A 57,671-nucleotide genomic window follows, 5' to 3' on the forward strand; every position below is an offset into this window, starting at 1 on the left:
CTTAAGGCACTGCCATTGCGGACTCTCGGTGTTTAGGGTTTCAAGTTGTGCTCTTGCCGCCTCATATTGAGATTCGGTGACCCAAAGTTCAACATCTTGTAGATCCACTGGCAGCTCACCAACCCCACCTAACAGTGCTTCACCACGCAGTTCAACTTCAATACCACAAGCCTCAAGCATCCCCTTCCAGCTATGGGCTTGTAACAAATTGCCACCGGCGACTAATCTAGTACGTTCTTCCATGTGTTTTCTCCTACTGCAACAATTCAGACTGCGAACGGTTAGGCCTATCAAATAGCCGCCAACATCCTAGCGTCAATAGGGGTTGTTTGTCGAGGATAAATACGATCAAAAAATCAACATTTTGATGTAAAAAAAGCCACATCATGTGGCTTTTTAACTTAAACATCATGATTAATGACATTAAACTGTAGTAAGCAGGACGATAAATGACGTTATCGCCCATGCTTCTCTTTGTTTAAGGCATTAACGCATCTTGATCAGCGCCTTCTTTCTCAATCTCAACTGGCATCATGTGCTCGCGATTGATCCCCAATTTCACAGCGAGGAAACTCGCCACGTAAATCGATGAGAAAGTACCCACGAAAATCCCCATCAGCAAGGCCGTCGCGAAGCCATGGATCATGGTGCCCCCCTTAAGGAATAGTGCCACAACAACCACCAAGGTGGTACCAGTAGTAATAATGGTACGACTCATGGTTTGAGTGATTGAGGTATTGACAATATCTTCAGGGGTACCTTTACGCATCTTGAGGAAATTCTCACGAATACGGTCAAACACAACAATGGTATCGTTAAGTGAGTAGCCGACAACTGTGAGTAAACCCGCCAGCACCGTTAAGTCGAATTCCAGTTGCAATAACGAAAATACCCCTAAGGTAACAATCACATCGTGAGCCAGCGCGGCCACCGAGCCCATGGCTAAACGCCATTCGAAACGAAATGACACATAAATAAGGATACAGATCAGCGCCACTAATACCGCTAACCCACCTTGCTCAGCAAGTTCCTTACCCACTTGCGGACCGACAAACTCGACGCGCTTTTGGACCACACTAGGATCGATAGCACTGGCGGCTTCCATCACGTGCTCCACTTGCGTATCACTCTTGATATCCGCTTTCACAGGTAAACGTACCAACACATCGCGGCTCGAACCAAAGTTCTGCACCACGGCACCATCGGTCGCATCTGACGTCAACACACTGCGTAACTGGTTAAGATCAACCGGTTGAGAAAACTCCATCTCAACCACTGTACCACCAGTAAAATCTAACCCCCAGTTAATGCCTTTAAACGTTAACGAGGCCAATGAACCTACCACTAAGATCATTGACAAGATACTGATCGGCAACGCATGGCGTAAGAAGTTGATCGTGCCTTTTATTGATAAAATCTGGAACATAGTCAACTTCCCCTTAAATAGACAGTTTCTTCACGCGCTTACCACCCCATATCGCATTCACAATAGAGCGAGTGCCGACAATGGCGGTAAACATCGACGTGGCAATACCTATCATCAGTGTCACCGCAAAGCCTTTAACGGCACCGGTACCCACGGCAAATAGAATTAACGCTGTCATAAAGGTGGTTATGTTCGCATCGGCAATGGTTGAAAACGCATTACCATAACCTTCGTGTATCGCTTGTTGCACACTGCGGCCCGCGCGAAGTTCTTCACGAATACGCTCATAAATAAGCACGTTACCGTCAACAGCCATACCCACGGTTAACACCATACCGGCAATACCAGGCAGGGTTAACACCGCGCCAGGGATCATCGACATCACGCCAACCACCATCACGAGGTTAGCTGTTAACGCAAGGTTGGCTATCAAGCCAAAGCCACGGTAATAGACCAGCATAAAGATAAGCACAACCGCCATACCCCATACCATTGCCTGAACACCGTTTTCGATGTTTTCGGCACCAAGGCTTGGACCAATGGTACGTTCTTCAACAATCGATACAGGAGCAATCAAGGCTCCAGCACGCAGTAGCAAGGCTAAGTTTTGCGCTTCAGAGTGGTCTAGGCCGGTAATGACGAAGTTACGTCCCAAACGCGCTTGAATGGTCGCCACTGAGATCACTTCCTCAATCTTGTCCATCTTAACGCTGCCATCAGGGTTCTTCGCGCCGTTATCTTTATACTCTATGAACAAGGTCGCCATCGGTTTACCGATGTTGTCTTTGGTCACATTTGAGAAGATAGCGCCACCTTTGGCATCGAGGTTAATCGACACTTGTGGACGGCTGTATTCATCAAAACTCGGTTGAGCACCTTGAATATGATCACCGGTTAGCATGACCGCTTTTTGCAGCACCACTTGACCACCTTGGCGACGGTTATAGACTTGTGATCCCGCAGAGATACGCCCACTTGCGATGGCAGCCGCATCGGCTTTTTCGTCAACCATATGGAACTCAATTGACGCCGTTGCACCTAAAATATCTTTGGCGCGCGCGGTATCTTGCACCCCAGGTAATTCGACGATGATGCGTTCAGCCCCTTGGCGCTGAACCACAGGTTCTGCCACACCCAACTCGTTAACACGATTACGCAATGTAGTGATGTTTTGCTGCAGTGCTTCTTCCTTAATTTGCTTAAGGTAAGTTTCACTCATGTTTGCTAGTAACAAATAGTTGTCATTCGATGAGATATCGCTGAACACCATGTCATTACTGCGCGTCTTGAGAAAACGTTCAGCTTTAGCAAGGCTATCGGCATCACGGAATTTAATCTCAATACCTTTAGCGCTATTACGGATACCGGCATAACGAATTTTTTCGCTGCGAAGATCGGTTCTAAAATCAGCGATTTTAGCCTCGGTCATCTTACGAATAGCTTCGCTCATGTCCACTTCCATTAAGAAGTGCACACCACCACGCAAATCTAGGCCTAGTTTCATTGGGCTACCGCCCAGTGACTCTAACCACTTTGGCGTTGCCGGGGCTAAGTTGAGCGCGACAACATACTTATCACCGAGTGAGTCCGCAATGGCCTCTTTAGCGAGTAATTGTTGATCCGCATTCGCCACACGCACTAACAGTTGACCATTTTCAAGTTCAGAGCGCTTAACTTCAATGCCTTTTGTCGACAATAACTCATTGACCTGTATCTGAGTCGATACGCTAACTTCGGCACCACGTGTCGCGACCACTTGCACTGCATGGTCTTCACCAAATAAATTTGGTATTGCGTAGAAAGCACCTATGGCGATGATGAACATCACCATTAGGTTTTTCCACATTGGGTATTTATTTAACACACCATCGCCCTCTTGGCTTAAAGTGACTTATTTACAACTTAAAGTGACTTAATCGACCCTTTAGGCAAAACAGCCGCAATGTAATCCTTTTTAATTGTGATTTCGCTGGTTTCATTGATGGTGAGTAACACGTAATCATTTTCATCACTGATTTTAGCGATCTTGCCTAAAATCCCGCCGCTGGTTAACACTTCGTCACCTTTGCTCAATGAGCTCATTAGGTTCTTATGTTCTTTAACGCGCTTGGATTGCGGGCGGAAAATCATAAAGTAAAAAATCAAGCCGAAAATGACCAACATGAAAATCAATTCCATGGTGCCACCACCTGCTGGTGCGCCTGCTGCGTTTGCATATGCATTTGAAATGAACATAATTCTCTCTTCTTATTAGCTGTAAGTATTAATCGGATAACTTAGGAACTTCACGACCTTGACTGGTATAGAACTCCTCAACAAAGGCGTCTAATGTACCTGTCTCAATTGCGCCACGCAAACCTTCCATCAACATTTGGTAATAACGTAAGTTATGGATGGTATTTAAACGTGCTCCTAAGATTTCATTGCAACGATCTAAATGGTACAGATATGCCCGTGAGTAATTCTTACAGGTATAACAATCACATTTAGCATCAAGTGGTGAAGTGTCATCACGATGCCGCGCATTGCGGATCTTGATAACGCCTTCACTGGTAAACAGATGACCGTTACGAGCATTACGTGTTGGCATAACACAGTCAAACATATCTACGCCGCGACGTACGCCCTCAACTAAATCTTCTGGCTTACCGACCCCCATCAAGTAACGTGGCTTATCGGTTGGAATTTTAGGACACACATGCTCCAAAATACGGTGCATATCTTCCTTTGGCTCGCCAACCGCTAAACCACCGATGGCATAACCATCAAAACCAATATTAACTAGCCCATGTAGGCTTTCATCACGTAAATCTTCGTATACACCGCCTTGGATAATACCAAAGAGGGAATTGGGGTTTTCCAGTCTATCGAACTCATCGCGCGAACGCTGAGCCCAACGCAAAGACATCTGCATTGACTTACGCGCTTCATCTTCAGTTGCAGGATATGGCGTACATTCGTCAAAAATCATCACCACATCACTGCCAAGCGAGTCTTGAATTTGCATCGACTTTTCAGGATCGAGGAAAATCTTCTCACCATTGATTGGCGAACGGAAATGCACCCCCTCTTCGGTGATCTTACGAATATCACCCAAACTAAAGACTTGGAACCCGCCAGAGTCGGTCAGGATTGGACGTTGCCAGTTCATAAAATCATGTAAGTCACCATGCTTGCGCATGATCTCTTCGCCTGGTCGTAACCAAAGGTGGAAGGTATTTCCCAGCAGAATATCGGCGCCAGTAGCACGCACTTCTTCAGGTGTCATCCCTTTCACAGTACCGTAGGTACCAACAGGCATAAACGCAGGCGTTTCGACAGTACCACGTTCGAAGACTAAACGACCGCGACGTGCACGACCATCGGTTGTATCTAATTCAAATTTCATAATTTACCTCGCCAGAGAAACAGTCTGACACCAATATTGTGCCTATGGTTTTAGACACGAATGAACAATAGAGATAAGGGCAAACAATTGAGTATCAACCCTTAACCTGAAAAAACATAAAAAAATACCCACTTTAAATAGTGGGTAGGTATTTTAAAGCAAAATCACTTATGAGTTCGGTTTTTTAGTCACAAACATGGCATCGCCATAGCTAAAAAAGCGGTATTTTTGAGCGATCGCGTGCTGATAGGCGTTTTTGACCTCATCGAAACCGGCAAATGCGCTAATTAACATAATCAAGGTCGACTCTGGCAGATGAAAATTGGTGACAATGGCATCAACAATTTGAAACTTATAACCTGGATAAATAAAGATATCGGTATCACTACTAAAAGGTTGCAGTTCACCTTGGCTGGCTTTCGCTGCACTTTCCAGTGAACGTACTGACGTGGTGCCCACAGCTATCACGCGTTTACCCGCCGCTTTGGTGGCCGTGATTTGATCAACCACTTGCTGCGAAACCTCAGCCCACTCTGAGTGCATTTTATGTTCGAGGATATTATCCACCCGCACAGGTTGGAAGGTGCCAGCGCCGACATGTAAAGTCACAAAGGCGATATTGACGCCTTTATCTTTTAAAGCCGCAAGCAAGGCATCATCAAAATGCAATCCCGCGGTGGGCGCTGCTACCGCGCCTGGATTTTGATTGTAAACTGTTTGGTAGCGCTCTTTGTCGGCATCTTCGTCTGGGCGATCGATATAAGGCGGTAATGGCATGTGCCCTACTTCTTCGAGCACCTCTAAAATGGTCTTGTCACTGTTAAGCGCAAGTTCAAACAGCGTATCATGACGTTCAAGCATGGTCATTTCATAACCGCCGTCGAGGCACACTATGCTACCGGGCTTGGGCGATTTTGAGCTGCGAACATGGGCTAAGATGCGTTTATCGTCGAGCATACGCTCAACCAATATCTCTAATTTTCCGCCAGTTTGCTTTTGACCAAATAGGCGTGCGGGGATCACCCGGGTGTTGTTAAACACCATTAGATCGCCTGGATTCACCATCTGTAAAATATCGGTAAACTGTTTATCGGCAAGCTCGCCACTGCTGCCATCAAGAGTCAATAAACGTGAACTACTGCGATCGGGCATAGGATACCTAGCGATCAGTTCATCAGGAAGGTCAAAACAAAAATCGGCAACACGCATAGTTAGTCTCTGTTTAACATAAATCGGCCGCTAGTCTATTGGCAGAAACAGAGAAGATCAAGGCAAACCCACTAGTTAGTGCTTTCATCCTCTTTGACGCTAACTTGGTGAGGTTTGACGTCAAAAAAAGCTTTACGATAACTGTGTTGTTCTATCGGAATATCAACCTGCACACGTTTACGTTGCGATTGTTCCTTTTTACCTAATAGCTTCGAAAACCAGTTAAACATCATCCATGATCCTTAAAACCGATAATAGTTAATATGAAGGGAAACTCACTGGGTGCACATCCTTAAGTTGCCTATGATTGCATCGTACGCTCACTCTGCATAAAATAAAGGTTCCTTAGCACCAGCGGTCATGATAACGTGAAAAACCTGCTTTAACAAAGAAAATACATCATATCTAATGAACTTTTTGGCTCATCTTCATCTCGCAGACAACAGTAAAACTTCTCTGGGCGCCAACTTGGCAGGTGACTTTGCTAAAGGCAAGATCAGCGATCATCCAAAGCCATTACAACAAGGTATTTGGTTGCACAGACAGATTAATTCTCTCACCGACAGTCACGAGCTGACCAAAGAGCTTCGAGCCGCATTTCCGGCGCAACTGCAACGAGCTGCGCCGATATTAATCGATTTAGCCTTCGATCATATGCTGGCTAAATATTGGGATGAGTATCATAACCAATCCTTAAGTCAGTTTGCCGATCACGCTTATACAACACTAGAAGCCACGCCGCACCTGCCACAAAATCTGCTTGATATTATCCCCACTATGCGCCAGCAAAATTGGCTTGTGGCATACGAAGCTCAAGACGGGTTACATCAAGCGATAAACTCGGTTGCCAAGCGCGTATCAAAACCTGATATTTTTGACGGGGCGGTAGACACAGTGATCAAAATGGATATCGACATCGAAATTGCTTTTCGCACTTTTTATCCGCAGTTGATGGCCTATAGCCGTATTTGGACCAGACAGACCCCGAGCGATTACCTCTAACTCGCTTGATGTCATCGTCGTTACATCTGATGATAGCCCTAAGCTGATATTAACGCTTCGCCCAAACGCAGCAGCCAGTGGTGCACGCTAGCGCAAGAGGTTATTTTTAAATAAAAATTTTAAAGTACAACGTGGTAAAGTAAAAGGTATCAAAGTGAATCTTAAAATGAGTCTTAAAGTATAAGGTCAGGCGTTATCGACACCTATTCTTATAACCTAGCCTTATAACCTGGCCACTTAATCACCTCTGACATTGATACCTATTTGTAGCAGCAAAGCTCCCATCGATAGCCTTACAAAGTTTTACCTTGGACTTTACCTTGAGCTTTGCCTTGGAATTAGCCAAGCGGCGCCAGATGATTTAAGTATGCCGATACTAAGCCCAGCCCCCTAAGCCACACAAGATGGTGCCCCTAGGTTAACCCCTTGGGGTAACCTATTACCTAATAATCGCCGCGCGATATGATCAACAATCACATTCATTAATGCCGTAATAATAAGTAAATACAGCGCATTACTGTAGCGAATTTCGGCAAAGGCGCTATCGATATAAAACCCCAAAGTGGCGACGCCTAATACACCAAAAATGGCCGTTTCTCTTAATATCACTTCAAAGCGATAAAACAGCAACGACATCAAGTTAGGATAGATGCGCGGTAGGATCTCAAAAGCAAAATGATCGGCTCGCCGCTGGTAGGTAGCGCTCGGCTTAAGTATCTCCTCTTGCCTTACCACTAAATAGGCAATCAAGGCCCCATTATGCAGTGCCAATGCCGCGATGGCAGGCAACATAGAGGGACCAAGCAGCAACATAAAAATGAACGCCAATAAATACTCAGGCAACGAGCGCAGCACTAATAACAATGATCTCCCCAGCGCAGCGCTACAACGACTGCCTCTATAACTACTGGCGATATAAAATCCAACGAGTGCCAATAATTGCGTTGCGCCTAATGCACATAAGGCTAACACCAATGTGGCACCGACCCCTGGTAACACCTGCTCAAAGGTTAGCTGCTGCCACCAGCGGCTAAATTGCCACCACCCTTGGCTAAGCTCAATCTGGTGATGAACGATACCTCGCAGCCCTGGGGGTAGCAGATCATAACTAATAAATTGCCAAATTAATTGGCTATCTAACACGGTTATTGTCGGCAGTGTTAACAGCGCCGCCAATAAGTACCAAGGCAACAGCAGGCTACGAGCCCACAATGAAATGGTACCGATCAACAGCACAAATAAGATAAGTAGCGCCGCCCCTTCTTGATAATTTCCCTGACTAAATGCAGTTTCAAGATAAAACCCTAGAGTCGGCATGCCAATAAAACCCAGTACTGCGCTGCTGCGCAGTGCACACTCAAATCGATAGCGGATATAAGCCAGCATTAATGGATAAACATGTCCCACTTTGCCGTAGCAATAACGACTAATACTATCGACTTTGGCAGGTAGACTCTCGAGTGTCGTGCTAGGTGATTGTTGTAAAATATCATGAAATACTCGGGCGAAAGTCGCGCCATAGGGCAAGGCGATGGCCAGTATTCCGGTCAGTGGTGATAAGCCAAACAGTTGTAAAAACAGTAACGCCCAAAATATCTCATGAATGCCTCGCACCATGGCGCAAATACCAGACACCCAAGGCAAATGATAGATCAACGCCAAGGGCGAACCTAAGATCAACCCTACGCTGACACCAAGCAGCGCAAAACTAACGGTCAACCATAAAGCGTTAATAAGCGATTCTGTAGCGAAAAAATCTGGGGTGAGCATGGCGAGCAGCATACGAGATAGCTCGTGCCAAGGGTCGAGAGAGATAATGGTAATATCGGCAAAATAGCTACAGCCCAAAGCCACAGTCCAGAGCGCTAAGGTTAAACGTTGCCAAGGGCCAATAAAGCTTAACGGGTTAGGCATGTGAACGCGCCGTGGCGGCGCTGTCTAAGGTATTATCAAAAAAAGCGGCCAGATCATGCTCGTTCAACTGTTTAGCCGGCCTATCCAAGGCAATTTTTCCATCACGCAGGCCAATAATACGGTCGAAGTGATTCAGTGCCAGATAACGATCATGTAGCACCATCACGACAGCATCGTGCTTGGCTATCACCTGCTCCACCAATCGATTGGCCATCATAGGATCGAGCGCAGAAAACGCTTCATCCCCTATAAACACGGCTTGTTGCTGATACAAGGCGCGTGCTAACCCGACACGTTGGCGCTGGCCTCCAGATAACGCAGATACCTTAGTCGTTAACGCCACATCCAGCGATAACGCCTGACAAAGCGAACTCACTTCAGCTTGTCGCGTTGCCATCGGCCACACTAAGTTGGCGATGTTATACACCCAATGATGGCGCGCGAGCCCGCCCATATAAACATTGTGATAGACACTGAGAGCATCCACTAGACCTTGTGATTGAGAACATAAGGCTGATTTATCTTTAAGCTGCTGATAGATATAGTGAAGCAGCGTTGATTTACCCGCGCCTGATTCACCGACTATGGCCAGTTTCTCGCTAGGGTGAAGCGTCAATGATAACTTATCGAGCACCCGTTTATTGCCGTAACTTATCGACAGATCTTTGATTGTTAGCATAGCCTAATCTAATAAACCAATGGCAACCGCCACTGTGGCAATAGGCTCATAATCTTCGTTATCGGCTGCAACAAAAGCTTGGCGAGGAAAACTCGCTAATAAGTCAGGTTGATCCATATTAAGTAGCGCCATTTTAACTTTTTCGCCAAAACCTGCGCCATAGGTTGCATCAACTCCAGCCCGTAACGTCCACTGATAATCGGGATAAGTGGGGCTTTCCCAGATGACTCGCACTTTATCTGTGTCAACTTGCCCATTCTCAACCGCACTTTGCCACACCTTATAATTAACGGCGCCTACTTGATAGGCTCCCGCTTCAACTTGAGCAATAGTCCGACTGTGATCGCCAGAAAAGCCTACCCGAGTAAATATATCGGCGACCTTTTTGCCCATATTGCGCTCAATATAAAATTGCGGCATCAATCGACCCGACGTCGAACCTTTTGAACCAAAGGTAAAAGTGTAACCGTTTAAATTAGGAAAATGATCAGATGGCATTAATGGCACTGAATGATGGGCAATAAAATAACTTTTAAACGATTGATCTTCAAAACCTTGGGCGATTGCCTTCGAGCCAGGCACTAAGCGTCTAGCTTGTACACCCGACAAGCCACCAAACCAGGCTAACTGTACTTGATTATTTCTAAAGGCTGTGACCGCAGCGGCATAAGACTTAACCGGAATATAGTTAACCTCGACCCCAAGCTCAGCTTCTAAATAACGTGCCACTTTGTCAAAACGAGTTTGTAATTGGCTCTCATCTTCATCAGGAATGGCGGTAAACGTAAAACCCGCCGCCCATGTAGTGGGTAAACATAAACACGCTAACAAGAGAACAACGGCTTTAATCCATGGCATACAATAATCCTTTTATTTAATCAGGACGCGATTCTAACCATTAGCGCCCTAAATTCCTAGGTGATAAAACGCTTAGTCTCCAAGGCGATTGATAAAATTAAGTTAGTCGCTGCAATGTAAGTCAGCAACGGTTAAGTTAAACGGTTATAAACTAATGGCTTTAACGGCTTAGCTCAATTGGCACCAGCAAGAGAAGTGGTTACACTAAAATAAACTCCCCCATAAAATTAAGGCCCACGCGAATGAGAATTTTGATTGTTGAAGATGACCCTATCTTATCCCATCACCTCAAAGTACAACTGAGTGATTTAGGCAATAAGGTACAAGTTGCGCTCACTGCCAAGGAGGGGTTTTATCAAGCAACTAATTATCCTATCGATGTGGCCATTGTCGATTTAGGCTTACCCGACCAAGATGGCATTAGTCTTATTCACACCTTAAGGCAAGCTGGGCTTAAAGCCCCTATCCTTATTTTGACCGCACGGGTCAACTGGCAAGATAAAGTCGAGGGCTTAAATGCAGGCGCCGATGACTACCTGGTTAAACCGTTTCAAAAAGAGGAGTTAGTCGCACGCTTAGATGCACTCGTGCGCCGCAGTGCAGGCTTTGTTAAACCACAAATTACCAGTGGCCCATTGCAACTGGACTTAGCAGCTAAGCAAGTCACCCTCGACGGTGAGCCGATGGAGGTGACCGCATTTGAATATCAAATATTAGAATACCTCATGCGCCATTGTCACGAGGTTGTCGCCAAGCAGCGCCTTTTGGATGTGATTTATGGCGATAAAGAGGGCGACCCAAATACCATTGAAGTGATGGTCAGCCGCCTACGAAAAAAACTCGCTAAGAGTGATTTAGACAACCCTATCGCCACCATCCGTGGTCAAGGCTATAAGTTTAATCTCGTATGCAGTTAAAGTTCAAATTCAAACGCCGCCTGCTGACGCGGTTATTCCTGACCTCACTCTCCATTATTGCTTTAGTGGGCTTTGGCTTAGCTTGGCTGGTCAATATTCTCTATGCCCAAAATAATTATAATGAAGAGACAGCGCAGCTGATCGCAGAGATCCCCAAAGTCGCCGCAGAATTAAAAGAAAATAACCTGATCCCAGATGACAGCCAATGGCTGACAGAAAACAACACCCCAGAGCGTTATATTATCGCCAGCTGTAATGAAGCGTTCGCACAGGTTTGGACCTCGTCATTAGCTGCCGATCGTGGCTTATTCGACACTTGTGAGCGTTTTAACCAAATTAGGACAGACGCCCCGCCTTACTACCTTACCTTAGCCGATGATAAAAATTACTTTGTCTATCTGCTGTCGGTCGAAATCGCCAAAAATAAATACAACTTATTGGTGATGAAAGATGCGCAAAAATTAGAGCAAGAGCTAGATAAATTCAGTCGCCGCACCTATTGGCGCCTCGCCATGGTACTGGGGTTAGCATTCGTGTTGTTAATCAGCGCAGCTTATTGGGGTATGCGGCCATTGGTACGCCTGCGTAATGAGTTGCAACAAGTCAGCAGTGGTAAGGCCAAGGCATTATCCAACGATTACCCGGTTGAACTTGAAGGCGTAACACAAGCACTTAACCAACTGTTACAGCAATCGAGCGCCCAGCAAGAGCGTTACCAAAATGCAATGAATGACTTAGCCCACAGCCTTAAAACTCGCTTAGCTGCAGTACACGCCATTACTGATGATTCAAGCCTAGATAAAAACAGCGCTAGCGAAAAAATTATGCAGCAAGTTAGTCAAATGGATCTACTGGTAAAATATCAATTAAAACGCGCCATGCTTGGACGAAAAGGACTGAAACAACAGCAAACTCCAGTTGCTCCATTAGTTGAGCAACTCGCGCAAATGCTGTTTAAGGTCTACCGCGATAAACAAGTTAACTTTAGTGCTAATATTCCCAAAGAGCAGGTGTTTCCTGGCGATAAAGGCGATTTAATGGAGCTGTGTGGCAACTTAATGGAAAATGCCTTTAAGATGTGTATCAGCCAAGTGGCGGTCAGTGCCTATTACAGCGACAACGGTGAGTTTGTGTTGATCGTTGAAGATGATGGCCCCGGCGTTGTCGACATTATCCGCCAACGTATTGTCGAGAGAGGCGTACGCGCTGACACGCAAAAACCTGGGCAAGGGATCGGCCTCGCCGTCTGTCATGAAATCGTCATTAGCTATAACGGCCATATGGCAATTGAAACATCAGACCTTGAAGGTGCCAAATTTATTATCACTATCCCGATTTAACCGCCCCAGTCTCAATGCGTGATACAACTTGCCCTTCAGTCGCAATCTGCGATTGGAACTGAAGGGCATGTTGTTACTGTAACCGAGCCCTGTTGCCAATCACCACGACAATAGGATTACGGCTTAACTTAATGGCACAGCAACATAGCAATTAAGGCCATTCTCTTTCATCCGTGTGATAACACTCTCTGTTTCAGAATATTTTGACTATATCTATGCTGACAACTCGCTTAACGAATTGTAAAGCTTGTTACTTGATATAAAATACTCGGCCGTATTTAGGCAAGTAACATATCACATGAGCAAAAGCTGTAAGGTCAATGTTAATCAACTGCAAACAGGCAATTTTGTGAGATTACCTATCTCATGGAAAGAGCACCCTTTCCTATTTAACTCATTTAAACTAAAACAAAAAACACAGATTGAGTTAATCAAAAACTTAGGCATCGAATTTGTATTTGTCGACTTAGAGAAAAGCAGCGTACCGCCATTGAGCAAAGTCGTCACGGAGAAAATCGACGACACTAAAACCAACAAAAAGCTTGATGTGCTAAGCGCACAGATGAACCAAAATAAATTAAATCGAATTGAATACCTGCAAAGGCTCAGGCGCGATCTACAAAAAACCGAACAACAGTTCGGTCGCTCTATCGCCATGATGCGTAGTCTCATTAGCAAATTGCAACTTCGCCCGCTCAATGCCATTAATGATGCGCAAGAGCTGGTGAGTGATATGGCAGAACAACTTCTCAATTCAGACAACTTAGTCCTACACCTTATGGCCGATGCTAAAGACGATGACGGCATCTATCATCACTCACTCAATGTGGCCGTGCTCTCTATGATGGTCGCGAAGGAGTTGGAATGGTCTAGAGACGATATTAAAGCAGTAGGCCTAGGCGCATTATTTCATGACACCGGCAAGCTAAAAGTACCAGCCCAATTGATGCGCAAGAAAACTCCGCTAACTCAACCTGAAATGAATTTCATTAAACAGCACCCTACAATGGGTGTAGGGCTATTAAGATTAGCTGAAAATTTTCCAGCCAGCGCACTCGATATCGTACGCGACCATCATGAGTTATTAGATGGCTCGGGCTATCCTCGCGGACTAACAGAAGAAGGAATAGGCCTGCCGACGCAGTTGGTAGCAGCGGTTAATCTCTATGATCAACTCTGCCACCCAGATGGACAAATAAAGGCTCGCACTCCTTATGCTGCCTTGGCGTATATATAAGAACTACAAACAAAAGCTTAACCAAGCCGCCATAGGTAAGTTGATCAAAATGCTCGGTATCTACCCACCCGGTAGCATTGTTGAACTGTCTAGCGGACAATTTGCCATGGTTATGGCGGTCAATTTAGAAAAAATCTTATTTCCAAGAATTTTGGTTTATGATGCCCAAGTTCCTAAAGATCAAGCTCCTATCGTCGATTTAGAAACTGAAGGTTTGACCATTGTGCGCTGTATAGCTCCGTCGGCACTGCCAGAAAAAATCCATAATTATCTGAGCCCAAGAGAAAGGGTAAGCTATTACTTTGGCAGCTCAGCTAAGTCATAAGCTAACAACTGTCCCAGCCCTTGAGATACACCCAAGTCTCAGGGAGCGCCTTACCTTTATTGACTATCTACGACTAGAATAAAAGCATGATTAGTCCAGTGCCTAGCACTAAATACAAGATACAGGTTGCGGTAATATGGTTGAACTTCCAGATTTTGATAGTTTGCGCTGGCTTGCACAACATGCGCCAGAGCAATTGGCTGCGCTGCAAAAAAACCTAAATCAAGCGCTTATTGCTGAGGCTGCTCCCAATACACGTGCGCAGCTAACATCGATGCAGCATCATCTCACCTTACAGATGTCGCGCTGCACTAATCCTTATGCCAGATGTTTTTTGACATTAAGATTGATGAATGACAAATTCATCTCGCTTAATGAGCTGATATCGGATCCACAAACCTATCGAGATAATAAAGCCCAAGTGTTGCAATTTAAGCGAATCAAAGCGAATTAAATCAACTCTTAGCCACTAGGATTAACCATTAATATATGGCCCAAATTATCATCGACACGATAATAAAGAATCGTAAAACAGTGAATAATCCGCCTTAACTGATAAAAAATACCAACTTAATTGAGCAAACTTACTGAAGTAGTCGTACCCAAATAACAAATAAGATCAAGGTTTAACTAACTAACTAACCAGCTAACCAGCTAACCAGCTAACCAGCTAACCAGCGAATATAACCGCCACTCGCTATAGCCAGCCCTTACGCTTAAAGAAGAAGTAAGTTGATGCTGCACTACCAAACATCATCAAAATCGCCATAGGATAACCCCACTGCCAACTCAGTTCAGGCATATTGGTAAAGTTCATACCATAAGCACTTGCTATCACGGTCGGCGGCAGAAAAATCACCGCAGCAACTGAGAAGATTTTAATAATCTTATTTTGCTGTAAACCACTAAAACCCATGGCAGCATCAAGCAAAAAGTTTAACTTGTCGAAAATAAACTGACTGTGTGGCATCAGAGATTCAATATCAGACAGCATTTCTCGCAAATCTTTTAAATCATCATCTGTGAGTTTGCCACGATAATAACGCTGCATATATCTCAGCGAGCGCTGGGTATCGAGCAAACTGAGGCGGATTTTACCGTTAGAGTCTTCCTGCAAGGTGATTAACTTAAACACATCGTCGAGTTCGTCACTTTCAAATACCCTATCGCCGACATTTTCGAGAACAGAGTAAACATCTTCAATTAAATCAGATAAGTAGTCGACTTTTAAATTGAATAGTTCTAAAAATAGCGCTTGTGGGGTTTTAACATCTAACCTACCCAAACGCAGGTAATTTCGCAGTAAACGAATGAGGCCCACATCGTCTTCACGTAACGTCACCAAAAAATGACTACGCAGGTTAAATGAAATGTTGACACCTTTTACATCTTGTCCAACACGCTGGGGAAACAAAGAGTTGATGTGTAACCCATCTTTGTTTTGATAAAAACGCGCAGAAGCCTCAATCTCGTTAATGTCTTCCTCTTCAGGCAATTCTTCAGATGAATAGCCTCTTAACCACTCACGTTCGTCATCTTCAGGTTTGAAAAGATCTAGCCATAATGTCCCGTCAGGAACGCTGTCTTGTACGTTCAATTCGATAATAGATAACTTATTCTCTTCATAGACATAAGCTGTGATCATATGACCTCCTGAAAAAGACACCCTGATGAAAAGTAAGCCACCAAAGCGCAGGGTAAAATAGAGCTTTATTGTACCGAATTAAGTTCAATTGGCTAGTATTTAGGGCAAACCTAGCGGCATGTTCGAAAGCTAAAATGTACATCATTGCCACGATGGCCTATCAAATAGGTGACATAACAGGTAAAGCGTTTTATTTAGCGACGACAGGGGCAATAATGATCCGCTCTTGAGTCGACAGGCGGATCTTAATACCATCAACCGTCGTAAGCTCATTCTCTGTTATATCTCGTTTATGCACTTGATAAATATTAACTTTATTATCTAAAGGCGAAACAATGCTAACGCTGACAATCTGCTCACCATCTTGCCATGTCCAATACCAATACAAGGCGCTACCGAGCAAGGCAAACACGACAAAGCCCATGGCAACATAGCGAAATAACAGCCGCTGGCCAAACTGAGTAGCGGTTTCCGTCTGCTCAGAACGCGCCGGTTTGCGAACATAAAATAATGCACCAGCAATAATTAACAAGGTCACTAATATTTTAGTCAGCACAACACTCTCCATCATTAAACCGAGATAAATTATACCCCTAGCGCTGCTAAATTACTGTTATTAATCCCTCACGCCAGACAAATTGTTTCCCATGAGTTTAACTGTCATTTTCAAAATCTGACTTAAGTGCTATATAATTGTGGGCTGATCATTATCTGAGTTTTATATGAAAATACCGTATCCATTACTTTCTAAATTTGGGCTTCTCGGCGCAATGTTCATGGCGCCGACAGCACTTGCAGCAATCAGCATCAGCTTACCCGTGAATACAGAGACATTATTATTCAATGCCCAAACAACTGACGCAACCAGCTTAACGGCAGAAGATGGTCAGCAGCAGATAGTGTTCAAATACCTAGCAAACTTTCGCCATCAAGGACAAAGTCAACGCTTTATATCGGATGCTGTCATTGTGACATTTACGGGGCAGAATGCACAATACAGCATAACCTTACCCAAAATTAATTCTGCTAGTGATGCAGATAAATTTAATCAACACCCAAGAGTCGGCATCATCGACGACAATGGCCAGCAAATCGACTATCGTATCGATACCCTAACTAAAGATGGCATCCAGGTAGGGCGTAATTACCGAGAAGAAATTAATCAATATAACCTCAGCGCAGCACCTGCCGCCATCAAGATGCAACCACAAGCTATAACAACGTCTTTAGCCTCGAGCACAACCTCTTTATCAGCAACACAGGTTTCTGCAACTGGTAGCCAAGATAATCCAACTCAGATTAATGTTGGTCAGATGCTTGATTTCTGGTATCAACAAGCAGATGAAAAAACACGCCAAGCATTTAAAGCCAAAATAAATGCCACTGAACCAGCCAAATCTAAGTAACCCGCTGCACGTTATTCGGCTTCTTGACATAAGATAGTGAGCCAAATCTAGTTGCCACAAGAATGTGGTGAATGATGAAGATGTGTGACCGCAACATGAATATTGGATCTCACAACGTAAATTTCAAAAGCGGTTAAACGAAAAAATCCCCAACACGAAGTGCGGGGATTTATCGACTCTCTGTCGAGAAGTATTAGGCGCCTGTTATGGCCAGCTGCGCTAAAGCTTCGCGCTCATATGCACATCGCTTACGCGATATTCGCCCTACTATCACATGGGTTACACCTCACTACGTTCGGACTTTTTATTTCCCCATGTTCGAGTGGTTAGCTCCAGGCTAAAACGAAAAAAGCCCGTTGCATTAGCAACGGGCTTTATCGTATTAGGCGCCTGGAAATGACCTACTCTCACATGGGGGTGAAAGTAAGCTGTTTTGAATACGCAGTATTCAGGCTTGCTTGAACGCGGAGAAGCTTGCCTTCGTAGCGGGGGAGCCCGCTCAGCGGCGGGTCGACATCGGGGTAGGCATTGCACGTACGTGCTTAAGTGGAAAAACCACCTGCCTACATTGAAATTTGCTATGGAAAGCAACGCTGAAAACTTATAAAACCCAAACGCAAAAAAGCCACCTTATGCAGGTGGCTTTTCGACTTAAATAGGCGTCTGGAAATGACCTACTCTCACATGGGGAGACCCCACACTACCATCGGCGCGATTGCGTTTCACTTCTGAGTTCGGGATGGGATCAGGTGGTACCACAATGCTATGGTTTCCAGACAAATTTTTGCTATTACTTTCAGCTTTTTAAAAGCTAAAGGTAAAAAATCTAGAAAGCTGCTCTCGGCTCTGTATCTCAAGAAGCAAGAGAGTTTAAAATTGAGTCACACTAAATCAAGTGGCGGTATTCTTTCGCTAAAGTTAACCATTAACTCGAAACCCTTTTGGGTTGTATGGTTAAGCCTCACGGGTCATTAGTACAAGTTAGCTCAACGCCTCACAACGCTTACACACCTTGCCTATCAACGTAGTAGTCTCCTACGGCCCTTTAGAGGACTTAAAGTCCTAGGGATGACTCATCTTAGGGCTCGCTTCCCGCTTAGATGCTTTCAGCGGTTATCGATTCCGAACGTAGCTACCGGGCAATGCCATTGGCATGACAACCCGAACACCAGCGGTTCGTCCACTCCGGTCCTCTCGTACTAGGAGCAGCTCCCTTCAATCATCCAACGCCCACGGCAGATAGGGACCGAACTGTCTCACGACGTTCTGAACCCAGCTCGCGTACCACTTTAAATGGCGAACAGCCATACCCTTGGGACCGACTTCAGCCCCAGGATGTGATGAGCCGACATCGAGGTGCCAAACACCGCCGTCGATATGAACTCTTGGGCGGTATCAGCCTGTTATCCCCGGAGTACCTTTTATCCGTTGAGCGATGGCCCTTCCATTCAGAACCACCGGATCACTATGACCTGCTTTCGCACCTGCTCGACGTGTATGTCTCGCAGTTAAGCTGGCTTATGCCATTGCACTAACCGTACGATGTCCGACCGTACTTAGCCAACCTTCGTGCTCCTCCGTTACTCTTTGGGAGGAGACCGCCCCAGTCAAACTACCCACCAGGCACTGTCCTCAACCCCGATTCAGGGGCCAGAGTTAGAACATCAACACTACAAGGGTGGTATTTCAAGGTTGACTCCACAAGAACTGGCGTTCCTGCTTCAAAGTCTCCCACCTATCCTACACATGTAGGGTCAATGTTCAGTGCCAAGCTATAGTAAAGGTTCACGGGGTCTTTCCGTCTAGCCGCGGGTATACGGCATCTTCACCGCAATTTCAACTTCACTGAGTCTCGGCTGGAGACAGCGTGGCCATCATTACGCCATTCGTGCAGGTCGGAACTTACCCGACAAGGAATTTCGCTACCTTAGGACCGTTATAGTTACGGCCGCCGTTTACCGGGGCTTCGATCATGAGCTTCTCCGAAGATAACCCAATCAATTAACCTTCCGGCACCGGGCAGGCGTCACACCGTATACTTCCTCTTGCGAGTTTGCACAGTGCTGTGTTTTTGATAAACAGTTGCAGCCACCTGGTATCTGCGACTCCCGTCAGCTTAGAGAGCAAGTCTCATCACCAACAGGAGCGTACCTTCTCCCGAAGTTACGGTACCATTTTGCCTAGTTCCTTCAGCCGAGTTCTCTCAAGCGCCTTGGTATTCTCTACCCAACCACCTGTGTCGGTTTGGGGTACGATTCCTGCTAACCTGAAGCTTAGAAGATTTTCCTGGAAGCATGGCATCAACTACTTCAGTTCCGTAGAACCTCGTCGTCAACTCTCAGTGTATGTGCACCCGGATTTGCCTAAGTGCACCACCTACAGCCTTAAACGCGGACAACCAACGCCGCGCTAGCCTAGCCTTCTCCGTCTCTCCATCGCAGTTAGCAGAAGTACAGGAATATTAACCTGTTTCCCATCGACTACGCCTTTCGGCCTCGCCTTAGGGGTCGACTCACCCTGCCCTGATTAACATTGGACAGGAACCCTTGGTCTTTCGGCGTGGGGGTTTTTCACCCCCATTATCGTTACTCATGTCAGCATTCGCACTTCTGATACCTCCAGCGTGGGTTACCCCTTCACCTTCAACGGCTTACAGAACGCTCCTCTACCGCACTAGCGCAAGCGCTAGTACCCATAGCTTCGGTGTATTGCTTAGCCCCGTTAAATCTTCCGCGCAGGCCGACTCGACTAGTGAGCTATTACGCTTTCTTTAAATGATGGCTGCTTCTAAGCCAACATCCTAGCTGTCTAAGCCTTCCCACATCGTTTCCCACTTAGCAATAACTTTGGGACCTTAGCTGATGGTCTGGGTTGTTTCCCTTTTCACGACGGACGTTAGCACCCGCCGTGTGTCTCCCGAGTAGTACTCATTGGTATTCGGAGTTTGCAAAGGGTTGGTAAGTCGGGATGACCCCCTAGCCTTAACAGTGCTCTACCCCCAATGGTATTCGCTCGAGGCGCTACCTAAATAGCTTTCGAGGAGAACCAGATATCTCCCGGTTTGATTGGCCTTTCACCCCCAGCCACAAGTCATCACCGCATTTTTCAACATACGTGTGTTCGGTCCTCCAGTTGATGTTACTCAACCTTCAACCTGCCCATGGCTAGATCACCGGGTTTCGGGTCTACACCTTGCAACTAAACGCGCAGTTAACACTCGGTTTCCCTACGGCTCCGCTATTCGCTTAACCTCGCTACAAAATGTAAGTCGCTGACCCATTATACAAAAGGTACGCAGTCACGGTCTCAAGAACCGCTCCCACTGCTTGTACGTATACGGTTTCAGGTTCTATTTCACTCCCCTCACAGGGGTTCTTTTCGCCTTTCCCTCACGGTACTGGTTCACTATCGGTCAGTCAGGAGTATTTAGCCTTGGAGGATGGTCCCCCCATGTTCAGACAAGATGTCACGTGTCCCGTCCTACTCGTTTTCACGTAAAGTTAGTTTTCATGTACGGGGCTATCACCCTGTGCCGCTGTGCTTTCCAACACATTCCACTAACACCCTCTACGCTTAAGGGCTAATCCCCGTTCGCTCGCCGCTACTAGGGGAATCTCGGTTGATTTCTTTTCCTCCGGGTACTTAGATGTTTCAGTTCCCCGGGTTCGCCTCACAACACTATGTATTCATGTTGTGATACATGCTTATGCATGTGGGTTTCCCCATTCGGACATCGTTAGCTCAAATGCTTGTTACTAGCTCGCCAACGCTTTTCGCAAGTTACTACGTCCTTCATCGCCTCTGACTGCCAAGGCATCCACCGTATACGCTTAGTCACTTAACCATACAACCCAAATGAGTTTCACAAACTAATGTTTACAAAACACATCCTATCAAGCGGGTAAGCTTGATGGCTGTATCGCAACTAATGGTGTTTACTTTCGCCAAAAGAATACTCATGAATCATCATTACAATGACTCGGCACTTGATTTAAGTGTTTGAGAACTCAATTTTAATTTTCGCGTCAATGCTACAAACAATCACGTACAAGTACGTCACTATCCCTTTCACATTAACACTATCAGCTTTCCAAATTTTTAAAGAGCGGGCTTAAAAAAGCCAAAGATAAATTTTGCATTTATCTTTGGCATCTCTATCCATGTGCAAGTAAATGGTGGAGCTATGCGGGATCGAACCGCAGACCTCCTGCGTGCAAGGCAGGCGCTCTCCCAGCTGAGCTATAGCCCCATTTACATGCAGTCAAACAAAAACATACGTTACTTATTGCTAAGTCATTACCAAATCGAGTGATACAAGGCATGTAGAGAGGACGTTTAGCCTGCTAAACGACGAACTACATAACGCAGTAACACGAAGATTTTGGTGGGTCAGAGTGGACTTGAACCACCGACCTCACCCTTATCAGGGGTGCGCTCTAACCAGCTGAGCTACAGACCCATTTACACTTGTTTCTTTGCTTCAATTCAGCGTTGCTTTCGTCGTTCAATCAGTCATGTAGCGAACTACACTCCCTCTTTCTCTCCTCAAGCGCCTTGACTTGAAACAAATTAACGTCGTCTAAATAGACACGTATATTTTTGCTCTTTCTTTCTATCAAGTAATCTGTGTGAACACTCAACAAACATTAAGTTAGTCGTATAGGTAAGGAGGTGATCCAGCCCCAGGTTCCCCTAGGGCTACCTTGTTACGACTTCACCCCAGTCATGAACCACACCGTGGTAAACGCCCTCCCGAAGGTTAAGCTATCTACTTCTGGTGCAGCCCACTCCCATGGTGTGACGGGCGGTGTGTACAAGGCCCGGGAACGTATTCACCGTGGCATTCTGATCCACGATTACTAGCGATTCCGACTTCATGGAGTCGAGTTGCAGACTCCAATCCGGACTACGACAAGCTTTGTGAGATTAGCTCCACCTCGCGGCTTTGCAACCCTCTGTACTTGCCATTGTAGCACGTGTGTAGCCCTACTCGTAAGGGCCATGATGACTTGACGTCGTCCCCACCTTCCTCCGGTTTATCACCGGCAGTCTCCCTAAAGTTCCCACCATTACGTGCTGGCAAATAAGGATAAGGGTTGCGCTCGTTGCGGGACTTAACCCAACATTTCACAACACGAGCTGACGACAGCCATGCAGCACCTGTCTCAGAGTTCCCGAAGGCACTAAGCTATCTCTAGCGAATTCTCTGGATGTCAAGAGTAGGTAAGGTTCTTCGCGTTGCATCGAATTAAACCACATGCTCCACCGCTTGTGCGGGCCCCCGTCAATTCATTTGAGTTTTAACCTTGCGGCCGTACTCCCCAGGCGGTCTACTTAATGCGTTAGCTTGGGAACCCAGTGTTCAAGACACCAAATTCCGAGTAGACATCGTTTACGGCGTGGACTACCAGGGTATCTAATCCTGTTTGCTCCCCACGCTTTCGTACCTGAGCGTCAGTCTTTGTCCAGGGGGCCGCCTTCGCCACCGGTATTCCTTCAGATCTCTACGCATTTCACCGCTACACCTGAAATTCTACCCCCCTCTACAAGACTCTAGTCTGCCAGTTCGAAATGCAATTCCCAGGTTGAGCCCGGGGCTTTCACATCTCGCTTAACAAACCGCCTGCGTACGCTTTACGCCCAGTAATTCCGATTAACGCTTGGACCCCTCGTATTACCGCGGCTGCTGGCACGAAGTTAGCCGGTCCTTCTTCTGCGAGTAACGTCACACCTAAACGCTATTAACGCTTAAGCTTTCCTCCTCGCTGAAAGTGCTTTACAACCCGAAGGCCTTCTTCACACACGCGGCATGGCTGCATCAGGCTTGCGCCCATTGTGCAATATTCCCCACTGCTGCCTCCCGTAGGAGTCTGGGCCGTGTCTCAGTCCCAGTGTGGCTGATCATCCTCTCAGAACAGCTAGGGATCGTCGCCTTGGTGAGCCATTACCTCACCAACTAGCTAATCCCACCTAGGTACATCCAATCGCAGAAGGCCCAAAGGTCCCCTCTTTTCCCCCGTAGGGCGTATGCGGTATTAGCAGTCGTTTCCAACTGTTATCCCCCTCGACTGGGCAGTTCCCTAGGCATTACTCACCCGTCCGCCGCTCGTCATCTTCAAAAGCAAGCTTTTGAAATGTTACCGCTCGACTTGCATGTGTTAGGCCTGCCGCCAGCGTTCAATCTGAGCCATGATCAAACTCTTCAATTAAAGTTTTGTTGTTTGACTTACGTCAAACGGCTCAACGAATTCTGTTCGAACTAATCTTGCGATTAATTCTTTGTACATATTGCTATGAACACTCATCACCTCTCGTGAGAGAAAGTGAAAGAATTGGTTGATTTAATTCTTTGATTGCCAACCCGAAGGTTAGGCAATTTCGATTAACTCAACACCTGTGAGTGTCCACACAGATTACTTGATAAATTGTTAAAGAGCGTTAGCACATCTTGGTAGTTCCAAGTGGCTAGGGCTGCGTATTCTACGCAATCCTTGGTTCGCGTCAAGCAGTTTTTAAAAACTTTTTGATGCGGCACTTTTCAGTGCCTGACCACCCTGTAAGCTAGGTGTTTAACCAAGTTACTTAGTGCTTTACGACTTATCTCTGCGAGCTTCGCCGTGTCAGTGGTTGCGCATTATAGGGATTGCTAATAATAGCGCAAGCCTTTACTTTAGTGACATGGTCCGTTCGGTCACAAATCATGCTAAAGAGCCGATTTAGCTCTGAAATGGTACAAAAACAGAGCAAGTTTATCAAATTCAGTCATACCATCTTAGTTTTACCGCTCTGTTACACAGTAAAGAAGCATACCTATTTGAATTAACCTTGCTTCGACGTTACCTTGCTGCAAAATCCATTGAACCAAGCTCACTTAAACAATGGCTTATACACTTGTAGTAACCTACTAATACTATCTGCTATTGATGAACGCTTAATGAGTCATGGCCGACTGACAATTAGCTTATTATCAATCAGCCTATATAGCGTCATTAAAAACAGGAACACTATATAAATAAGCTAATAGATAAACTAATAGCAAACAGCTCCTTGTTCGATGCAGCATGTGTTATCGACTAAGGTTCGACTCTAAATCGAGCTCTCCTATCCGCTAATAGATAAGGTTGAACGATAATCTATGAGCACTTCGGCTTAAAACTAACCTTACTAAGATTGACTTGACCGTTACTGAGTTTAATTTGGCTAACTCAATCTAAAGTTAGGTTTGCTTTGCTTTACGTTCTGGCTTTAAATCATGCCATTATTATTCAGCCAGTAAATTAGTGGTCATTGACAAGGTAAACACCTCAGTATTAGCCACTAGCAACCAGCGGCTAATTGCAATTTAAGCATAAAACAAACGGACTTATTGCATGCAGTTAACCCGCTTTCAAACTACGCAGATAATTTGGAACATCGGCAATCGAATCGAGAACCACGGTCGCGGCGGCAACGGCCTCGTCAGTCACCTCTTTACCGGTACGGACCAATATACGCGTGGGGACACCAGCGGCTTTAGCGGCTAGCATGTCGTCACGTTTGTCGCCGACCATCACAGATGCTGACAGATCAATCTCTAAAAACTGCGCCGCACTGTTTAACATACCCGGCTTGGGTTTACGGCAGTCACAATCGATTTTGTATTCGCCAATGCCTTTATCACTATGATGTGGACAGTAATAGATGCCATCTAACTCAACGCCCTTGTCAGCAAAGTTCCAATCCATCCATTCAGTTAAACGGTGAAATTGCTCTTCAGTGTAGCGTCCACGGGCGATGCCAGACTGATTGGTTACTACCGCCAGTTTATAGCCCATCTGCTTTAATTCGGCGCACGCCTCGAATACACCGTCAATATATTCAAAATCATCCACTTGATGTACATAACCATGGTCAATATTGATGACACCATCTCTATCTAGGAACACAGCAGGATTCACAGGAAATACCCCAAATCAGATCAACACAATTTAATGGACACTATTATCACACCACAATCACTAAAATGCACCGCTCTATCTCTATAATGATAAAAAATGAATAAAATTATCCCATTGACCAAAACGTTAACCTCATATAACGCCACCGTTGCTGCTGATGGGTAAAACGGCGACTGACTAACGTCTTGATGCAGGACATTTGCTGCAGCCTGCCACATTCAACGTAATACTGACTAAAAAGTAATACCGATTAATATGCTAGCGATGCCGACGCGGCTATTTATCAGCCCCAGCAAAAACACTTAGAACAACAACAGAGCAGAAACCCAACCATGGTTAAATAGCACTTAACTCGGTGACGTCCTATAGGGTTATGCTGTCTGTTAACTTAAGTTCAACTTAATCAGCAAGTATCTCAGCAACCCGCTGTTTTAGCGTAGGTAAGACTTCGCTGTCAAACCATGGGTTGGCCTTTAACCAGCGGTTATTGAGCGGACTAGGATGAGGTAATGGCAATACTGCATCTTGGGCGATGCAACTATTTCTGACTCGCTGAGTCAAGGTTAAGGCAACACTGCCTTTAGGCGTTGGGCAATGGTAGGCTTGCGCGTATTGACCCATAACCAAGGTCAACTTAATTTCAGTCAGCTGACTCAATAATTGCTGTCGCCACATATCGGCGCATTCTGGCCTAGGCGGTAGATCGCCACTTTTGCCTTTGCCGGGATTAACAAAACGCCATAGGTAAAATGGCAAACAACTGCTCATCATAAAACTGCTCACGGCTAACACCCAGCCACTGACGTAAGCGCTCACCACTGGCATCATTAAAAGGCACTCCAGTCTGATTTGCCGCCCTGCCCGGCGCTTGTCCTGCGATCAAAATTTTAGCCGACGTCGCCGCCTGAATTATCGGCCGAGCATCTGACGGTAAATGCGCCCGACACCATTGGCAACGTTTTACCTCGCTGACGAGTCGACTCAGCGTCGAGTCTCCCTCTTGTGACGCCGACTGTTTTGAATTCATGCTGATGTTACTAAAAATGGTCCATCTCCCTTTATTTCACCCAAATTTGTCACCCGGTGTTGCTCACCCACAGGCTATCGTCATGTGCGATGCATTCTTTGCACCGCGTTACGGGGGCACGATCGAGCACTTATTCAACACACTATTTAATAGTCGGATTAGTAGTAGGATCTTAATTTAATTGCTAACGCTATCTTTATGATTTTGCCATTGGCACTGTGCTGCGGCGAACACGTAGTATCAGCAATAATATAAAAATCAAACACTGCCGCTAATATGATGCACTATGCCGGTACCTAATACACACTTATCACCTTGGCGAACACTGACTTAAAAGCGCCATTTTATATACAGCCAAGCCGTAGCTCCTATTTAACCGTAGTTCCCATTTAGCCATAGTTCCTCTTTATTTATAGAGCCATAAACGGTAACCTTATGCGGCTCAGCAGCTACCATACATAAATATTACGGCAACTATGCACCGAACAGCCCTTATTTGTTCACAAAATGTGCAAGCCAATTGTAGTGGAAGCCTTAAGACAGAAAGTACAGCCTGGTGACATCGCAGCAAGTGACCGTTACATCAAAGTACGTTGGCTCAGGCACTTAATGTCAGCCGTGTACCAGTAAGGTAAACCTTAGTGCGACTCGAAGCTGACGGCTGGTGAAGTTAAAAGCCCATAAAGCGCACTGTAACCGGCTTATCTGCTTAACTAAGGTGATGTTATTAGCTGGAGTAAGCTCAAAACACTGTTTCATACCAGTTTATATCAAGCCGCTAATCGCCCACGCAAGTTTGTGTGATTCATGGTTTAAACACCCATTGTGACCGTTATATCCGCTTACCGTTGTTATTAACGGCTGGTATTCCCAAAGCGGCACATGACCATAGCGATAAGCGACAAACAGTCATAGCAATTTACTTATATGCTGTGTCGTCATATAGAATGTAAAAATCCGTTTCTGTACTCAGGGAACACATATTAGATGCTGCCGATGCCATTAAGCATCTGGTTGCACAACAAGTCGACTAGATCACGGTTGATCGATCAACTTATTGCTAGGCTTATTTAGATTAGTTCGATAAGGCAGAGCTGTGCTTCTGCCTTTATTATTTTGAGAGAATATAAGATGCAGTACGCCACCATTACAGGTTGGGGAAAATGTGTTCCCCCCGCCACGCTTACAAACCATGATCTTGCGACTTTTATCGATACGTCAGATGAATGGATTAAGCCACGCACAGGCATAAGCCAACGACACATTAGCCATGTCAACACATCGGAACTGGCATCCGTTGCTGCACAGCGGGCATTAGCTGCAGCAGGGCTTGAAGGCAGTGATATCGACTTGATAATCCTAGCCACCGCGAGCCCAGACACTCTAATCCCCAACATTGCATCAACAGTACAAGCCAATATTGGCGCAAGCTGTGGCGCTTTTGATATCAACGCCGCCTGCAGTGGTTTTCTGTATGGGCTAGGTCTGGCCAGCTCACAAATTAAGAGTGGCCAATCTAAGCGAGTACTGGTGATTGGCGCCGAACGTCTCTCTTATTATCTTGATTGGTCACGCCGTGATACCGCCGTATTGTTTGGCGATGGCGCTGGCGCCGTGGTAGTAGAAGCTACCGACCAACCTGGTGGTATTTTAGGTTATGAGCTGAATAACGATCCTGCTGCGCGCGACATCCTTAAAGCGAGCTTCGGTACCGCTATGGACCGATTTAATGCCGCGTCTCTGGACTTTTATATCGAATTCAATGGCCAAGAGATCTTTAAGCGTGCCATTGCCGGTATGGGTAAACTCAGCACCCAAGTGCTTGAAAAGTGTGGCGTAGATAAAGACGATATTGACTGGGTCATTCCGCACCAAGCTAATGAGCGCATTATTGATACCCTAATCAGCCGCATGAAGATCCCTAAAGAAAAAGCAGTGGTCAACATTGCCAATTACGGTAACACCTCTGCGGCAACCATCCCGATTGCTATCTGTGATGCACTCGAAAAAGGGATGATTAAACCGAATCAAACCATTTTATCTTGTGCCTTTGGCGCTGGCCTAACCTCGGCAGCCGTGTTGTTTAAATGGGGCGATCGCATCACTCCAATTAACCAATCTGATGCAGAGCTGCCACCTTGTGATAAAACCGGTATCGAACTGGTCGCCAGAGCCGTTAAGCATTTCTGCGGTTAATCGTTATACACACTAGGGCGCACACGCCTGATACATAAAAAATGTCGGCATTTGCCGACATTTTTTATTTAAGCGCTTGTATGACACACACCCAATAATAATCGCATTTATCAAAATTGATTGGTGCGCTCATCGGCAACCTAGAGTGGACCTAAAATAGCTCGCTCACCTTAAGTTTATCGCCACCGCCCATGGCCGCAACTTGAGCTAACAATAATTCACCACAGGCAATGGCATCGATTAACGCATTATGGGCCGCATAAACGGGCAAGCCATAACGGGCTCGGCTAGCCCCCAAGCGCAAGGCCCCCTCTTGCAATACCTCATGCTGACGCAGCAAGCGCTTTTTTTCCAGTGCCAAAGTATCAACCGCCATCAGCTTAATGTGTTCACCATAAGCTTGAGCAAGCCCTACCTGTAAAAAGGCCAAATCCAAAGGAGAATGATGCACCACCAGCACCTTGCCCTGAGTGACGCTTAAAAACCATTGCATTGCCGTTTTCATCGATACGGCTTGTTGCAGATGCATATCTAATATGCCGTGAATGGTAGCGCTTTGACCGACACTGCCCTCAATTTGCACCAGTTTATGTTGTGCCTGTTGCAGTAAAATCCGCCCCTGCTGAATAGGGACGACACCAATACTCAAGATTTGATCGCAAACAGGGTTCAGCCCTGTCATCTCCAAATCAATGGCCACTAGACTCACTTGCTCGACATTACAGGCTAAGTTATCCAGTAATGCCTGTTGGTAGGCCTTAAACTGTGGATGCTTGGTTGTCGCCGTGCGCCAGCATAAGCGGCTTTTAAGCATAGGATGATGCAACACCCTAAAAACTCCGCATAAACTTAAGCTTCAAACCTGCCTGCGCATCATGCACCACTTTAAAGGCATCACGCAGTTGATGGCGCACCAGTGATGACAAGTTTTGGGGCATCAAATAGTTGCTAAGCTGCTGATTATGGGTAAATTGATAACCCTGGTTTGATAAGCGAATATGTGCGATAAACTCATGAGCATCGGCAAGGTTAAGCGCATCTTTACGATTAATAATGTTTTGCTCCATCAATAAGCGGATGCGCTTGGCAGTATTAACCTCTTTAATCCCCGCTGAGAGCGCATAAACACGGGCAATATCGTTAATTAAGACGCTGCCTTTATGCTTTAAATCGATTCCTTTAACCTCTTGACCATCACGCTCTAAGACAAATTTTTTAAAAAAACCCAGCGGCGGAGAGACTTGTAGCGAGTTACCCGCCATCCCAGCTAAAAAAATGTCATTGTCTTTAGTCGATGCCAGCACCTGCGATTGCAGACTGTCAAATAAACTCTGTGGCCCATAAACACAGCGCATATCAAAAAAGATGCTGGCATGCATTAACGCCTTAGGCTCTGGGCTATCGACCCAATGATGAAACTTATTTTGCCACTGCTTTAAACTCATTTGCCATTGAGGGTTTTGCGCCATGATGTCACCAGGGCAATAGATATAACCACAGCTATCTAGGCCGGCACATACCGCTTTGGTGAGTGCATCAAAATACCCCTTGGCCAGTTCATCCATATCATGGGCTAACAATAAACCGTTATCTTGATCTGAACACGCCACCTGATCTTGCCGCCCCTGAGAGCCAAAGGCCAACCAGCAAAAAGGCATAGGCGCTTGGCCCAAGATCTGCTGATTAAGTAAGATCAGTCGCCGAGTAAGGGCATCGGTTACCGACGTGAGTACGCGACCAATCTCTTCGGCTCTGGCATCAGCGCTGATGAGGTTTTGCAACAACAGCGGGATCTGTTTACTGACAGCGATGAGACTATCCAAACTGTTTTGTCGCTCAATTTCACCAATCAACAATAAAGGCTGCGAGCTTTGTCCGCGTAAAATATCTGTGCTACTGACCACGCCCACGGGTAACTCGTTATCCACTATCGGTAAATGATGAATATTATGCTGACTCATCAGTAACATCGCCTCAAACACTAAGGCACTTGAGGATAAGGTTATGGGATGGCTGGTCATGGCTTGATGCACAGGCAATTGGCCATCATGCCCCAGCGCTAAAACCCGATTACGTAAATCTCTGTCGGTTAAAATACCGGCCAGTTTATGATTGTCGATAACTAACAAGGAAGACACCCGCGAATCGCGCATTAAGCAGGCCGCTTGGGTCACGCTGGCGTTGATATCGAGTGTCAGTGGCTGTTTAGACATCAAACTACTCACCCGACTGGTGGAGCCTAATTCTTTGGCTTTAAAACGACTTTGATGGCGTAAACGTTTAGCAAAGGCGCGATTAAAAAACCGATCAAATTCACGGCTTTCACTGCGTAGTTGATTAAAAGTATCGGGGTCGAGATGATAGACTAGACCATCTTCAAGAATTTGAACTTTATTGCTTATTTTCTCGCCAGACAGTAAAGAGGGAAAACCAAAAAAGTCGCCATCACCTAACCTATCAATTAAGTCACCGTCATCACCGTGCACCTCAAATGCGCCACTGCGGACGATATACAACTGCGGATGTCTTTCATCTAACGGCACATAGGTTGAGGCTTTACTGTAGTAGCCTATGGTCAACGTACGACAACAGCGCGCTAAAGTGCTGGCAGACAAAGTGTCAAATGGCGGAAGCTGGCGCAAAAAATCGGTGATGGGTTGTAACTCACTGGCATCCATAATCGACCTCATCAAGTAATGTTAGGATCTATTGACCCTCTCTAACGCGTTATCGTAATAAATGAAGCGATGAGCGAATGATAGATGTAAGGCACACCGGCTTATTATCATGACTGGATGGATATAAATACAGTATGTGCTTGACTCGCTCAACATAAAACCACCGCTAAATATCACTATAACCTTGAGTCATCACATCTTGCTATACGACTTATGGCCAGCCAAATCGATACATTTATCCATGTTTATTCCCAATGACACCGTAGCTAATCGATTAATGCCTCCACACATCATGCTACGCAACCAGAGTCATAAAAAAGGAGCGCTCAGCGCTCCTTCTTAACTTAAGATCATGATTGATTAATGATCATGCGCCTCGCCAGACCCTTTAGGGAAGCGAATCGACTCAACCATATCCACCACATCTTGGGGTACGGCTGTCGTCACTCTGCTAACAATAAAGGCCACGGTAAAGTTTACTATCATACCAAGCATACCAATCCCTTCTGGCGAAATACCCAATAACCAATGCTCAGGATTATTATCTGCAGGATTGATAAACTTAAAGTTAATAATATACGCAGCACTAAACAGCAAACCGGTTACCATACCTGCGACCGCACCTTCTTTGTTCATGGTGCGAGAGAAGATCCCCATGATGATCGCAGGGAACAAGGATGATGCTGCTAAACCAAAGGCTATCGCGACCACCGCAGCCACGAAACCGGGTGGATTAATACCAAAGTAGCCAGCCATAACGATGCCTAAACCAGCCGCTACACGGGCATACATAAGTTCTTTTTTATCAGAGATATCAGGCATCAAGTTTTTCTTCAGTAGATCATGTGAAACCGACGTTGAAATCACCAATAGCAAACCAGCTGTTGTCGACAGCGCTGCAGCCATGCCTCCCGCAGCCACCAATGCAATAACCCAAGCAGGCAAATTAGCAATTTCAGGCGTTGCGAGTACCATGATATCGCGGTCAATCGTCATTTCATTGGCCTCACCATTGGCATAATAAAGCTTTCCATCGGCATTTTTATCATCCCAACTAATCAAACCGGTTTTTTCCCAATTTTTAATCCAGTCAGGCGCAGTTTCATAAGCAACACCGCTAGCATCTGGACCATTAATGGTCTCAATCATATTTACACGAGAGAACGCTGACAAAGCAGGCACCGTGGTATACATAATGGCGATGAACACCAATGCCCAACCAGCCGACACTCGAGCATCTTTCACCTTTGGTACCGTGAAGAAGCGAACAATTACGTGTGGTAAACCTGCCGTCCCAAACATCAAGGCTCCAGTGATAAAGAACACATCAATCATGCTCTTAGAGCCCTCTGTATACTGGGAGAAACCCAGTTCCGCCGAGAGGCCATCGAGTTTCTCAAGCAAAAAGACCCCAGTCCCATTGCCCGCGGCATCAACCAACTCAGCCCCAAAACCAATTTGCGGCAAAATATGTCCCGTCATCATGATAGAGATAAAGATAGCTGGCACCATAAAAGCGAAAATCAATACGCAATACTGTGCAACCTGGGTGTAAGTGATCCCCTTCATGCCACCGAGCACGGCATAAAAGAACACCACGCCCATACCGATATACACTCCAGTTTCAATCTCAACCTCGAGGAAACGTGAGAACACTACTCCTACACCACGCATTTGTCCTGCGATATAAGTAAAACAGATAAAGATGGCACAGATAACCGCCACCGTGCGCGCTGTCTGAGAATAATAACGGTCGCCAATAAAGTCAGGTACGGTAAACTTACCAAACTTACGCAGATAAGGTGCCATACATAGCGCCAGTAATACGTAGCCACCGGTCCAGCCCATCAGGTAGACAGAGCCGTCATAACCAACAAAAGAGACGATACCAGCAAGCGAAATAAATGACGCTGCAGACATCCAGTCAGCCGCTGTTGCCATACCGTTCATAATAGGATGGACACCACCGCCAGCGACATAAAATTCTTTAGTCGAACCAGCACGAGACCAAATCGCAATACCAATGTAAAGCGCGAAGGTTGCGCCAACAATCAGATAAGTTAATGTTTGTATATCCATATTCGTTACTCCTTAATCTTCATGAACACCGTATTTTTTATCTAGCGTGTTGGCTTTCGCCACGTAGACAAAAATAAGCGCAACGAATACATAGATAGCCCCTTGCTGAGCAAACCAGAAGCCCAACTTAAAGCCCATAAAATGGATTTCATTAAGTACATCGACCAGTAAAATGCCACAGCCAAATGAAACAGCAGCCCATATTGCCAGCAGTCCAAGTACCAAGCGTAAATTCTCACGCCAGTATCCTTCTGCCTTTTCGTTATTTTCAAAAGCCATTACGACTCCCCTGTGCTAATTATGATTAAATCAAAATTTAATCTAGCAAGCATCTGCGCAACAACAATCACGACCTTAGTCTAACGCCAGCGTAAACCTTTTAGCGGGCTCTAAATTAACAATTTAAAAACAATTAGATACAGGTTTACGTAAGCGTAATGCAAGCAAAATATGAAACGGCAACATTAGACTAATGTCGAACAGAAATGTGACTAATTCGTTAATTACTAGCGCGCCGGGTGACTTGAGAAATGGTTACACTTGTATGGATAAAATGAAGCAGTAAACTCTGACCTTGGCAAAACGGGCAATGTTGGCTAACAATAACTTGGTGAGTACACCAAGTTATTGTTAAATTGAAGGGCTAACAAAAGTTAAGCGTATTAAATAGATCCTGATGGCAATATTGATAACCCAGCTGCTGACAAATGAGCGAGCCGTCGACCACTTTATCCTCGGCCTTATCTCCCGATGAGGCAAACTCTGGCTCAGCTAAACCGAGCATTGCCGCCGCGCGCTGATAGAATGCAACCTTATTAGGATGATCGGGGGAGCAGATATTATAAGCTGGCGCCAGTGGGCCTTGATGGGTAAGTAAGGCCATCACGCCGCCGACACAATCATCAAGGTGAGTCATGTTGACCGATAACATTGCCCCAGTTAAGCCCGTTTTACCGACTAGAAAACGCCCCGGATGACGTTTAGGCCCCATCAATCCGGCAAATCGAACAACAACCGCCCCTGTAAACATGGCTTCAGCCTGCAGCAGGATCTCACTGGTATCGTTATATGCTTTGGCGTCAGCTTCATGTTGCACCTTGCCATTAGCAGGATACACGCCTGTGGTGCTAATAAAGATAATGCGCTGATAGGCATGGTCGCCCATCAGCGTCAGTAGACGTTCAAGTCGCGCAAGATAACCAGTGTCGCCACGGCGAAGCCCTGGGGGGATATTAATGACTATCGCATCGGCGTGAAGTTTAGCTAACTGCCCACCATCAACAGGCTGCTGCGCGTCAAGATCTAATGCAAACCCATCAATGCCTTGCTCTTTTAATGCTAATGCTTGAGCTGCATCCCGTTTAGAGCCACGCACAGACAGACCTTTTTCCACCAACGCTTGGGCTAAGGGTAAGCCAAACCAACCACAACCGACAACGGCAACTGAATGAATCATAAAGTATCTTTATTAAAAATAATGGTAACCATAAAATACCTTAAATCCTCAAGCCAGCAAAGTCAGTTCACTTCCCGCTATCGATATGGGCCACGTTAGCGTCAGCTCGCCAGTCATTAAGGTAATAACGCAGATGTTTGGAACTGGCGATATACAACAGACTCCAAAACAAAAAGAGCGCGTCCAGACCAAAGTGCCATGTGTACAAAAAGTGATTATGTATTAAGCGTTGTAGTAACAAGCCACCATCAATCATCAATAGCAACACCAACAACCACTTCAATTGATTGAATAAAGGACGAGCCCAGCAAGGAGCGCGTTTACGCTCGGCTATCACCAATGCATACAGTATTAATGCCCCGGCACCGGCGGCTAATGCCAACAGAAAATCAGACTTTTGCGGATAGATCAACGCCACCAAGGCCGCCCTGTCACTGGCTTGGGTCAGCGAGGCGATAAACACACACCAACCTCGAGCGATAAACGCCAAGATCAGGTAAAGCATGATAGGCGGTTTAAAGTGCCCATTGTCATCAATCCAGTTGATGTGACCAAAATTCAAACGTGCATCTCCGTAATGAGCCAACCCTTAGCGGCATTGCAAGAAGTGTGATACTGGCAGTGACAGCGCTAACGCATAAGCGGTAGACAATAATAAGCTGACAGATACCCGATAATATTATCTGCCAGCCGAGTGACTTAGGTGTTTGGGCTACCCATTGAGTAAGGCTAATAACTCATCTTCACCGATCACCTTCACCCCTAACTCCTGCGCCTTAATTAGCTTTGAACCAGCGGCTTCTCCAGCTACTAAGCAGTCGGTATTTTTCGACACACTGCCTGCCACTTTGGCGCCAAGAGCCTGTAATTGCGCCTTGGCATCGTTACGATTAAGCAGATTTAAGGTGCCAGTTAACACCCAAGTTTGCCCTTTTAGTGGTTGTTCATCGGCGGCGACCTCTTCGATTGCAGGCCAAGTCACGCCCGCCTCTAGCAGTCGCTCGACCACTTCAAGGTTATGGGGCTGGGCAAAAAAGTGCACCAGATGCTGCGCCACAATCACTCCGACATCATCGACCTTCATAAAGGTCTCGGCATCAGCCTGAATCAACTTATCGAGGGTTTTAAAATAATGGGCCAAATTAGCTGCGGTGGCCTCACCTACCTCGCGGATCCCTAATGAATAGAGAAAACGGGCAAAGGTAGTTTGTTTCGCCGCTTCAATGGCTGCGACTAACTTGGTGGCTGACTTAAGCCCCATGCGATCTAGCATGGTCAATGATGATGCGCTCAGCTTAAATAGGTCCGCAGGGCTTTCGATAAGCTCTTTATCGATCATCTGCTCGACCACTTTATCGCCCATGCCATCGATGTTTAATGCCTTGCGTGAGGCAAAGTGCTTAATCGCCTCTTTACGCTGCGCTTCACAAAACAGGCCGCCACTGCAACGGGCCACAGCTTCACCTTCGATACGCTCCACATCACTGCCACACACAGGGCAAGCCATAGGAAAAACAATGTCTTGTGCATCATCGGGACGCTTATCACTTACTACAGCCACAATTTGCGGGATCACATCGCCAGCACGGCGAATAATGACACTGTCGCCAATTTTCACCCCAAGACGTGCGATCTCGTCGGCATTATGCAAGGTGGCGTTCGACACCGTCACCCCACCCACAAACACAGGTTTTAACCGCGCTACCGGGGTCACTGCGCCAGTGCGCCCGACCTGAAAGTCAACCCCTTCGAGTACCGTTAACTCCTCTTGGGCGGGGAATTTATAGGCGGTTGCCCAGCGCGGCGCTTTGGCCACAAAGCCAAGCTGCTTTTGCTGCGCGATATCGTTGACCTTAAGCACTACCCCATCAATTTCATAAGCTAAGTCGGCTCGGCGCGCCATAATATCTTGATAATAGGCAAAAATAGCAGGGATATCCTTGCACACTTTCACTTCGGCGCTTACGGGCAGCCCCCAAGCTTTAAGCTGCATTAACTGCTCATAATGATTGTCTGCCAAGGGCCAAGATTCAGGTTCGACGACTCCGAGCGCATAGGCATAAAAGGCTAATGCGCGGCTGGCGGTAATTTTACTGTCGAGTTGACGCAAGCTGCCAGCTGCAGCGTTACGCGGATTAACAAACAGCTTTTCACCCTTTTGGCGCGCCTTATTATTGACCGCTTCAAACGCGGCTTTAGGCATAAATACTTCGCCGCGTACCTCTAACAATGGCGGAAAATCATCACCACGCAGGCGCAATGGTATCGATTTAATGGTGCGCACATTTTCGGTAATGTCTTCGCCCACGGTGCCATCGCCGCGGGTGGCGGCGCGTTCATATAGCCCATTGCGATATAAAATACTGACCGCCAAACCATCAAGTTTGGGCTCACAGCAAAATGCGGGCGCCGTGATGGTTTTATCGCTCACACGTTTATAAAAAGCATTAAATTCGGTATCACTAAACACATTGTCTAGGCTAAGCATCGGCTTTAAATGTGTCACTTGGTCAAACTTTGCTAGCGCGGCACCGCCTACACGTTGGGTCGGTGAATCCATTAAGGCAAACTCAGGGTATTGCGCTTCTAAACTCTGTAAGCGGCGCATAAGGCGGTCATATTCGGCATCGGGAATAGACGGCGCGTCGTCGACATAATAACGGTAATTGTGAAGATTAAGTTCGGCGGTGAGTTGTTGAATTTCGTCTTGTATGGCTTGCATGGTTTCTCGTCCAGATTAAGCAATAGAGGCCGCATCTGCGGCCTCTATTTTCAATATATATGCTTCAATTTACGCTTGGGCACGGATGCGTTGTAGGTATGACTGCTTAGTTTGCTCACTCCATAAGCTGCGGCCACCGTCGAGTACCTTGCCGCCTAAATCATCGGCCAATTGGTGCGCCGAATTCAGCATAATTGAAAAGTTCATCAGTGGGTCGCCATAACAAGGTAGTGTCATAAATAACACGATACCTTGAGTGGTAAACTGCTCCATTTCATCGGGGTTAAACACACCAGGCTTAACCATATTAGCCAACGAAAATAATACCTTACCTGTTCCAGCGTTATCCTCATGGCGATGGAAAATATCCATGTCGCCAAATTTAAAGTTGAGGGTTAATAAGCTCGGCAGTAACTCGGCACCCTGTAACGTTTCGCCTTCGTTGGCCACAACATGCAGTACCAGCACATCTTGTGGTTCGCCCAGTGGCTCATCCTTAATCTCAGCTTGCGCCGATGAAGCAGGTTTCGATTCTGCGGGGGCTTGAGCCTTGGGCTGCTGTGCTGCAGAGGGCTCATCCGTGTGGTGCGAGTGAGCAACTTGGGCCGCATCATCGAGCGGTTGAACATCATCAAAAAATGAACTCTGAGCCGGAGTTTGGCCTAAGCCTAACTCCATCTGCTCTATAGCATCATGGCTATCTTCAGTGTCGCCCATACTGGGCTCAACGTTATGGCCTGCATCGCGTCCAGACAACACCGGCTCTTGGCGTGTGCGAGCGACTTTGGCGTGCGGCGCGTCTGATAAGGTAAAATCGGTTTCGCTGTCACGGCTTGGCGCATCCGCTGATGTCACAATACTGTGGTCTCGGTCATTCATCGCCGCGCTATCACTTGCACTGCCACCTGCACTGCGCCTAGGTGCTTCTTCAGGGCTCAGTTTGCGTACACGCACAGCACCAATACCATCGGCGTCAAAGCCTTCGCGATCACGATTTTTATCTGTGTACATTTCTGCCATAGAGCCAGACTTTAATGACTTAGGCTGCTGCCGTCTAATGGACCAAAAACCATGCACAAGTACCGCGATAATGGCTATCGCTCCTAACACGAACAATACCAGTTGCAAATTTTCCATTGATTACCCTGTTTTTCCCAAAATTATCCTGCGTCGGCTAATGCCACCGCTCCATCAATATCAACGGCAACTATGCGTGATACCCCAGGCTCATGCATAGTGACACCTATTAATTGATCCGCCAATTCCATGGTGATCTTATTGTGACTAATATATACAAATTGTACGCTTTGAGACATCTCTTTAACCAAACGACAAAATCTGTCCACATTGGCGTCATCGAGCGGCGCATCCACTTCATCTAGCATACAAAACGGTGCCGGATTTAGCCTAAAAATAGCAAATACCAATGATAAAGCGGTTAGCGCTTTTTCTCCACCAGAAAGCAGATGAATTGTACTATTCTTTTTACCCGGAGGACGCGCCATAATGGTCACTCCGGTTTCAAGCAAGTCATCATCGGTCAATGCCAGCTGCGCACTTCCCCCACCAAACACTTTAGGAAACAGTATTCCAAGGTCTTGATTAACCTTATCAAATGTCTCTTTAAAGCGGGTTTTGGTTTCTTTATCAATCTTGCGGATCGCTTCTTCTAAACTATTAAGTGCCTTATTTAAGTCGGCATCTTGGCTATCTAAATAGTGTTTACGCTCACTTTGCTGGTCGTACTCTTCAATCGCGGCTAAGTTGATTGCACCTAACTGAGCAATCCGCGCCCGAGTCCGCTCTAGGGCTTTTTGATGCTGGCCAACGGTGATGTCAGCATCGAGTGTGGCTTTAACCGCCTCGAGATTAATCTCGTGCTCCGTCAGCAAAGCCCGTTGGCTATCGGCTTGTCCCTTAATGCCTTCGCGTCGTAACTTTAACGTGCTGATAGCCTGAGTCAAGTGTTCGATATTACCAAGCTGTTGTTTTTGCTTTGTTACTATCTCATCGAGTTGATTTTGTAAGTGGGCTTGCTGCGCACGTAATGCCGTTAATGCTTGCTGCTTACTTTGCTGTATTTCCAGCTCTGCGTTAAGTTGCTGCTGCACCTGCTGTGCACTGTGATCGCTGATTGAGCGGGCGTTGCCCTCAAGTTGCGCTCTCAAAGAAGCTAATGATGCTGATTGTTCACTGATCTGTTGTTGCAGTTGTTGTGTTTGCTGTTGATTGAGCGCCAAGTCTGTCTGCAGTGTTTGCAGCGAGCTTTGGCTCTGACTGCACTGGCGAGCACATTCGGCGCGCTGCTGCTTTAATCGTTTGAGTTGGGCGCTGCTTTCTTGCTGCGCCCGAGCTCGTAGCTCGCTTTGCTTAATCAGGTCGCTAGCACGGGACTCATCCGTGGTTAAGCGCTCACTTAACGCTAGGCAGCGTTGCTCATCGGCCACTAAAGTCAGCTCAAGTTCACTGAGCTGCGCCTCAAGCTGGCTGCGCTGCTCGCGGCTATGAGCTATACGCTGCTCTGCGGCGTCAATTTGGCTGCGCATTCGCTCAAGGCTCAGCTGCATTTGTTGCATTTTAACCGCGCCATCGCTGCAACGGCTGCGGTAGTTTAGCAATTCACTAGCGCAGTGCTGTGACTGTTGTCTCAGGGTATTTAAGGTCGCTTCACTGCTTGAAATACTGGCCGTTAATGCCTCTTTTTCCATTTTAAGCTGAACTAAGGCGCTGCCTTGATCGCTTTTTTGCAATACAAACCCGTGGCCAATTAAGTAACCATCGGCTGTCACGATGCGCTCATGTTGCTCAATACTGGGCAACATGGCTTGTGCACTACTTAAATCGTTAGCCCAGCGCAAGTGCGCCAACCAAGGTGCCAAGTTAACGGCGGCGCTAACGCCACCCCATTGATGGGATCCAGTGGTGACAAACCCAAGGCCAGACGCAGCGTCCACCTTTTGGGTCAGCACCCCTTCGAGCGCCAAATCGATTGCCACTTCCCAGCCCGGTGTCACGTTGAGCGCTTGCCATAAGGCGCTGCCATCATCGGCACCCTCCATGGGCAGCAAACGGTTAACCACATTAAAGCGACCGCGCTCCTCGGCTAACGACTGCGAGAGAGCATCTATCTGCTGCGTGAGACGTTTATCTTGCTGTTCTAGCTCGTTTAATTGGCTATTTAACTGCTGATTACTCTGGTTAAGTTGCTCAGAGTGTGTCAATAGCTCATCACGCTGGGCTTGCAACTGCTGCAGTTGGATTGTTACATCATCTTGACTCAGCTTGCTAAGCTGGGTTACCAAAGCCGCTTTTTGAGAGCGCTTTTGTGCCAAGTTACTTTGGCAGTGGCTCAGTTCTGTTTGCGCCACTTTATAGGTTAACTGATGTTGATTCTGCGCCTGTGTGGCGAGAACTTGCGCCTCGCTATCTTGCTCAAATGTCTGTTCAGCTTCGACGAGCTGCTCATCAATCACCTCAAGTTGCATCGACAGTTGCTGGTACGCATCGATCGCTTCTTGGTGATGTTGGCTTAATTGTTCGCGACTATCATCTAACTCTGCCAACTGACGCTGAATCTGGATAAGCTTTGCTTGGGTATCTTCAACCCTTTGATGTAGATGGGCATCTTGTTGCTGACGATGTTTTAGTGATTGTTCGAGTTTGGCGATATGGGTGCCGGTTAGATAAAAATCTTCGACCTGACGATGCTCTTGTTGATCGAGTTCATCGAGTTGCACCTTGAGCTGAGTATGCTCCCTTTGCAGGGCCTCTTTCGCGGCATCGAGCTCACTTTTTTTCAGCTCATGACTGACTATTTCGCCGCTGAGCTTATCAAACTGGGCTTGTAACTCAACAAAACGACATACGCCCAGCTCAGCATCTTGAGTGCGCTCGGTCTGTTTTAAGGCGCGATATTGTTTAGCTGCTTGAGCTTGCTCGGCCAGTTTATCAATTTGACGACCTAACTCTTGGCGAATATCACCTAAACGCTCTAGGTTTTCACGGGTGTGACGTATGCGATTTTCAGTTTCACGGCGGCGCTCTTTATAACGTGAGATCCCCGCGGCTTCTTCAATAAACACTCTAAGCTCTTGCGGCTTAGACTCGATAAGCCGCGAGATAGTGCCCTGCTCAATAATGGCGTAGCTGCGCGGTCCAAGCCCTGTGCCCATAAACAGATCGGTAATGTCTTTACGACGACACTTTTGCCCATTGAGAAAATACGCCGAATCACCATCGCGACTGACTTGACGCTTAACCGCGACCTCTTGATAACTGGCATATTGACCAGCTAAGCGCCCCTGTTGATTGTCAAACAGTAACTCAACGCTGGCGACGGAAACGGGCCGGCGGGCCGAGGAGCCATTAAAAATAACATCGGCCATCGAGTCGCCGCGCAAATGTTTGGCCGAGCTCTCACCTAACACCCAACGTACCGCGTCGATAACATTGGATTTACCGCAGCCGTTGGGGCCGATAATAGCACTTAGCGGTTGGTTAAAAGGGATTTTAGTAACATCGACAAACGACTTAAATCCAGCAAGTTTTATCTGTTTGAGTCTCATTGAGCCAGCGGGTCGTCTTTATTGATGGAGCGTGAAAAACTCCGGCGAATATTGGCTGCCACTTTAGCAAAGCACGGCGCATTTTGTAACGTTTTTTATCGCTTAGCGGCTCATTTCGCTCTTGTTTTTCGCGCTATGCTGGCACACAATCGTGGCTAATTCAGTTAACGGTGGTATTTAACACAATGAATCAACAAACCCGCTCGACGCCCAAGAGTGGCGTCAACTATTTTATCGATGGTTTTCGGCTCATAAAACAGCCTGGGTTAAGGCGTTTTGTCTTTATCCCGCTGACCATCAATTTGCTATTATTTTCGGCGGTGATCTATGTTGCCATTGGGCAATTGGAGCAGATGTTTACCTGGGTCACCAGCCAATTACCCGACTATTTGACTTGGCTTAACTTCTTACTCTGGCCACTGGCGGTACTCACCCTACTGGTAGTGCTCTCTTTTGTGTTTAGTTCGGTGATGAACTGGCTCGCCGCTCCTTTTAATGGGTTATTGGCCGAAAAAGTTGAGCAATACTTAACGGGTAAAGACCTTAATACCGGCACCACGGTTGATCTCATCAAAGACTTGCCCCGCATCATGGGCCGAGAATGGATCAAGCTTAAATATTATTTACCGCGGGCATTGGTGTTTTTAATTTTGTTTTGGGTGCCATTTATTGGCCAAACCGCCGCACCCATTCTGTGGTTTATGTTTAGCGCGTGGATGATGGCGATTCAATATTGTGATTATCCGTTTGATAACCACAAGGTGCCGTTTGAGGATATGAAATTTGCCCTCAATCAAACTATGGGCAGCAGTTTCAGCTTTGGGGCATCGGTCACCTTGTTTTCAATGATCCCCATTGTTAACTTTATCGTGATGCCAGTGGCCATCTGCGGCGCGACCTCTATGTGGGTCGACAAATATCGGGCTGCCTATAAAAATAACCTTATCGCCCCCGAGTAACCGCCCGCCTTTTACCTGACGCATAAAGGGCGCTGCTACAACGCGGAGCCCTTTGCCATTAAGCCCTATACCATAGATTAAAGCTGATTTAGCGATTAAGTAGACTCAGCCGCAACACTGACCATGGTGGTCTCGGTGGGATTTAGCCTTTTTTTAGATAAATCGATCACCACAGTTGCCGATATTTTATCTTGGATCGCTTGGCGATTGGCATCCCAAAAAATTTGGAAAAAACCTAATAGGCCAGTGGTAAATCCCGCGCCATAACCGCCGTACCGCCCAAAGGCATCCCAGAGTGAAATACCAGTGCCATCGAGCTGGATCACCCGAATATTGAGCAGCTTTTTGCCCAAGGTTTGGCCATCGAACCAGGCGGTGAACACAGTGAAATAAAACGCGGCCCATCCAAAACCTAAGCCTAAATCGTTAAGCAGTCCCTTAGCCCACGCTAGCAGACTGTAAGGCGCTCGGTCACTGTTGTCCGACTGGCGGCGGTTTGTGTCAGTTGGCTTGCTATTAGGGGGCGGTATGCTGCGCGTCTCGTCGGTGATAACCTTGTCTGCTGTACCATCTGTTTGCGTTAAGTTAGACTCTGATGTTGCTGATGTTGAAAATGTTGCTTTTGCAGTGATGTCATCGCCAGCACCTGTTGCCACACTAGCTTCGGCGCTATCGCTGGTAATCTCAATATTCGAGGCAAACATCTCAGTCACCGTATGGGATAAGTCTGCCTTATCCGCAGGCGGTAACTCCAGCTCAGAGACGATGTCCAATAACATCTGCTGCTTGTCAGCCTCGCTCAAGCTTACATTAGCGAGCTTACTGGCCAATAAGGCCAACTGCTTATCGGCACAAAGTCGGCTTTCGCATAAGGTTAAGCTTAAGATGTCGGGCAATAATTTCAGTGACGCCAGAGCAAGCTTATCAGTGCTGGTGTCTTTGCCGCCTAACTCTTGTGTATCGCTGCCTGAGCCATGTTTAAATTCAATCAGGTTATCACTGGTCACCCAGATGGTCATCAGCAACATTGCGGCATATAGCAGCCATTTTAAAGCGCGGCCCAATTGATGGCTTTTGCGTTCAATCAATAAGGTTAATCCCACCAGCAAGATAAACACAGCGCCAGCCTGCTCCGCTAATACTGTGATTAATAGTCCATCAATAATCATTGCCAATCCCCGTTTTAATGGAGATGCCAAAGGCGTATACAGCACACTAGGGGCAATATTAAACGCCAGCGGCGTGACAATGGTTTTTGGATCTTTGTCTCGATTTTTAAGGGCACTATCAGGGTTCACACATCCGCTCCATGGCATAAACAAGTGCTCTATATTGAACAAAAAATATCTAAAATCAATGGTTAATGCTTTATAGATGCCAATGGATCAATAACATTAACGCTGATTATGGCCTCATTGCACCACACGTATTGATAGCAACCAAAGGACTGCGATACACTGGGAGCTATTATGATAGATGTCGCTCTATTAATAACTAAAAGGAATAACGAAGACGAAACTATCATTTCTAAACTGACAAAAGAACACTATGATTTAACGGTATAAATAAAGGAGCAAGCAACCCATGAGTCACATTTTCGAAGACAATTCACATACCATTGGCCATACCCCTCTTGTTCGTCTCAATCGTGTCAGCAAGGGCAATGTCCTCGCAAAAATAGAAGCACGTAATCCAAGTTTCAGTGTTAAATGCCGCATCGGTGCAAACATGATTTGGGATGCAGAAAAAAAAGGCTTACTGACTTCGGATATCGAGCTGGTAGAACCCACCTCAGGTAACACAGGGATTGCATTAGCCTACGTTGCTGCGGCTCGCGGATACAAATTAACGTTAACCATGCCCAATACCATGAGCCTTGAGCGTCGTAAATTATTAAAAGCCTTAGGGGCTAACCTAGTGTTAACCGAAGGCGCTAAAGGAATGAAAGGCGCTATCGACAAAGCTGAAGAAATTCGTCAATCGGCGCCAGAAAAATACCTTATTTTAGGCCAGTTCGATAACCCAGCTAACCCAGAGATCCATGAAAAAACCACCGGGCCTGAGATCTGGAACGACACCGATGGTGAAGTCGATGTTATCGTGGCGGGAGTTGGTACTGGCGGTACCATCACAGGTATTAGCCGTTACATCAAAAATGTACAAGGTAAGGCGATCACGTCAGTGGCGGTTGAGCCAGTCGACTCACCTGTTATCGCTCAAACGTTAGCAGGGCAAACCATACAGCCTGGCCCACACAAAATTCAGGGGATTGGCGCGGGTTTCATTCCGGGTAACCTAGATTTAGAAGTGGTTGATCGCGTAGAAGCGGTCAGTAATGAAGATGCGATTGAGATGGCCCAGCGACTCATGAAAGAGGAAGGTATCTTAGTGGGCATTTCATCGGGTGCCGCTGTGGTTGCCGCTAATCGTATTGCTGCCCTGCCAGAGTTTGAAGGCAAAAACATCGTAGTGATCTTACCTTCAGCAGCCGAGCGCTACTTATCTTCTGTGTTGTTCCAAGGCCAATTTGGTGATGCTGAAAACGTGCAGTAACACTTAAATTAACGATGGATTAATAATCAGATTAATTCATAAAGCGTTAATTATTAAAACCAGTCCTTTGTGGCTGGTTTTTTTGTGAGTCAGCTTCACACTTTACTTTCAATCATGCTAACAACCCTCTTAATACTGCGCCTTACTGAGCAGCGGAATCTAACTCCGTTGCGACTACCCCATGATAAGTCATCAGCTAACGACAAGGGGTCATGATAAGGGCCATAATATTCACCTTTGACACCTGCACGACACTGCGACACTGCGACACTGCGACACTCAGAAGTAAGAGGTGATAAGTAAGAAATGCTTACTATATAAATAAAATAAATCAAATATTCTTACGCAAGTTTCCCACTTAAAATGCCATTAAAGAAAAGAGTTAAGCGTCTATCACTTGCTTTTAAATGATTTTTACTCGGTGAGCGGGGCAATAATTCAACAAATTAAAGGTCAAAGGGGGAAAACATGAGACAAAAAATTCACTCTGTGTATCACGGTGCATCACGCTTACCCAGCCCATTGGGTGGCTTAGCATTGGCTATCGCCAGCTTAGGTTGGGCTTGGGACACCTTGTTACCTCAGCTTAATGGCACAGGACAAACCGTGGGCGCTGCGATAGCGAGCGTGCTCTTACTCGCGCTTGTGGCTAAATTTTTGCTTCACCCTCAAATATTAAAAGAGGAATTAGCACACCCAGTTATCGGCAGTGTGTTACCCACTTTCGCCATGGCCTTGATGGTGATTTCTAACAGCGTTAGCCAATTTCATCTTCAACTTGGCCAAGGACTCTGGCTAACAGGTATCGTATTGCATTTAATATTTTTATCAGTATTTCTCTATCATCGCGCACGTGAGTTTCAGCTCAATCATATGGTGCCGAGCTGGTTTGTTCCCCCTATCGGCATCATTGTGGCGGCAGTGAGTTACAGCGGCACCGACTATCAATGGCTTGCCCAAGCACTGCTTCGATTTGGTATCGGCTGCTACTTATTCTTATTACCTGTGATGTTATATCGATTAATTTTCTGTGGTGAAATTGACGATGCTGCTAAGCCAACGATTGCTATCATGGCAGCCCCAGCAAGCTTGTCTTTGGCGGGCTACCTTAACATCACAGAGCATCCGTCAATCATGTTAGTAGCATTATTATTAGGTATCGCATTATTAATGACCAGCCTAGTGTACATGGCGTTGGTGAAATTACTCACCCTGCCTTTTTCACCAGGTTATGCGGCATTTACCTTTCCACTCGTGATTGGTGCCACCGCTTTATTTAAAGTGTATCACTGGATTAATAGCGAGTTTGGTCACACTGACTTAGCTATGGGGATTAAAACAACTGCCATCGTTGAGTTAATTATTGCCAGCATAGTGGTTAGTTATGTTATTTATCGCTATGTACGTTTCTATAGTATGCGCACAACTAAATAATGAGTAACGGCCAGCATGACCATACACAACCCGTTACTTAAATGACGATAATGTTAAAACGCAATAAAACTAACCAGTGTTAGTTTGCTAAACGCTCACATTTAGACAGGAGATCTGCGCACAATAGCGCAAGATAAAGCCATCGATGACTTTCCCCCTCTATTATGTAGCGATTATGTAAATAAAAATTAGTACAAAAACCCCCGTTGATATGCAGTAATTAGCTCTAAAAATACTCGGTTAAAAAAAATTACATATTTAAAAAACTTTCTCACAGCAACAATTACAACAACATTAAAACACTACGTGTTATGAAATAGCATATTAAAGATACGTAAACCGACAAGGCTCAAACTATTAATATCTATTTAGGTCACAAAATAGATAAAATTAAGGCATCAATCAGATTAAAAAGTGTAAATGCATATATCAAGCAGCTCAAAGGTTAATTTTTTGAGCCTGGCGTGTTAAAAATACCCTTCACTTAGCCTATAACCTATATGTTGCAGTTGTTATTTGGCTATGATTATATTCAAGTTGAGTAGAAGTGATTTATATAAGAAAACCTTTAAAAACCTTTTACTTAATAAAAAACCAAACCAATAACAATATTCTCAGGAAGAATCAAAATGCAGCCTAATTCTATATTGGCTAAAGCTGTGCGTTTTGCATTAATAAGTGGTGCCACTGCCGCCGCACTAGGAACATCTGTAGCCTATGCTGCCAATGAAGATAGTAGTGTTGAACGTATTGAAGTAACTGGGTCACGCATTAAGCGTACCGATATGGAAACCGCCACACCGGTTACGGTAATGAGTGCCGATGAGATGGCCAAACAGGGTTTCACTAATATTCAAGATGCGTTAGAAAGCCTAACATCAACAACAGGGGCAATGACGACGCAATCTGTGCACGGTTTTACCCCGGACCCCGGCTGCGTCATCAATCAGTTTACGTGGCGCTGGCGCAAACCGTACCTTAACGCTTATCAATGGTAAGCGTCTAAACCAGTACCCGAAACCTGCTGGCGGTACCGATAACTTCGTTGATACGGCTAACCTGCCGATGGAAGCGGTACAACGTATCGAAATTTTGCAATCGGGTGGTTCGGCTATTTACGGTGCTGATGCCGTCGGTGGCGTCATTAATATCATCTTAAAGAAAGACTTCGAAGGTGTTGCCATTAAATATCGTCATGGTGATACCAGCAACGGTGGTGGTGGCAGTGACCGCATCGCCTTGTCATTAGGTGCCTCTTCTGATCGCGGTAATGTATCAAGCTTTATTGAATTTACTGATAACCAGCAACTTAAAGCAACCGACCGTGATAATTTTGGCCTACATACTGACAAGGTCCCTTACAGTCCACATTCTGCATACAGTTCATACGGTGCACGCATTGCCGCTGTCACCCGTGACGATAAAACGGTTCCAACAGGACAACGGGTTCTGACGGCACAAGAGTGCACTGAAGCCGGCTTTATTATGGCAGGAAAACTATGTGGCTTTGACCGCTCACAATGGCGCGATCTACAACCTGAAAGCACGCGCTTTATCAGCTCGACAAACTTTAACTATGAGTTAGCTGATGACATCACATTTGTGGGGCGTCTCGATTTTGCTGAAGCCAAATCGGTAACCAATATCGAGCCTATGGCCATTGGTGATGAATATGGCATCACAGTCGATGGTAATAGCCTAACTGTGACTGGCGCGGGCCAAAGCAAAACGTTTGCAGACAAAACGTTAGCCCTTGGTGGTGACTTTGCCAATGCTGAAAACGGCGAGTACTTTTACGCCCGCCGTCTGAGTGAATTTGGTAGCCGCGGTGGTGAAACCAAGACGCGTAACTACTTCTTTACTACGGGCCTTGAAGGCATGCTAGCCGACGAGTATAACTGGGATGCATCAATAAACTACGGCCGTACCAATGTCGACGTATTTGGCCAAGGCTTAGCGACTGAGCTTGGCATGTATAACTACCTGACTGCTGGAGATAACGGTAACTCATTACTGGAAAAAATGAGCGATAGCGATGTCGCTAACGCAGCTTATACGCCATTTGAAACAGCCCAGTCGACCCAGAAAAACATCCAAGCCAACATCTCTGGTATGGCGTTTGAAATGCCAGCTGGTGACGCTATGTTTGCCTTTGGTGCTGAGTACACAGAGCAAGATTACCAGAGCGATGCCGATTCTGAGTCGAAAAAAGGCAATATCTTAAACAAAGGTGGCTCATCTGGCGCCGGTGAGCGCTCATACTGGGCAACCTATGCCGAGTTAAGCTTACCCGTAACCGAGCTCATCACCATTAACGCGGCACTGCGTTACGATGATTACGATGATTTTGGTAGTAACTTGTCACCACAGATTGCCGTTGAATATCGCCCACTACGCGAACTCTTAGTTCGTGGTTCGGTCTCGAGTGTGTTCCGCGCCCCCGATATGCACCGCGTATATGGCGATCCTACCGAAGCTTTCTCAACGGTTATCGACTTCAAGCAGTGTCAAGCGATGGGCGGTATCCCGGGCCAAGCTTATGACAATGACGCAGCACTGAATGAAGTGTGTAAAGAACTGCACATAGATATGACCACAGGCTCTAACAAAGATCTCGAAGCTGAAACCGGTTATACCGCAAACATTGGCGCAGTATGGGGCGGCGATACGCTTAATGCTTCTTTCGACCTGTGGGAGTGGAAGCTCGATGACATGGTCAGTGATGTCAGCCCAAGCAAAGCGGCGCGTGAATATGAGCAGTATGAGGATATGATCACCCGCGATGAGAGTGGCAAAATCACCCACATCAACGCAGTAGCTCAAAACCTCGCCTTCCAAAAAGTTCGTGGTATTGACATTACCGCTGGCTACGGTTGGGATTTTGAGCAATTTGGTGAGTTAAAGCTTAACTTTAACGGTAGCTATATCTTACTGTCTGAAGGTCAGATCTCGCCGACCGATCCAGTCGAAGATGATATCGAAAATGGTGGCTTACCTCAGTACCGCGCTAACCTTGTTTTAGGTTGGTTTGTTGAAGATTTCGAAGCGACACTGGGTGCTTATCACACGGCGCGTATGCACGGTATGTACTACAAATCGTTTAAGCAATCAGCCATTGATGACGGTGAAGCGTTTGACGAAAGCGCATATGAAGTGGCGTCACAAACGAAGTGGAACCTGACTGCTGGTTACAACATTAACGATGCGATTAAGGTTAAAGCTGGGGTTGTTAACCTATTTGATGCCGGTCCTAACTTCGATCCAACGGCCACCTCTTGGCCACATTATGACCGCTCGGTTTACAATGCACGTGGACGCGAATGGTTTGTTGAAGGTGAAGTGAAGTTCTAACATAAATATCACCTATTAAAAACGGCATCCTTGGATGCCGTTTTTTTATCGCGCCAAATAAGTTTAATGCGCCAGCCCCTGGCTCATCATGTATACGATAAGTTAAACAAAACCTAAATAATGCGCCGCGATAACCAATAAACTCGATACGACAAACAAACCTAGCATAAAGCGCCAAATAAACTTAAGCCATATGGCCCAATCGACTCGGCACACGCCTAATGTCGCCATTAATGATGCCGATGTGGGCACCAACACATTGGTAAAACCATCGCCCAATTGAAAGGCCAACACCGCAACTTGCCGGCTCACCCCCACGATATCGGCTAATGGCGCCATCAAGGGCATAGTCAAGGCCGCTTGACCCGAACCCGAGGTGACAAAGAAATTAAATACAGATTGAAATAACAGCATAAACCACGCCGACAACACCGCAGGCAGCTGGCCAATAATACCGCCTGCGCCACTGAGCAAAGTATTAAGCACACTAGGCGAAGTCGGATCGCCGCCACCCAGTAAAATTAAGATCCCCGAGGCACTACCGACCAAAATGGCCGGCTCTAACATGGTCGCTGCGCCCTGCTTAAAACTGCTGGCGACCCGATTAATGGTCATGTCATTGAGCCCAAACACCACGGCAATCACCCCTACGGCGATCCCCATTGTAAAAAACTGACTGGCGATTTCTGGAATAAACCATCCATTAGCCACCACGCCCCATATCACCCACACCACAGTCACAAAAATAGTGCTAAGCACTAGGATATCGCCCCAATTAAAACGCGAGTCTAGGCTGGCATGAGACTGATGATCACGGAAATACTTATCGCTATGATAACTGTATGACAAGCTTGGCGTGGCACGTATTTTAGCGCCATAACGCATGGTAAATATGATCCCCATCAGCGTAAAACCGGCCCACATCAGCCCACGAACGCCAGCACCCGACAACACAGGCACGCCGGCGATACCTTGAGCAATTGCCACACTAAACGGGTTCATCCACGAACTGGCAAAACCAATTTGTGTCGCCACATATGTCACCATAACCGTGGTGATGCCATCAAAGCCTAAGCGGATCATTAACGGGCAGATAATAATCGCAAAGGCAATGGCTTCCTCTCCCATGCCAAAGACGGCACCACCTAGCGAAAATAGAGTGAATAGCGCAGGAATAAATAGGTTTTCATTACCTTGAGTTTTATCGATTAAACGCAAAATACCATTGTCTATGGTGCCGGTTTCCATCACGACCCCAAAGGCACCACCAATCACCAGCATAAACATGATAACGCCAATGGCCGTGCCCCACTTAGACCCCGAGGCTAAGCCCTCAAACGCAAAGTTAAAAAAGCCAACGCCACCGCCGCCCTCAAACAACGCCACGGGTTGCATCACAGCATTACCACTAACATCGAGTTGATATTGAAATGAATGTGGGTCAACCACACTGCGGGTTTTCTCAACACCATCGCTTAGATAAACAATCTCTTGGGTGTCAAATGAACCCACCGGCACTAAATAAGTTAATGCCATTGCAGCCAAGGCGACAAAGAAAATAATGACTAAGGTATCTGGCATCTGCCAGCGGTTAAACGATGTTGCGACAACAGGGGGTTCTTGAGTAGTTTGTGAGTGCATGTTACGACCATGATTCTTATTATGATGAGACAATCTGCACGCAAATATAAACTAATTCACCCACCATTTACACTGGCGCAGCATTTTTGCGACTAAGTTAGATTCAAGCCTCACCAGTCTGCTCATCACTTGCTCAATTAAACGTTCGACAAACAGCAAAAAGCCGCTTAATCGGGCAGAATTAAGCGGCTAATCAGATCAAAGTCAACGGCTGATGATGTCAATCGTTACAAAGGTACATCGGCCTGCTGCGAGGGGCGCCGCTGGATCACATGGCTTAGCAGCATCGCCGCTAAAGAGACCGCTAAAGCTGGTACAATCGGGTGGATCTGCCACATAAAGGGTGCGCTCCATTGCAGCAATAAGTAACAGCCTAAGCCCGAGACCATAGCCAACAGCGCACTGGTGCCATTAATACTTGGCCAAAAAACACCTGCGATAATCGGCCATAAAAACACCGCCTGCAGGGCACCAAAGGCGGCCAAATTGATCCACACTATCATCTTGGGCGGCGACAGCGCCCAATAGGTGGCCACCAAGGTGATAAGGGCTATGGCGATGCGAGTCAAACGCACCTGCACCGTCGAACTCAAACTGGGATAGCGCTTTAGCGCACCATCACGAATAAGGCTCACCGCCGATTGCAATAACATAGAGTCCACCGACGACATCACCGCCGCGATGGGAGCAGCCAGCAATACCCCAGCCCAAAACGGATGAAATAAGCCAGCAATCAAGGTCGGCATAATGTCATCAGGCACTGACAGCTCAGGATACAAGGCTCGGCCGAGTACGCCGCACAAATGCGGCAATAGGGTCATCAAGAAACAGATCACTGTGCCCCAGACCATACCTCGCCTCAGTGACGGGCGATCTTTAACGGCCAATAATCTGACTAGGGTATGAGGTAACCCCATGGTGCCAAAACAGATCAACACCCAAAATGACAACATCATTGGCCAGCCAAGTGCATCATTTAGCCCATGAGGACTTAACATGGCCGGTGAATGTTCGCTAACCCGCTGCATCAGCTCAGGTAATGGAGCCTGTAACAAGATCACCACCAACAGCAGTAACAACCCAGCTAACATGACCATGCCCTGCAGGGCATCGGTCATGACGACTGCACGAAAGCCTCCTGTTAAGGTGTAAGCTAGCACTGTGGCCACAAATAATCCTAAGCCCAACTCATAACTGATGCCGCTGACCCCAGCAAATAGGCGGGCGCCGCCAATAAATTGCACCGCGATCATTGCAATAAAGCCGGTCACGAGACTGAGTACCGCTATTCGGCTAAGCCAGGGACTGTGATAACGGCTGTCGAGCCATTCGATTAAGGTAGCATGCTGCGCGGCGCGCTGGCGCAAAAACTTAGGGCCCAACACTCCTAAGGTTAAAATGGCGACAGGCACTTGAATTAATGCCAGCCATACCCAGCCTAAGCCCATTTTGTAAGCCGCCCCAGGGCCGCCAATAAATGAACTGGCACTGGTGTAGGTTGCCACGAGTGTGAGCGCCAGCAAGGGACCATTCAAAAAGGCACCACCAATAAAGAACCGTTTCGCTTTATCTTGATAAAGTTCGCCACTGGTTTGGTTTTGCCTATGACTCCACCAACGAGTGATCACTAAGCTCAACAATAAGTAGCCTAATACTGGCAGCAGATTAATCATCATCAACCACGCTCATTGCTAACACCAATACCAAAATAAGCAGCAACGGCGCGGCAATGCAGGAAAACCAAAACCACAAGGGTAACCCAGCCCATGTGCCCGCCTCTTGTAATAATAAGGGGCCAGCGCACCACAGCAGTAAGTAACCAAGGGTTAATGCCAGTGCCGTTTTCGACAATGAAACCATAAGGAGCACACGAGAAATAAACCAAGTGCCCGATTCTAGACAAAACCATAGATATGAGCTACCCCTAATCCATCACACTGGGGGTGGAGTAGCAAAATGACGCCGTACCATACTCAAATATCATCACGCTAATATCATAGGCCTAAGATCATAGCCACGCCCTAGCCTCATGCTGACACGCCATGTCAATGAGCTGCGACCAAGATGCGCCGTAACAGAGAGGTGATTGACATGAAACTGCCAAGGTAAACTCAGCTGTTGATAGAGAAGTCAACAAGAGTGCGTCATCGCACAGTCACCACAAAAAAGTGAACTACATCTATATCTCATCTAATAGATCAACAACTTACTTGTATCCCCTGACTGACGCCCCTACAATCATTGGCAAACAACCATCAATTAAATTGATACTTTAAATTCATTCTTTTTTCCGTTAGGGGAAACGTTCGCCGTGATGAAGTATTCACTCAAGCAAATCATGGTTTTCGATGCCGTTGCCAGCTTAGAAAGTGTCAGCGCCGCCGCTAGAAAACTGTCGATGACTCAGTCAGCCGTCAGTATGTCACTGGGGCAATTAGAAAATCTCTTGGGTCGGCCGCTGTTTATTCGACAGGGTAACCGACTCACGCTAAGCCACTGGGGCAACTGGTTACGCCCCCGCGCGAGACGCTTGTTACAAGACGCACAGCAAATTGAATTAGGCCTTCATGAACAACATCTTATCAGCGGGCGCTTCCGATTATGCTCCAGTCAGACCGCGGCGGAGCATCTCTTACCCGAACTTATCAGTAAAATCGATACTGATTTCCCCGAGCTGAGGATCGAACTAACCGTTGAAAATACCGAAAATGTTATTGAGGGCCTGCTCAATTACGAATATGACTTTGGCATTATTGAGGGGCGTAACGACGACACACGCCTGTACCAAGAACAATGGCTCGACGACCATTTAGTGGTCGTTGCCTCTCCGCATCACCCTTATGCCAGCTATAAAACCACCAGCTTATCGCAATTAGAGCAGGCAAAGTGGGTATTGCGTGAACAAGGCGCTGGCACTCGGCGTATTTTTGAAGGGGCGATACATGGCGTAATAGAGAAATTAAATGTATGGAAAGAGTATGAACATGTCTCTTTACTCAAAGCGCTAGTTAAAAATGGACCTTACTTAAGTAGCCTGCCCTTTTTAGATGTAGAGAAAGAGGTCGCCGCAGGTGAGTTGGTTATCCTCGCGACACCGCAGCTCAATATGCAGCGCCATCTCTCCTTTGTTTGGCGTTGTGATTCTGGAGAAAACCCATTAAGGGACTGCGTGATAACCGAAGCACGCAGACTGAGTAAATACCGTCAGCGAACAAGGTAACCAAATGATATGTAATAAGAATGGAGCTTTAAGCCCCATTCTTATCGGTCGTTAATAATCAGTGATTATTACCCATATACCCGGCTGACTCTTGCCGCTATCGCCTCGCGACTAATCACCCCAAGTAGTTTACCCGCTTCCACCACTGGAAAACTGCTGGGTTTATTGGCGTGAGCATGCCTTAAGCGCTCCTCATAGCTGGCAAACGTACTGCCGGTGAGTACACCCATTTGGCTGACAGGGAATAATTTATTTCTGTCGACCACCATAAGTTCAATCAAATCAGCCACGGCATCATTAGGGGCTACCGTTAACACTTGGGTTTGCATTAAGTCAGCCACTTTATAGGGAATGCCACGCACATATTCTTCTGACCAAAGGCTACGCAATAAATCTTGCTGTGAAATAAATCCTAATAACCTTTGCTGTTCATCGATCACCGGCGCCCCTCGCTCATTGGCATCAGATAAGCGCTTAAGGCCTTCATAGACAGATAACTCAGGCGTTAAAGTGAAAGGCGTGGTGTTCATGATGTCGCTAACATTAAGTTTTTGAATTGATTTAGGCATTGATACGTCTCCAGAAGGCTCTACTGATAAAGGGTGCGCTTGAACATAAGCGTTTTGTGTCACCGCTTGATTAACTGACTCAGTCAAGGACGATGGCGCTTGCGTGACTGATTCTTGAACGGTTAAAGGGGTAATACACTCGGCCAGAGGTGGCGGAGCAACCTGCAACACAGTGGCAGGCTTAGGCTGTTTTTCTATCAGCCAGTATCCTAGGCCGACTAATAATCCCCCGCCGACTATGTTGCCCAGGGTCACTGGGATCAGGTTATGTAAGATAAAATTACTGATGGTTAAATCGCTATACTGCGTGGCATCGATCCCAGCGCTAATAAAAAAGCTCGCATCGGCAAAATGGGCAATAGCTATCCCAAGGGGCACCATAAACAGATTGGCAATGCTGTGTTCAAAGCCACTGCTGACAAACATGGCTACCGGCAGCATTAACAAAATGGCTTTAGTCAGTGCATCTTTGCTAGCAAAGGTCATCCATACCCCAAGGCATACCAGCATGTTACATAACACCCCCAGTACAAAAGCTTGTCCCCAACCATAATGCAGTTTGTGCTGCGCGATATTCAGTGCATTCACGCCCCATAAACCGCCATCGAGTTGATGCATACCACCAGCAAACACCAGTCCCAGCATCATGAGGGCACCAAATAGATTGCCAATATAAACACGCAGCCAACAGGTGAGCAGAGCTTTAGTATTCACCTGCTTTTGTGCCCAGGCCACTGTACTGAGTACCGTACTGGTAAACAGCTCACCGCCACAGATCACCACCAACATTAAACCTAAGCTGAAGGCTAACCCGCCCGCGAGCCTGACTAAGCCCCACGAACCAGTCGCCCCTGTTGTCACTGTGATGTAAAACACAAAGGCTAACGCAATAAAAGCACCAGCAAAGACAGCTAAGCCGATGGACTGGCCGTGGGACTTACTGACTTTTGACAGTCCGTAATGCTCGGCATGTAAATACATGCTCATCGCTCCACTGGCCGCAGCTGCGTTAGGATGTTGCAAATAACGCTGGGGGTGATGGCCCGCAGGCGAGTTCAGCAAAGAGGGTGACATGGCTGCCCCTCCTTCACACCTTCGCAAGGGGGATGGTATCTGTGGCATTTACTCAATAACATTCTGTTCTCCATGATAAATTACCGAAAATTGTTACTCGATATCGATAAGTTAACGTTAAATAGAACAGAAGAAAATCTGATAATAATGATTGGTAGTATCAGTATAAGTGATAGCCTAGCTATCGTGTCCTCAGCGAATATCGAGAGAAAGTAAAAGCGACAAAGAAATAACCTAACTAACTGTATTAAAATACTTATGTTAAGTGCGAATCAATAAGCATAGCCGCGGCTTGCAAAAGTGAGCAACGAATGCTCAAGGTACGCACACCTAACACCTCAGGTTGACCATTAATGACTCGGCATATCGCAACGCCGGCCAAGAAGCGTGACCCATCCCCCACTCCACCCCATCTTTGCGCCCTACACCTATACCCGCAAGCGCTGTAAAGAGAGGCGGTTCAAACAAACCCAAAACCAGCGGGGCAATTCACAAAATAGTGAGATATTGAGAGGCCTGCTGCGGCGCAATATGCATGCCTAATTGAAAAAAACAGGCTAATTGGTGGCGTAAGTTGTTAAGTGGCTCCCAATTCATCTAATCTTTAGTTTCAACTTTATTGATACTTAATGTCAGCCTTATTTGGCTGTGTTAAGATTTTTAAGGTAAATTGGTCAGACCAATTTTAGGCGAGTAAGGGACGCATCTGCTCACTTTAAAATGGAGCGTTTTCATTTCATTTACAGTGGCGGCCAAGTTAATTGAGTATCACAGATGGCATGAATGCCAGTACCACTTGACTAACTTATTAGGGATTCAGTTGCAGCCATCATCAATTTAGATGAATCACTATGTTCTTTTCGG

Annotated in this window: 37 protein-coding genes, 2 tRNA genes, 3 rRNA genes and 4 pseudogenes (1 of these 46 cut by a window edge); 13 read left to right on the forward strand and 33 right to left on the reverse strand. The window is 46.4% G+C overall.

Features of this window, described 5'->3' with window-relative positions:
* From AC0VXX_RS10460 to AC0VXX_RS10490, 7 genes are all read right to left on the reverse strand, one after another.
* Positions 1 to 243, reverse strand: the 5' portion of a protein-coding gene (locus AC0VXX_RS10460) for a putative signal transducing protein (RefSeq protein WP_475514187.1). It extends 75 nt beyond the left edge of the window; 243 of the gene's 318 nt are visible here — the first part of the coding sequence; its start codon is at positions 241 to 243; its stop codon lies off the left edge, out of view.
* 235 nt (positions 244 to 478) lie between these two features.
* Positions 479 to 1,426 (reverse strand): protein translocase subunit SecF, encoded by a 948-nt coding sequence (gene secF / locus AC0VXX_RS10465; RefSeq protein WP_475514188.1) that lies wholly within the window; start codon positions 1,424 to 1,426, stop codon positions 479 to 481.
* A 13-nt stretch (positions 1,427 to 1,439) separates the two neighbouring features.
* Entirely contained in the window at positions 1,440 to 3,290 is a 1,851-nt protein-coding gene (secD, locus tag AC0VXX_RS10470) for a protein translocase subunit SecD (RefSeq protein ID WP_475514189.1), read from the reverse strand.
* A 38-nt stretch (positions 3,291 to 3,328) separates the two neighbouring features.
* Entirely contained in the window at positions 3,329 to 3,661 is a 333-nt protein-coding gene (yajC, locus tag AC0VXX_RS10475) for a preprotein translocase subunit YajC (RefSeq protein WP_028773077.1), read from the reverse strand.
* 28 nt (positions 3,662 to 3,689) lie between these two features.
* Positions 3,690 to 4,814: a tRNA guanosine(34) transglycosylase Tgt gene (gene tgt / locus AC0VXX_RS10480; protein ID WP_475514190.1), complete on the reverse strand. Its 1,125-nt coding sequence runs from the start codon at positions 4,812 to 4,814 to the stop codon at positions 3,690 to 3,692.
* 168 nt (positions 4,815 to 4,982) lie between these two features.
* Positions 4,983 to 6,023 carry a tRNA preQ1(34) S-adenosylmethionine ribosyltransferase-isomerase QueA gene (queA, locus tag AC0VXX_RS10485; protein WP_475514191.1) on the reverse strand — a complete coding sequence of 347 codons (1,041 nt, stop codon included), beginning with the start codon at positions 6,021 to 6,023 and terminating at the stop codon, positions 4,983 to 4,985.
* Between the two features lie 71 nt (positions 6,024 to 6,094).
* On the reverse strand, positions 6,095 to 6,256 hold the full coding sequence (locus AC0VXX_RS10490) for a hypothetical protein (protein ID WP_162924207.1): 162 nt from the start codon (positions 6,254 to 6,256) through the stop codon (positions 6,095 to 6,097).
* A gap of 175 nt (positions 6,257 to 6,431) precedes the next feature.
* Between AC0VXX_RS10490 and AC0VXX_RS10495 the strand changes: the two genes are divergently transcribed.
* Entirely contained in the window at positions 6,432 to 7,025 is a 594-nt protein-coding gene (locus AC0VXX_RS10495) for an acyl carrier protein phosphodiesterase (protein ID WP_475514192.1), read from the forward strand.
* 390 nt (positions 7,026 to 7,415) lie between these two features.
* Here the strand turns inward: AC0VXX_RS10495 and AC0VXX_RS10500 are convergent, their stop codons facing one another.
* The 3 genes from AC0VXX_RS10500 to AC0VXX_RS10510 are packed head-to-tail and all read right to left on the reverse strand — an operon-like array spanning position 7,416 to position 10,476.
* Positions 7,416 to 8,939 carry a PhnE/PtxC family ABC transporter permease gene (locus tag AC0VXX_RS10500; RefSeq protein ID WP_475514193.1) on the reverse strand — a complete coding sequence of 508 codons (1,524 nt, stop codon included), beginning with the start codon at positions 8,937 to 8,939 and terminating at the stop codon, positions 7,416 to 7,418.
* Positions 8,932 to 9,618, reverse strand: a complete 687-nt coding sequence (locus tag AC0VXX_RS10505; protein ID WP_475514194.1) for an ATP-binding cassette domain-containing protein — start codon at positions 9,616 to 9,618, stop codon at positions 8,932 to 8,934. Before AC0VXX_RS10505 ends, AC0VXX_RS10500 begins: the two co-directional genes overlap by 8 nt.
* 3 nt (positions 9,619 to 9,621) lie before the next feature.
* A complete protein-coding gene (locus AC0VXX_RS10510; protein ID WP_475514195.1) occupies positions 9,622 to 10,476 on the reverse strand; it encodes a putative selenate ABC transporter substrate-binding protein in 855 nt (284 codons plus the stop codon).
* Positions 10,477 to 10,718: 242 nt separating this feature from the next.
* On the opposite strand from AC0VXX_RS10510, the gene AC0VXX_RS10515 reads away from it, so the two are divergent.
* The 4 genes and pseudogenes from AC0VXX_RS10515 (at position 10,719) to AC0VXX_RS10530 (ending at position 14,749) form a co-directional block, all read left to right on the forward strand.
* Positions 10,719 to 11,393: a response regulator gene (locus tag AC0VXX_RS10515; RefSeq protein ID WP_475514196.1), complete on the forward strand. Its 675-nt coding sequence runs from the start codon at positions 10,719 to 10,721 to the stop codon at positions 11,391 to 11,393.
* Positions 11,384 to 12,733, forward strand: a complete 1,350-nt coding sequence (locus tag AC0VXX_RS10520) for an ATP-binding protein (protein WP_475514197.1) — start codon at positions 11,384 to 11,386, stop codon at positions 12,731 to 12,733. Before AC0VXX_RS10515 ends, AC0VXX_RS10520 begins: the two co-directional genes overlap by 10 nt.
* 298 nt (positions 12,734 to 13,031) lie before the next feature.
* Positions 13,032 to 14,295, forward strand: a pseudogene (locus AC0VXX_RS10525) (HD-GYP domain-containing protein).
* 136 nt (positions 14,296 to 14,431) lie between these two features.
* A complete protein-coding gene (locus AC0VXX_RS10530) occupies positions 14,432 to 14,749 on the forward strand; it encodes a DUF3135 domain-containing protein (protein WP_475514198.1) in 318 nt (105 codons plus the stop codon).
* A 243-nt stretch (positions 14,750 to 14,992) separates the two neighbouring features.
* Here AC0VXX_RS10530 and corA read toward each other — a convergent pair whose 3' ends face one another.
* Together corA and AC0VXX_RS10540 are read right to left on the reverse strand one after the other, a co-directional pair.
* Complete coding sequence (corA, locus tag AC0VXX_RS10535) at positions 14,993 to 15,940, reverse strand: magnesium/cobalt transporter CorA (RefSeq protein WP_475514199.1); 948 nt, start codon at positions 15,938 to 15,940, stop codon at positions 14,993 to 14,995.
* Between the two features lie 190 nt (positions 15,941 to 16,130).
* Positions 16,131 to 16,496, reverse strand: a complete 366-nt coding sequence (locus tag AC0VXX_RS10540; RefSeq protein ID WP_475514200.1) for a hypothetical protein — start codon at positions 16,494 to 16,496, stop codon at positions 16,131 to 16,133.
* 220 nt (positions 16,497 to 16,716) lie between these two features.
* On the opposite strand from AC0VXX_RS10540, the gene AC0VXX_RS10545 reads away from it, so the two are divergent.
* Positions 16,717 to 17,346, forward strand: a complete 630-nt coding sequence (locus AC0VXX_RS10545) for a YccT family protein (protein WP_475514201.1) — start codon at positions 16,717 to 16,719, stop codon at positions 17,344 to 17,346.
* A 661-nt stretch (positions 17,347 to 18,007) separates the two neighbouring features.
* Here AC0VXX_RS10545 and rrf read toward each other — a convergent pair.
* From rrf to AC0VXX_RS10580, 7 genes and pseudogenes are all read right to left on the reverse strand, one after another.
* Positions 18,008 to 18,123 (reverse strand): 5S ribosomal RNA (rrf, locus tag AC0VXX_RS10550).
* Between the two features lie 173 nt (positions 18,124 to 18,296).
* A 23S ribosomal RNA gene (locus AC0VXX_RS10555) occupies positions 18,297 to 21,190 on the reverse strand.
* 329 nt (positions 21,191 to 21,519) lie between these two features.
* Positions 21,520 to 21,595, reverse strand: a tRNA-Ala gene (locus tag AC0VXX_RS10560).
* Between the two features lie 133 nt (positions 21,596 to 21,728).
* Positions 21,729 to 21,805 (reverse strand) — tRNA-Ile (locus AC0VXX_RS10565).
* A 205-nt stretch (positions 21,806 to 22,010) separates the two neighbouring features.
* Positions 22,011 to 23,555, reverse strand: a 16S ribosomal RNA gene (locus AC0VXX_RS10570).
* Together the 16S, 23S and 5S rRNA genes with 2 tRNA genes alongside form the textbook arrangement of a ribosomal RNA operon.
* 1,167 nt (positions 23,556 to 24,722) lie before the next feature.
* Positions 24,723 to 25,283 (reverse strand): D-glycero-beta-D-manno-heptose 1,7-bisphosphate 7-phosphatase, encoded by a 561-nt coding sequence (gene gmhB, locus AC0VXX_RS10575; RefSeq protein ID WP_475514202.1) that lies wholly within the window; start codon positions 25,281 to 25,283, stop codon positions 24,723 to 24,725.
* Positions 25,284 to 25,682: 399 nt separating this feature from the next.
* Positions 25,683 to 26,310, reverse strand: a pseudogene (locus AC0VXX_RS10580) (uracil-DNA glycosylase family protein).
* Positions 26,311 to 26,817: 507 nt separating this feature from the next.
* Here AC0VXX_RS10580 and AC0VXX_RS10585 point away from each other — a divergent pair.
* Positions 26,818 to 27,344, forward strand: a pseudogene (locus AC0VXX_RS10585) (GntR family transcriptional regulator).
* 97 nt (positions 27,345 to 27,441) lie between these two features.
* Positions 27,442 to 28,506 (forward strand): beta-ketoacyl-ACP synthase 3, encoded by a 1,065-nt coding sequence (locus AC0VXX_RS10590; protein ID WP_475514203.1) that lies wholly within the window; start codon positions 27,442 to 27,444, stop codon positions 28,504 to 28,506.
* 151 nt (positions 28,507 to 28,657) lie between these two features.
* Here AC0VXX_RS10590 and AC0VXX_RS10595 read toward each other — a convergent pair whose 3' ends face one another.
* The 9 genes from AC0VXX_RS10595 to AC0VXX_RS10635 form a co-directional block, all read right to left on the reverse strand.
* Positions 28,658 to 29,332, reverse strand: coding sequence for an exonuclease domain-containing protein (locus tag AC0VXX_RS10595; RefSeq protein ID WP_475516994.1), 675 nt, complete (start codon positions 29,330 to 29,332; stop codon positions 28,658 to 28,660).
* 4 nt (positions 29,333 to 29,336) lie between these two features.
* Entirely contained in the window at positions 29,337 to 31,184 is a 1,848-nt protein-coding gene (locus tag AC0VXX_RS10600) for a DUF294 nucleotidyltransferase-like domain-containing protein (protein ID WP_475514204.1), read from the reverse strand.
* Positions 31,185 to 31,544: 360 nt separating this feature from the next.
* Positions 31,545 to 33,263, reverse strand: a complete 1,719-nt coding sequence (locus AC0VXX_RS10605) for a sodium:solute symporter family protein (RefSeq protein ID WP_475514205.1) — start codon at positions 33,261 to 33,263, stop codon at positions 31,545 to 31,547.
* Between the two features lie 12 nt (positions 33,264 to 33,275).
* Complete coding sequence (locus AC0VXX_RS10610; protein ID WP_110456929.1) at positions 33,276 to 33,542, reverse strand: DUF4212 domain-containing protein; 267 nt, start codon at positions 33,540 to 33,542, stop codon at positions 33,276 to 33,278.
* A gap of 364 nt (positions 33,543 to 33,906) precedes the next feature.
* On the reverse strand, positions 33,907 to 34,719 hold the full coding sequence (locus AC0VXX_RS10615) for a Rossmann-fold NAD(P)-binding domain-containing protein (protein ID WP_475514206.1): 813 nt from the start codon (positions 34,717 to 34,719) through the stop codon (positions 33,907 to 33,909).
* Between the two features lie 67 nt (positions 34,720 to 34,786).
* Positions 34,787 to 35,281, reverse strand: coding sequence for a DUF2919 domain-containing protein (locus tag AC0VXX_RS10620; RefSeq protein ID WP_475514207.1), 495 nt, complete (start codon positions 35,279 to 35,281; stop codon positions 34,787 to 34,789).
* Positions 35,282 to 35,431: 150 nt separating this feature from the next.
* Positions 35,432 to 37,441 (reverse strand): NAD-dependent DNA ligase LigA, encoded by a 2,010-nt coding sequence (ligA, locus tag AC0VXX_RS10625; RefSeq protein ID WP_475514208.1) that lies wholly within the window; start codon positions 37,439 to 37,441, stop codon positions 35,432 to 35,434.
* Between the two features lie 69 nt (positions 37,442 to 37,510).
* Positions 37,511 to 38,578: a cell division protein ZipA gene (zipA, locus tag AC0VXX_RS10630; RefSeq protein WP_475514209.1), complete on the reverse strand. Its 1,068-nt coding sequence runs from the start codon at positions 38,576 to 38,578 to the stop codon at positions 37,511 to 37,513.
* A gap of 23 nt (positions 38,579 to 38,601) precedes the next feature.
* Positions 38,602 to 42,006: a chromosome segregation protein SMC gene (locus AC0VXX_RS10635; protein ID WP_475514210.1), complete on the reverse strand. Its 3,405-nt coding sequence runs from the start codon at positions 42,004 to 42,006 to the stop codon at positions 38,602 to 38,604.
* Positions 42,007 to 42,191: 185 nt separating this feature from the next.
* On the opposite strand from AC0VXX_RS10635, the gene cysZ reads away from it, so the two are divergent.
* A complete protein-coding gene (cysZ, locus tag AC0VXX_RS10640; RefSeq protein ID WP_475514211.1) occupies positions 42,192 to 42,965 on the forward strand; it encodes a sulfate transporter CysZ in 774 nt (257 codons plus the stop codon).
* Between the two features lie 95 nt (positions 42,966 to 43,060).
* Here cysZ and AC0VXX_RS10645 read toward each other — a convergent pair whose 3' ends face one another.
* A complete protein-coding gene (locus AC0VXX_RS10645) occupies positions 43,061 to 44,281 on the reverse strand; it encodes an RDD family protein (protein ID WP_475514212.1) in 1,221 nt (406 codons plus the stop codon).
* A gap of 268 nt (positions 44,282 to 44,549) precedes the next feature.
* Here AC0VXX_RS10645 and cysK point away from each other — a divergent pair, with 268 nt between their 5' ends.
* The 3 genes and pseudogenes from cysK to AC0VXX_RS10660 all read left to right on the forward strand — a co-directional run bounded on the left by cysK (position 44,550) and on the right by AC0VXX_RS10660 (position 50,303).
* Positions 44,550 to 45,518 carry a cysteine synthase A gene (cysK, locus tag AC0VXX_RS10650; RefSeq protein ID WP_110456919.1) on the forward strand — a complete coding sequence of 323 codons (969 nt, stop codon included), beginning with the start codon at positions 44,550 to 44,552 and terminating at the stop codon, positions 45,516 to 45,518.
* 468 nt (positions 45,519 to 45,986) lie between these two features.
* Positions 45,987 to 46,952 carry a TDT family transporter gene (locus tag AC0VXX_RS10655; protein ID WP_475514213.1) on the forward strand — a complete coding sequence of 322 codons (966 nt, stop codon included), beginning with the start codon at positions 45,987 to 45,989 and terminating at the stop codon, positions 46,950 to 46,952.
* Positions 46,953 to 47,581: 629 nt separating this feature from the next.
* Positions 47,582 to 50,303 (forward strand): annotated as a pseudogene (locus AC0VXX_RS10660) (TonB-dependent receptor plug domain-containing protein).
* 102 nt (positions 50,304 to 50,405) lie between these two features.
* Here AC0VXX_RS10660 and yfcC read toward each other — a convergent pair.
* The 3 genes from yfcC to AC0VXX_RS10675 form a co-directional block, all read right to left on the reverse strand.
* Positions 50,406 to 51,944 (reverse strand): putative basic amino acid antiporter YfcC, encoded by a 1,539-nt coding sequence (gene yfcC / locus AC0VXX_RS10665; protein ID WP_475514214.1) that lies wholly within the window; start codon positions 51,942 to 51,944, stop codon positions 50,406 to 50,408.
* Positions 51,945 to 52,171: 227 nt separating this feature from the next.
* Positions 52,172 to 53,617 carry a sodium/pantothenate symporter gene (gene panF, locus AC0VXX_RS10670; protein WP_475516995.1) on the reverse strand — a complete coding sequence of 482 codons (1,446 nt, stop codon included), beginning with the start codon at positions 53,615 to 53,617 and terminating at the stop codon, positions 52,172 to 52,174.
* Positions 53,610 to 53,804 (reverse strand): DUF997 family protein, encoded by a 195-nt coding sequence (locus AC0VXX_RS10675; RefSeq protein ID WP_475514215.1) that lies wholly within the window; start codon positions 53,802 to 53,804, stop codon positions 53,610 to 53,612. The genes panF and AC0VXX_RS10675 overlap by 8 nt, the downstream gene beginning before the upstream one ends.
* A gap of 454 nt (positions 53,805 to 54,258) precedes the next feature.
* On the opposite strand from AC0VXX_RS10675, the gene AC0VXX_RS10680 reads away from it, so the two are divergent.
* Positions 54,259 to 55,164, forward strand: a complete 906-nt coding sequence (locus AC0VXX_RS10680; RefSeq protein ID WP_475516996.1) for a LysR substrate-binding domain-containing protein — start codon at positions 54,259 to 54,261, stop codon at positions 55,162 to 55,164.
* 68 nt (positions 55,165 to 55,232) lie between these two features.
* On the opposite strand, the gene focA is transcribed toward AC0VXX_RS10680, so the two are convergent.
* The gene (gene focA, locus AC0VXX_RS10685; RefSeq protein ID WP_475514216.1) at positions 55,233 to 56,807 is read right to left on the reverse strand and encodes a formate transporter FocA; all 1,575 of its coding nucleotides are present in this window, start codon (positions 56,805 to 56,807) and stop codon (positions 55,233 to 55,235) included.
* Positions 56,808 to 57,671 lie beyond the last annotated feature (864 nt).

The organism is Shewanella sp. QJM3NY_23 (assembly GCF_056173105.1).

Coding starts and splice junctions, on each gene's coding strand:
- AC0VXX_RS10675 (WP_475514215.1), bottom strand. CDS start 53,804: ATGGTTTCATTGTCGAAAACGGCACTGGCATTAACCCTTGGTTACTTA.
- AC0VXX_RS10495 (WP_475514192.1), top strand. CDS start 6,432: ATGAACTTTTTGGCTCATCTTCATCTCGCAGACAACAGTAAAACTTCT.
- AC0VXX_RS10610 (WP_110456929.1), bottom strand. CDS start 33,542: ATGGCTTTTGAAAATAACGAAAAGGCAGAAGGATACTGGCGTGAGAAT.
- cysK (WP_110456919.1), top strand. CDS start 44,550: ATGAGTCACATTTTCGAAGACAATTCACATACCATTGGCCATACCCCT.
- AC0VXX_RS10515 (WP_475514196.1), top strand. CDS start 10,719: ATGAGAATTTTGATTGTTGAAGATGACCCTATCTTATCCCATCACCTC.
- yajC (WP_028773077.1), bottom strand. CDS start 3,661: ATGTTCATTTCAAATGCATATGCAAACGCAGCAGGCGCACCAGCAGGT.
- focA (WP_475514216.1), bottom strand. CDS start 56,807: ATGTCACCCTCTTTGCTGAACTCGCCTGCGGGCCATCACCCCCAGCGT.
- queA (WP_475514191.1), bottom strand. CDS start 6,023: ATGCGTGTTGCCGATTTTTGTTTTGACCTTCCTGATGAACTGATCGCT.
- AC0VXX_RS10615 (WP_475514206.1), bottom strand. CDS start 34,719: ATGATTCATTCAGTTGCCGTTGTCGGTTGTGGTTGGTTTGGCTTACCC.
- AC0VXX_RS10590 (WP_475514203.1), top strand. CDS start 27,442: ATGCAGTACGCCACCATTACAGGTTGGGGAAAATGTGTTCCCCCCGCC.
- AC0VXX_RS10605 (WP_475514205.1), bottom strand. CDS start 33,263: ATGGATATACAAACATTAACTTATCTGATTGTTGGCGCAACCTTCGCG.
- AC0VXX_RS10520 (WP_475514197.1), top strand. CDS start 11,384: ATGCAGTTAAAGTTCAAATTCAAACGCCGCCTGCTGACGCGGTTATTC.
- AC0VXX_RS10500 (WP_475514193.1), bottom strand. CDS start 8,939: ATGCCTAACCCGTTAAGCTTTATTGGCCCTTGGCAACGTTTAACCTTA.
- AC0VXX_RS10545 (WP_475514201.1), top strand. CDS start 16,717: ATGGCGCCGACAGCACTTGCAGCAATCAGCATCAGCTTACCCGTGAAT.
- AC0VXX_RS10600 (WP_475514204.1), bottom strand. CDS start 31,184: ATGGATGCCAGTGAGTTACAACCCATCACCGATTTTTTGCGCCAGCTT.
- AC0VXX_RS10530 (WP_475514198.1), top strand. CDS start 14,432: ATGGTTGAACTTCCAGATTTTGATAGTTTGCGCTGGCTTGCACAACAT.
- AC0VXX_RS10505 (WP_475514194.1), bottom strand. CDS start 9,618: ATGCTAACAATCAAAGATCTGTCGATAAGTTACGGCAATAAACGGGTG.
- AC0VXX_RS10645 (WP_475514212.1), bottom strand. CDS start 44,281: ATGCCATGGAGCGGATGTGTGAACCCTGATAGTGCCCTTAAAAATCGA.
- panF (WP_475516995.1), bottom strand. CDS start 53,617: ATGATTAATCTGCTGCCAGTATTAGGCTACTTATTGTTGAGCTTAGTG.
- tgt (WP_475514190.1), bottom strand. CDS start 4,814: ATGAAATTTGAATTAGATACAACCGATGGTCGTGCACGTCGCGGTCGT.
- AC0VXX_RS10490 (WP_162924207.1), bottom strand. CDS start 6,256: ATGATGTTTAACTGGTTTTCGAAGCTATTAGGTAAAAAGGAACAATCG.
- AC0VXX_RS10635 (WP_475514210.1), bottom strand. CDS start 42,006: ATGAGACTCAAACAGATAAAACTTGCTGGATTTAAGTCGTTTGTCGAT.
- cysZ (WP_475514211.1), top strand. CDS start 42,192: ATGAATCAACAAACCCGCTCGACGCCCAAGAGTGGCGTCAACTATTTT.
- yfcC (WP_475514214.1), bottom strand. CDS start 51,944: ATGCACTCACAAACTACTCAAGAACCCCCTGTTGTCGCAACATCGTTT.
- ligA (WP_475514208.1), bottom strand. CDS start 37,441: ATGCAAGCCATACAAGACGAAATTCAACAACTCACCGCCGAACTTAAT.
- secF (WP_475514188.1), bottom strand. CDS start 1,426: ATGTTCCAGATTTTATCAATAAAAGGCACGATCAACTTCTTACGCCAT.
- AC0VXX_RS10510 (WP_475514195.1), bottom strand. CDS start 10,476: ATGCCATGGATTAAAGCCGTTGTTCTCTTGTTAGCGTGTTTATGTTTA.
- zipA (WP_475514209.1), bottom strand. CDS start 38,578: ATGGAAAATTTGCAACTGGTATTGTTCGTGTTAGGAGCGATAGCCATT.
- AC0VXX_RS10655 (WP_475514213.1), top strand. CDS start 45,987: ATGAGACAAAAAATTCACTCTGTGTATCACGGTGCATCACGCTTACCC.
- AC0VXX_RS10680 (WP_475516996.1), top strand. CDS start 54,259: ATGAAGTATTCACTCAAGCAAATCATGGTTTTCGATGCCGTTGCCAGC.
- corA (WP_475514199.1), bottom strand. CDS start 15,940: ATGATCACAGCTTATGTCTATGAAGAGAATAAGTTATCTATTATCGAA.